Source organism: Streptomyces sp. NPDC029014 (genome assembly GCF_055564695.1).
In genome coordinates this window covers 1-47,311 of record NZ_JBVHVT010000072.1, presented here as the reverse complement: position 1 = coordinate 47,311, position 47,311 = coordinate 1, and the positions used below count along the sequence as shown (strand labels likewise).

Here is a 47,311-nt window from a genome sequence, read left to right as displayed (position 1 = left end):
ACCACGGCTGCCACCGCCACCGCGGCGGTGACCAGCCTGGGCACGGACCGCCACCACGGCCTGGGGGGTTCGCCGCGGTCCTGCGGAGGCGGGGGGGGGGGGGCACCCCCCCCCCCCCCCCCCCCCCCGCCCCCCCCCCCCCCCCCCAGTGCCGTCAGCGGCGGCGGGTGCGGGTGCGCTTGACCTTGAGCTCCTCGAAGCGCGGGACGTCGCCGTCGGTGACCCGCTGCCAGGCCCGGCGGTAGAGGTCCGCGGCCGGTTCGGCGGGCACCAGGACGCGGAGCGCCGGGCTGCCGCCGGGGGCGAGGCCCTCGTACAGGGGCAGCTTCCACTGCTCGACGGGCAGGTTCGGGGAGGCCATCTCGGCCCAGGGGCCGGGGAGGAACAGGGTGCGCCCCGCTCGGGTGCGGGTGGCCGTCACCACCAGGTCGGTGGCGGCCAGTTCGGCGCGGGCCGCCTTCAGCCGGGCCGGCTTCCAGCCCGTCCACCGGGCCGTGTTCCGGTCCGTGGGGTCGGCCATCGCCAGCAGCATCAGGTACAGCACCGCCGCATCCGCACCCAGCCCGTACGCGGCCCGCACCTCGGCCACCAGCTGCGGCACCGACCGGCCCGGATCCTGCGGCCACCACGTACCGTCCGGGCCCGCCTCCCCCGCGACCGGCGCGCCCGGGTCGGCGAGCAGCGCCGCGAACCGCGGGTCCTGGACGCGGCGCAGGGCGGTCTCGACCGCGGACGGCTTCTGGTCGGCGCCGCGCAGGGCCGGCAGGTAGGGGTCGGAGCCGGTGGAGTCGAGCAGGGCGGTGCGCAGGGCGGGCCTGGGCCGGTCGTCGTGGGTGGCCATGACGACCGCGCCGTAGCGCTCGTGGCCCTCCGCGGTCTCGGTGGGGGTGCCGGCGGCCTTGCGGAAGTCGGGGAGGTACGCGTAGTACCCCAGGTCGAGCAGGAGTCCGGGGGAGGCGAGCCGCTGCCGTACGGCGGTGAGCGCCGGCGGCAGGAGGGCCCGGACGGGGTCGCCGGCGGGGAGCCGGTGGGCGAGCCAGGCGGTCAGGGCGACGGTGTCGGTCAGGACCGATCCGTCGAACGGCTCCGCGCACGGTGTGCTGGGCTCCACCCGGTCGTTGTGGACCCTCCACTCCGTGTCGGCGCCCAGCGCCGGGGACGCCTCGGGGTCGAGGACCGTGACGAGGGCCCGGTGCGTGGACGAGGAGGTGCGTACGGCGCGGGTGGCCTCGGCGAGCAGCCACTCGGGGACGGGCGTACGGCGGCCCACGCGCCGGTTCCACAGCTCGGCGGCGGCCTCGACGTCGGGGCCGTCGGTCCACAGCCGGGCCGGGTCGGCGGGCAGCAGGGCCGCGACGAGGGACCGGCGCAGGTCGATGTCGAGCGCCTTGAGCTCGGTGCGGGCGTGCTTGGCGTCGGCGGCCTTCACGCCGAGGGCCGTGCGCAGTTCGGCCGACAGGAAGTTGTGCTCGTAGCTGTCGATGTGGGGCAGGCCGGCGAGCAGCAGCTTGGCCGTGGTGGCGGAGACGCCGGTCAGCTGCGCGAACGCGTCGGCGGCCGCGGGCCGCGGCGGTACGGGGCCGCGGGCGGCGGCCTCGGTGAGGAAGTCGGTCAGCCAGCCGGGGCCGCGCTCGCGGTCGCCGACGGGGGCCTCGCCGCGCAGGGTGTAGGGGCCGGGGACGGTGAACCGGCCGGACGGGTCGTGGAGCAGGGCCCCGAACTCGCGGCCGCCTGCGGGCACGCTCTCGGTGTGCTCGGTGAGGGCGAGGACGGCGCCGCCGCCGAGGGGGAGCAGGCTGCGGTGCGAGAAGTTGCGGCCCAGGCCGTCGGGGGTGCTCAGGTGGTGGTCGTCGAGGTGGACCAGGACACGACGCCAGCGGTCGGCGGATCCTGCGGCGGAGGCCAGGCCGAGGGCGTCGATCGTGCCGAGCAGTCCGCACAGGGCGGCCCGCTGCTCGTCGGTGGCGCCGGGCGCGACGGCCCGGTAGGCGATGGCTGCGGGGTGGTCGAGCATCGGCGTGAACGGGAGCCCGGAGTATTCGAGTCCGGGCGCATCGAAGTGGAGCCGGCCGGGTACCGCGGTGGCGCCGGTGTCGGCGGTCGCGGCGGCGAGGCGGTGCAGGTACTGGTGGGCGACGTCGCGCTCGGCGCCCCAGTGGTAGTAGCCGGTGCCGATGACGCCGCGCAGGGCGTTCTCGACGAGCTGGTCGGTGGGGCCCTCCGGTTCGCCGGGGCCGTCGGCGGCGGCGGAGTCGAGGCGGGCGGCGATGCCGTCCAGGGCCTTCTGCTGGGTGAGGGCGAAGCGCAGCACCTCGATGATGCCGCCGACCAGTTCGGGCGCGGTGGCCTGCGGGAAGGCGGCGGCGACCAGGCCGGGCAGGTCGGACGCCTTCTCCGCGGCGGCGGCCGCCGCCATCAGGGCGGCGACGGTGTCCCGGTCGGCGGTGCGCAGGGCGGTGGAGCCCTCGGGGTCGCGGGGGCGCAGGGCGTACCAGAAGGGCACCGGCGGGAGGGTGACGCTGCCGGTGGCGAGGCCCTCGTTGCGGTAGTCGCCGTTGGTCTTGACCGTGACGACGCCGTCGGGGTCGGTGATGCTCAGCTCGCGCCAGCGGTGCGTGAGGGCGCGCGGCCGGTCGTCGCCGGGGAGGGCGAGGGCGGCGGCGGGCACGTGGGCGTCCTCGGGGAGGCGGACGGTGCGGCCGGCGGTGTCGCGGCCGTACCAGCCGTCGCCCTTGACGCGGACGGCGCACCAGCCGAGGAGGCCGTCGGCGGGCGCGCCGAGGGCCGAGCCCTCGACGGTGGGTGCGGGCCGCAGCCAGGCGGCGTGGGCGCCGAAGGCGTCGTGGCCGCGGTGGGCGCTGAGCACGTCGGTGAGGAAGGCGGGCTGGGAGAAGCGGCCGTGGGTGCCGTCCGCGGGGTTGTACTCGCACCAGCCGGCGGGCTTGTCCTGTTCGCGGCGCCGCCACACCCAGTACGAGGTGCCGTCGGACAGCAGGGCCTGCTCGGGGGGCAGTTCGGTGTCCCCGGCGTGGAGGACGCCGCCGCCGACGGTGCGGCCGCCGCCGGGCAGGGGCAGGCTGATCTCGTCGGAGCGCAGCGACCAGTGGGAGCGGTCGGTGCTGAGGGTGAAGACGTTCTGCGGGTCGGTGTGCCAGTAGCCACGGACCTCGCTGCCCCAGGTGGACCAGAAGACGAGCAGTGCGCCGTCGACGTAGTGGAACCCGTACTGGTACGAGCCGCCGGCCGGCACGCGCAGGTCGTGGGTGAGCACGGTGGAGTCGGCGTCGATGACGCGGACCTGGACGGGGTTGGCGACGATGAGGTGGGGCCAGGCCTCGACGACGGTCAGGTTGCCGCGGTGCAGCGCCTTGCGGTCGGCGAGTTCGACCATGGCCTCCTCGAACGCGGGCCAGACGTACTCCTCGAAGAGGCCGCCGCGCAGGGTGCGGGCGAGGATCTCGCCGAGGTCGGCGGCGGCCGCGTCGGCCACCTCCTCGCGGGCGAGTTCGAGGGCCTCGGCGGGCAGCCACGTCAGCCGGTTGATGGCGTCGGGCAGTCCGGGCAGGCCGGCGGCCTTGGAGTTGCGGGCGACCTCCTGCATCCATTCGGTGAGCATCGGCCGGCCGCCGGGCGAGGCCGCGAGGCGGCGCATGACGTCGCCCCCGGAGTTGGCGTCTCCGTAGGAGTTGACGGCGCGGCGGAACGCCGGCCGGAACCGCTGGTCGGCGGCGAGGGCGAGCAGATCGCGGCGCTGGTCGGCGCGGGCCCAGTCGGACAGGTTCAGCTGGTTGTGGCGGTAGTGCGAGCGGGGGTTCTCCTCGGGGTCGGCGACCGGGATCCCGAGGGAGAGGAGCAGGTCGAGCACGTCGACGTCCTGGACGCCGATGCGCAGCCCGGCCTCGCGTCCGGGCTCGGCGAGGTCGGCGCGCAGCCGGTCCGCGGCGCGGGTGACGAGGTCGAGGAGGGCGGGCAGGGTGGGGCGCTGCCCCCAGCCGGTGTGGCGGGCGTGGTGGAAGCGCTCCAGCCAGCCGGCGGCGCCGTCGGCGCAGCGCTGCTCTGCGGGCAGGCCGGCGTCGAGGAGCCCGGCGGTGGCGCCGGACTCCTCGAGGATGTCCAGCCACAGCGCGGACAGTTCGCCGTCCCCGCCGCCGGGCGGCATCAGGTCGAGGAGGGTGCCGCGGACGGCGGGCTCGCGGCGGGCCAGGGCGATCAGCGCGGTGCGGTGCGCCTTCCACCAGCCGTACGCGGCGCGCAGGGTGGCGGGCAGCGGCAGCAGCTCGGCGAGGTACTCCTGCTCGGCCTGGCTGCCGGTCAGGCCGGCGGCCCGGGCGAGGCGGCGCAGCTCGGTCGCGGCCTGGGCGGAGGGCGGCAGGCCGCCGGCGGTGCGGCGGACGCACAGGCGGCGGAAGCGGGCGTGGGCCTCGGCGGGGCTGACGCGGGCCGAGAGCTCCTTAGCGTAGCCGGTGAGGACCTTCACGGGGAGGGCGCCGACGAGGGCGAACTCGAGGAAGACGGCGTCGAGGCGGTCCTCGTCGACGGTGAGGCCGTGCTGGGCCTCGCTGGTGCGGGCGCGCCCGAAGAGCTGGGAGGCGTACGCGGTGTTCTCGACGGCGAGGAAGAGGCGGGCGGCCTGCTCGTAGAAGACGGGCAGGAAGTGCGGTACCGCGGCGCCGAGCCGGCCGGCCAGCTCGTGGACGGCGTCGAGGGCGGCCTTGGGCTTGGTCTTGGCCTGGCGGGCGACCCGGTCGAGTTCGGGGACGACGGCGAGGGCGTGGTGGCCGTCCTCGGGGTGGTGGACGAGGACCCATTCGGGGAAGCCGAGGGCCTGGCGCTGGCCGAGGCCGACGACGGGCGGCTCGCCCTCGTCGGGGACGAGGCCGAGGAAGCCGACGGCCAGGTCTTCGGCGGGGCCGAGTTCGGCGGCGGCGAGCCGGACGACGACGCGGCCGTCGGGCAGGGCGGGGTGGTGGTAGCTGCGGGCGGTCAGGTCGACGGCGGAGGGTCCCGCGCCGTCGGTGCCGACGGGGAGCACGGCGCCGGCCTTCAGGAGCAGTGCGGCCTCGGTCGCGGTGCCGGTCGCGGTGGTGCCGGGGGCCGCATTCGTGGTCGTGGTCGTGGTGGTCATCGTGCGTCCTTGCCTTCTTCGATCTTGCGTCCGGCGTACAGTGCGGCGGCCATGCGCATGCCCTCGGACCAGGCGACCGGTCCGACCTCGGACAGGCGTACCGCCCGGCCGTCCTCGTCGTGCCAGGTCAGGGCCCCGGTGGTGGCCTCGTCCTCGTAGTAGGGCTCACCGATCCAGACGGCGGCCTCGGTGGCCCGGCCGGTGTCGCGGACCGCGCAGGTGGCGTAGCCGCCGGAGACGCGGTAGCCGAGGCCGGTGGCGCGGGCGGCCAGGCCGAACCGGTTGGGGAAGACGCCGCCCGCGTAGTCGCGGACCTCGGTGTCCTTGGCGGCGAGCCCCTCGGGCTTCAGCCAGGTCGCCCGGTGGATCTGTTCGACGCGCTGCACGATGCCGAGTTCGGCCGCGAAGTCCCGTACGTCGTCCAGGTCGGGCAGCAGCACGGGGTGGGGCAGGGTCACGGTGCGCGGGGAGAGCCGGACGGTCTCGCCGTCGAGGTTGACCACCTTCAGCTCGCCGGAGGCGGTGGCGTCGCGCAGGAAGCCCACCTCGTCGGGGTCGTCACCGACGACGGCGAGGTCGCGCAGCGCGTTCTGCCAGGCCTCGTCCGGCCAGACCCGGGCCAACAGTGCGGTGGGCACGGGCAGGGAGGACACCATCCAGGTGTCGACCTGGGCGATGCAGGCCGCCTCGTGCCGGTCGAGCCATTCGGCGAGCCGGCGCAGCCGGTCCACCTCGGGGTGGTCCCGCAGCGCCTTGGGCAGTGACTTCAGCTGCCGTCCCGCCGTGCGCCCGGTGGTGGACCGCGCCGCCACCTTTCCTTCCACCAGGGCGATCTCGTATCCCTCGCCCGCCGCCAGCCAAGCCATGTGCCTCGCGCCCTTCCGCCTGCCCGATCCGATTCCGCGCAGCGTCGGGTACGGCCGAAAAGCCCCCCTGAGCTGCGGTATGCGGGGAGATTAGCGAGGGCCACTGACAACGCCCCGCCAGGGGGCTCGGATCGGGGTCGAGGGGCTGCCGTCGGATGCGGGCACTGGGCCGAATGTCCGGTTCTGGGTACTGTTTTCGAGACAGTGCGCGAACCGGGGTCTCGGGGTGGGGTTCATGGGACGTCAGATACGGGTGCGGGGCGCGGTGCTGGCGGCTTCGCTGCTGCTGGCCGCGACGGGGTGCACGGCGAACGGTACGGACGGCCCGGCTGGTTCCGGCCCCTCCGCGCCGCCCCCGGCGCCCGCGCCGGCCGGGTCGTCCGCGGCGCCGCCGAAGGCCGGTGCCGGCACGGCGGGCGGCGGCGGGGAGCTCCTGCCGGGCCTGGTGGGCGTCGCCGTGGCCCGTACGCAGCTGGCCGGGCTGACGGTGGCGCCCGGTGGGACGATGGCGGGATACAGCAGGGCCAAGTTCACGCACTGGGCGGAGCAGGGCGGGGCGTGCAACACCCGCGAGGTGGTGCTCCGGCGCGACGGCGCGGACGTGGTGCAGGACGCGGAGTGCCGGGCGGTCTCCGGGAGGTGGCAGAGCCTCTACGACGGGGCGGTGGTGACCGACGGGGCGAAGATGGACATCGACCACATGGTGCCGCTCGCCGAGGGATGGCGTTCGGGCGCGGCCGCGTGGGACGCCGCCAAGCGGAAGGCGTTCGCCAACGACCTGGCCCGCCCCCAGCTGCTGGCGGTCACGGCGGCGTCGAACCGGTCGAAGGGTGACCAGGGCCCGGACCTGTGGCAACCGCCGGACCGGTCGGGCTGGTGCGTCTACGGGCGTGCGTGGACGACGGTGAAGTCCGCCTACGGTCTGACGGTCACGGAAGCGGAGAAGAAGATGCTCACGACGATGCTGGACACCTGCGCGGCATGACGGCACCGCGGCGCGGGTGCCGGACGGGAGCCCCACCCACGGCCGACCTGCCCACCCCGCCCGCCCCGCCCGGTCAGCGGGCGGGCGGGCGGGTGGGCGGGCGGGTGGGCGGGTGGGCGGAAGGGTGGCCGGTGCCCGGTCAGCCCTCGTATTCCGTGAGGTCGATGCCGTACACCTGGAGCAGGTGCCCGTGCTCCGGGTCCGTGGCCTCCCGCTCGGGCGCCATGCCCAGCTTGTCGGCCACGTTGTGCGAGGCCCGGTCACCGGCCCGGACCACGGCGATCACCCGGTCCAGGCCGCGGTCCTGGAGGGCGAACTCCAGGGCTGCCTGGGCGGCCTCGGAAGCGTAGCCCTGGCCCCAGTACGGGCGGCCGAGGCGCCAGCGGAGGTCGACGGCGGGCAGCAGTTCGGGCAGGTCCTCGGGCACCGACAGCCCGACCGCGCCGATCAGCTCACCGGAGGCGAGCAGTTCGACGGCGAAGAGGCCGAAGCCCTCCTCGTCCCATTCGTCCTCCCAGCGCTCGATCTCGTCGGCGGTCTGCTCCAGGTCGAGCGGGGAGCCGTCGCCGGTCCAGCGCATCACCGCCGGGTCGGCGTTGATCTCCGACAGGGGGACGAGGTCGTCGTCGTCCCAGCGGCGCAGGATGAGGCGGGGGGTGCGGATCTCGGTCATGGACCCATCCTGCCGAAACGCCCCCCGCCTGCGGAAATCGGCGCGGTCAGGGCCGTCTATCGGGGTCGGCGGTCAGGGCTGGTGGAAGCGGACCTCGGGCACGTCGGCGGCGGGTCCGTCGAGCAGCGGCTGCGGTATGCCCTTCAGGTGCAGGTCGAGGAAGGCTCCCACGAAGCGGCGGGTGAGCTCGACCGAGCGGTCGCCGGGCAGCGGGGTCATCCTCGGCAGTCCGAGATCGTCGCTGACGGCGGGCCAGTCGGTGAAGGTGAAGTGGTGGGAGTCGGCGAAGGTGATCCAGCGTTTCCAGCCGTCGAGCCGGGGCCAGTTGGCGTCCCAGCCGGCCGGGTTGTCGGGGGCGCTGCCGGGGACGGTGCCGGCCCCGCCGAGCAGCAGGAAGGGCCGGCCGTCCAGTCCCCGCTCGGGAACGGGCGAGAACAGTCCGCCGTCCATGTCGAAGCCGGCCCGGACCCGCGGGTCGGCGGCCATCACGGCGGCTGCCGCGGAGCCGCCCATCGAGTGGCCGCCGACGGCGATGCGGCTGCGGTCGATCAGCCCGGCGTGCCGCCTGTCGGGGTGTCGGCCGGTGAGCCGGTCCAGCAGGAAGGACACGTCGCGGGCACGGTTGTCCGCCACCGGCCGGTAGTCCCGGGTCTGCTGCACGATCTCGCAGGCCTTGCAGGTCAGGACGCGCCCGCCGGGGAAGCTGGTGCCGGCGGTCTCGTACGCGTGGTCCACGGCGGCGACCACGTAGCCGCGGGAGGCGAGTTCCTCGGCGAGGGCGGTGAGCGTGGCGCGCGGCACGGTGAAGCCGGGCGAGAGGACGACCAGGGGGTGGCGGCCGGCGACGGGGCGCGCTCCGGAGCGGGCGTACACCTTGGTCCCGGCGAGGCTCTCGGCCGGGACCTGCTGCTCCAGGCCCCGGTCGGCGAGGAGGAGGCGGGCCTCGTCGCCGGTGAGGTACGGGGCCACGGGCCCGCCCGTGCCGCGGTGGGCCGGATAGCGCAGGGTGACCATCAGCTCGCGCGGTCCGGACCCGGCCCAGGGGTCGGTGCGGTCGTGGTCCACGAGGTGGAGGGTCTCCTGCCCGACGGCGAACCGGCCGCTCGGGCGCGGCAGTTCGGGCAGTACCACACCGGTGGTGGCGGTCGCGGCCACAGCACCCGGGGGTCCCGGGGCAGGCCCGGCCGCGGAGGCGGTCCCGGCCGCGGAGGCGGTCCCGGCCGCGGAGGCGGTCCCGGCCGCGGTCAGGACGAGCGGCAGGAGCAGGGCGCCCAACGCGGCGGCCGCGGTGGTTCGGCGTCGGTTCATGCAGTCGACGCTACGCAACGGACGGCCCGTTGATCGTCGTCTCGCAGGCGGATCCGGGGCTCCGCCCGCAGGAGGGCCTTCCGTCCGTCCCGAGGGGGACGGGCGGGTGGCCGGCGCGGTGTCAGGAGACGCTGATCGCGTCCAGTTTCGCCCGCAGGTACGCGTGGGAGTCGACCGGCTCGTGGACCGTCCGGCCGATCGGCTCCGGCAGGGACTCGACGCGCGTGTGCGGGTCGCACTCGTAGAAGTAGACGAGCGACAGGAGTTCCTCGGCGGGCGCCTCGGCGGGCGGCGGCAGTACCCGGTGGCGGCCCGCCCGCCACCGGTCCCCCGTCCAGCGGGCCAACAGGTCGCCGATGTTCACGGTGAGGGCGGCCGGGTCGTACGGGGCGTCCTGCCAGCCGTCGGCGTCGGTGTGGATCTGGAGCCCGCCCGCGCCGGGTTCGCGGTCGAGGACGGTGACGGTGCCGAAGTCCGTGTGCGCGCCGATGCGGAACTGGCCGGGCAGCGGCGGTCCGACGACCTCGGTGCCCGGGTACCAGTTGAGGTTGAATCCCCACGTGGGGTGGCCGGTGTGCCGGGTGAAGTGATCCTCGTCGAGGCCGAGGGCGCCGGCGAGGAGCTCCAGCAGCTCGTCGGACAGGGCCCGCATCCGGGTGAGGTACTCCTCCACCGGCGGGCGGAGCCCGGGCACCTCGGCCGGCCAGGCGTTCGGGCGGAACCAGTCGGCGTCCACCGCGGGGTCGCCGGTGGGCTCGTCCGCCGCCCAGGACCAGGACTCCTTCAGGTCGGGCGGGGAGGCGGCGCCCTCCGCGTAGCTGTTGGCCTCGGCGCCCGGGCCGAGCCAGCCGCGGCCGCCGACGGTCACCGCGTACGGCTCCTTCACCGGCGCGGGCAGCCGGAAGAACGTCCGGGCGGCGGCCCGGATCCGGGCGGGCAGCGCCGGATCGATGCCGTGCCCGGTGACCAGGAGGAATCCGGCTGCCCGGAGGGCCCCGTCGACCTCGGCGGCGATCCGCCCCCGGGCCGCCGGGTCGCCGGACCGCCACGGCCCGAGGTCGATCACGGGGATCGGGGAGCCCGCTCCCCCGCCGCTCGCCGCACGCGGGGAACTCGCCATGGGGACCTGCCTTTCCGAGCCGGTGCCGGACGTCCGCCACCCAGGCTAGTGCTGTGCCGGGCTGCCCGGCCCGTGGACGCGGCCACCGGGCTCGACGGGGGGATCGCGCAGGCGCCCACCCGGTGGCGGGGGCCGGCCCCGCTCAGGGGCGTTCCAGTCCGGCGCAGGGCGGCGAGTAGGGGACGTACGGGAGGTGGGCGGTCCACTGGGCCCGGGTGATCCGGGGACCGGTGTGGGCGCAGGCCCCGGCGATCACGCGGGCGAGGTCGGTTCCCGCGAGCCGGACGGTGGTGTCGAAGCCGCCGGAGGCGAGGACGGCCCCGTCGGGGCTGAAGGCGACCGAGCCGACGGCGGTGGCGTGGCCGGTGAGGGTGGTCATCAGCCCGGGGCGGGCGGGGCGGGCCACGCTCCACAGGCGGACCGTGCGGTCGTCGCCGGCGCTGGCGAGGGTGCGTCCGTCGGGGCTGAACACCACGGCGCCGACCACGTCGGTGTGACCGGTGAGGGTGGCGAGCGGGGCGGGCCGCCGCGGGTCGGCGACGTTCCACAGCCGGATCGGGGAGCGGCCGCCGCCCGCGGAGGCGAGGACGGCTCCGTCGGGGCCGAAGGCGACGGAGAACACGGCGGTGTCGTGGCCCTCCAGGGCGGCCAGTGGGGTCGGGCGGCGCGGGTCGGTGACGTCGGTGAGCCGGACGCTGGCGTCCTCTCCCGCGCTGGCCAGGGTGCGGCCGTCGGGGGCGAAGGCGACCGCGCGGACCGCGTCGCGGTGGCCGGCGAGCCGGGCGAGGAGGACGGGGCGGGCGGCGTCGGCCATGTCCCACAGGCCCACGCTGCCGTCGCTGCCGGAGGTGGCGAGCGTGTGCCCGTCGGGGCTGTAGGCGAGGGCGCGGACCTCGCCGCCCTGCCCGGTCAGGGAGGCCAGTGCGGTGGGTCGGGCCGGGTCGGACACGTCCCACAGTCGGGCGGTGCCGTCGGCGGACCCCGTGGCCAGGGTGCGGCCGTCGGGGTGGTAGGCGAGGGCGCGGACGTCGCCGCCGTGCCCGGTGAGCGTGGCCACGGGTTCGGGCCGGTCGGTGCCCCGGGTCCGCCACAGCCGGGCGGTGTGGTCGCCGCTGGCGGTGGCCAGCTGCCGGCCGTCGGGGCGGTAGGCGAGCGCGACGACCTCCTTGGGGTGCGCCGGCAGCGTGGTCATCAGCGCACTGACGAGGCTGTCGCGGGTCTTCGGGGTGGGCGAGAGGCGGTACGCGGCCAGGCTGAGCTGGACGGCCAGCCCGGGCTCGGTGGTGGTGAGGTCGCCCGTGCTGTCGGCGAGGTTCCGGGCGACGGCGTCGTTGCGTTGCCGGGTCACTTCGGCGCCGGCCCGGACGGCGCTGGCGGTGGCGACGCCCGCGATCACGACGAGGGCGGCGAGCAGCGCGACGAGGTAGCCGAGGCGGCGGGCGCGGCGCCGGGCCGAGTTCCCGGCGGCCTCCTCGGCGGCGAGTCCGGCGTCGAGGAAGTCCCGCTCGGCGGCGGTGAGTGCGGTGGCGGGGCCGGCGGCGAGGTCGCGGGCGAGGGCGAGCCGGGTGCCGCGGTAGAGGGCTCCGGGGTCGCGCCCCAGGTTCTCCCAGGCCCGGGCGGCTTCGGTGAGGCGGCGGTGCAGCCGGATGCGTTCGCGGTCGTCGGTGAGCCAGCCGCGCAGCCGGGGCCAGGCGCGGATCAGGGCCTCGTGGGTGAGTTCGACCCGGCCGTCGTCGAGGGTGAGCAGCCGCAGCCGGGCGGCGCGGGCCAGCACGGTCGCGGTGTCGGCGTCCGAGGGCAGTTCGTCGCGGGCGACGGGCCGTTTGGTGTCCTCGGTGCCCTCGCCGAGGGCGATGAGGTGGACGAAGGTCTGCCGGGCCAGCTGCTGCTGGCGGCCGGTGAGGGAGGCGTGCAGGGTTTCCGCGGACTGGGCGAGGGCTCCTTCGAAGCCGCCCGCGGCGTGGAAGCCGTCCAGGGTCAGGGCCGCCCCGCGGCGGCGCCGCCAGGTCTCCAGCAGGGCGTGGGACAGCAGGGGCAGGGCGCCGACCTGTCCGTGCGCGTGGGCGACGAGGGTGGCCTGGAGGGCGCCTTCGACGGTGAGGCCGGCCCGGCGGGCCGGTTCGACGACGGCGCGGCGCAGTTCGGCCGCGGTCATGGGGCCGACGACGGTCTGGGCGTCGCGCAGGACGGTGACGAGCGGGGCGTGGCGGGTGCAGTGGGCGTAGAAGTCGGCGCGGACGCCGAGGACGACGCGGCAGCGGGAGCCGGGCCGCTGCGCGGCGTCGAAGAGGGCGGTGATGAACCGGGCCCGGGCGGCGGGGTCCGCGCAGACGGTGAAGACCTCCTCGAACTGGTCGACGACCAGGACGAGTTCTTCGGTGGTGGCGGGCTCGCGGGCGGCGGCGAGGGCCTCGTCCAGCCGGCCCAGGGGGTCCGGTCCCGGGGTCAGGACGCGGGCCGCGGTGTGCGGGGCGTCGCGGTGGAGCCGGGGCAGCAGTCCGGCGTGCAGGAGGGAGGACTTGCCGGCTCCGGAGGCGCCGACGAGGGCGACGACCCGGTGGCGGGCGAGGGTGGCGAGGAGCTCCTCGACGAGCCGCTCCCGGCCGAAGAACAGGTCGGCGTCCTCGGCCCGGAACGCCGACAGGCCGACGTACGGGACGCCTTCGGGGGCGTCCTGCGGCGGGTCGGCGCCCGGCCCGTCCGCGGGTTCGGCGGCCGGGTCGCGGCTCCCGGCGGACAGTTCGGCGGCGGCGGCGTGCCAGCGCCGCTCCCACTCCCCCGTGTCGCCGCCGCAGGCGCGGACGTAGGCGAGGGTCACGTCCAGGCTCGGCAGCCGCCGGCCGGCCGCCGCCTCGGACAGGGTCGCCACCGAGTAGTGGGCGCGGGCCGCGAGGCGGCGGTAGGGCGGGGAGCCCGCGTCGTGGCGCAGGTTGCGCAGGGCGGCGGCGAACCGCAGCAGCGGTCCGTCGCCGCCGTCCAGTGGGCGCTCCTTGCGGGCCATGCCCCTTCCCTTCCCCGGAGGACCGGTTTCCTGCCTCCCCGTGCGGATTGTTCGGCGGTTGTTTGTTCGGCCGCACCGCCCCGACGCCGGACAACGGATCGCCGCTACACCTGGGTCGACCGCACACCGCACCACGTCAGGAAGGAGCCCCGGGTGGACCGACACCGCATCGCCGCCGCGGCGCTCGCCGCCACCGCCACGACCGCGGCCCTGGCAGTCGTCCTGGTCCTGGACGGCTGCGGGTCCCCCGCCCGGGGGGCCGTCGCCCGCGAGCCCAGCGCCGCCGAGTCCCGGACGCTGGCGCGGGCCGAGCAGGTCCTGATCAGCCGGTGCATGGCGGCGCGGGGGTTCCCGTACGAGGTGGCCGAGGTGCCGCAGGACGGCGCGCGCTCCTTCCCGTACGCGGTGGACGACGTCGCGTGGGCCCGGGAGCACGGCTACGGCGGCGCCGAGGAGCGGGCCGCCGCGCGGGCCCGCGAGGACGACCCCAACCAGCGGTACTTCCGGCAGCTGCCGGCGGCCCGGCGCGCGGCCGCCCGTACCGCGCTGATGGGCGCCGCCCCCGTGGGGTTGTCGGCGAAGGCGCCGACCGGAATGACGATCACCGCCTCCGCGGACGGTTGCACCGCCGATGCGCAGCGCACCCTGTACGGCGATCCGGCGACCTGGTTCCGGGTCAAGGTCGTCACGATGAACCTGCGGCCGGTGCGGGAGGTGCGGGTCCACGAGGACGCGCGCTACACCGGGGCGGTCGCCGAATGGGCCGCGTGCATGAAGGCGGCGGGCCGGCCCCACGCCACCCCCGACGAGTCCCGGCGGGCCGCGGCCCGGTTCGGCGAGGAACTTCCTCCGGCCGAGGCGGACGCGGCCGCGGCCGAGCTGGCCGTCGTCGAAGCGACCTGTGCGACCGGCACCCCGCTGGCCCGGGTCTCCCAGTCCCTGGACCGCGCCTACGGCGAGGAGCTCCGGACCCGGTACCGGGCGGAGCTCACGCTGAGGTGGCGGCTCCAGAGCGAGGCGCTGCCGAAGGCGCGGCGCCTCGCGCAGTCCGAGCACGACACCACCACCGAGACCTCTGGAGGGTCCCGTGCGTAAGTACCGCAGCCTGTTCCTGGCCGGCGCGCTCACCGCTTCGCTGCTGGCCGTTCCCGCCGTGCTGACCACGGCGGGTGCCGTCCCGGCCGACGCCTCCGGCCTCGCCGCGGACGGCAACTACTGGGTCTGGGAGCACACCAACCGCGGCGGTGCCTCGTGCGGCTGGGCCGGCAACGACACCGACTGGCGCACGTGCGGCTCCACCGGCACCTTCGACATGAACGACAAGGCGTCGTCCTGGTGGAACAACGGCTACGCCGGCTCCTACGGGGACGTCCGCGTCTACGAGAACGTCAACTACGGCGGGGCTTCCACCTGTGCGCCCAACGGCTCGGCCGGCAACGTCCCGTGGGAGTGGAACGACCGGATCTCCTCCCACAAGTGGGTCAACAACTGCGGCTACTGACCGCCGCCTCCCGGGGCCCGCAGGGCGTACCGGACCTGCCCTCCGGCGGTTCCGGTGCGCGCGAAGCCGGCCCGTTCGAGCACCCCGTGGGAGGGGGCGTTGTCCTCGTCGACCGAGGCGTGCAGGACGGCCCGGCCGGGCTGCCCGAAGGCCCATGCGGCCAGGCCGTTCAGCGCGTCGGTGGCGAGGCCGTTGCCCCGGGCCGAGGGGACGAGGTCGTAGCCGACCTCGGTGTTCCCGTCGGCGTCGGGCGCGGCGTGGAAGCCGATGCCGCCGACGGCCCTGCGGTCGTCCGTGCGGATGACGGCGTACGCGCCCCAGCCCGGGCGGTACGTGCCGTCCCGGTAGGCGGTGGCGGTCATCCCGGCGGCGAACCGGGTGCCCTCGGCGGGGCCGTCCGCGGGCCAGGCGAAGCCGCCGCTGCCGCCGTCGCGGAGGTCGCCGGCGACGTCCGGGGTGACCTCGCAGAGCACGACGCGGTCGCCGGCCGGGACGGGGTCGGCGTACCAGCGCCAGGCGGCGAGGCGGGGCAGCCCGGGGAGGGCGGTCCGGCCGGTCGCCCAGAGCAGGGTCGGCCAGGGGGCGGCGGCGTCGCGGGGCGTGTGGGGGAAGAGCCGGTCCAGGGCGAAGGTGCACAGCTCCGGGTCGGGGGCGAAATCGCGTACCCCGAGGGCGTCGAGGACGTCGTGGGTGTGGACCAGGGCTTCGACGACGCCCATCGCGGCGAAGCCCTCGGCGTCGGCCGTTCCGTACGGGTGCCAGGCGCGGGCGCCGGGGCCGGCCGCGGCCACGGCGGCGGTCAGCCGGGCGCCGGTGGCGGCGACGGCCCCGAGCACCTCGGCGGGCGGGGCGCCGGGGGCGGTGTACCGCTCGACCTCCATGGGGCCCTGCGCGCGGGCGGTGAGGCGGGCGGCGTACACGGTGAAGTCGTTGACGATGTGGACGGCCGTGTCGTGGCAGCTCCATTCCAGTCCGGCCGCGGGCGCGGTCCAGTCGAGGTGGGCCGCGTCGCGCAGTGCCCGCGTGACGAGGGAAACGGCTCGGTCCATGGCGTGGGTGCCGGTGATCTTCATGGGCGGAACCCTAGGATGCGGCAGGTGCCCGGGCCAGCGGATATCGGGCGAACCGGGGCCGCGCGTCCGGATTCCGGCGGTGTCGCGGCGGAGAGGCGGAAGTGATGACCGGTCTGCGCGAGGTCCTGGCGCCCTTCGTGGACGGCGGGGCGGTGCCCGGGGCGGTGGCCCTGGTGGACCGCGCCGGCCAGGTGGAGGTCGCCGCGGTCGGGTCGGCGGACGCGGAGGGGACCTCCCCGATGGTCCGGGACTCGATCTTCCGGATCGCCTCGTTGACCAAGCCCGTCACGGCCGCCGCGGTGATGATGCTGGTCGAGGAGGGCCGGTGCGCACTGGACGACCCGGTCGCGCCGTGGCTGCCGGAACTGGCCTCGCCGGTCGTCGTGCGGACGCCCGCGAGCCCGGTGGCGGACGTGGTGCCGGCGGCCCGTCCGGTCACCGTCTTCGACCTGCTCACCTTCCGTGCCGGGATCGGCTTCCCCGACGACTTCTCGCTGCCCGCGGTCGCGCTGCTCTTCGACGAGCTGCGGCAGGGGCCGCCGCGGCCGCAGGAGGTGCCGGCGCCGGACGCCTGGATGCGGGCGCTGTCGCGGATCCCGCTGCTGCGCCAGCCGGGCGAGGCCTGGCTGTACCACACCTGCTCGGACGTGCTGGGCGTGCTGGTCGCCAGGGTGTCGGGCAGGCCCCTGCCCGAGTTCCTGGAGGAGCGGGTCTTCGATCCGCTCGGCATGGCCGACACCGGATTCGCCGTGCCGACCGCCGATCTGGGGCGGTTCACCGGCCAGTACCGGCCGGCCGACGGCGGGCTCCAGCTGCTCGATCCGCCCCACGGGCAGTGGAGCAGCACCCCGCCGTTCCCGTCGGGCGCCGGCGGCCTCGTCTCGACGGCCGACGACGTCGCCGCCTTCTGCCGGATGCTGCTCGCCGGGGGCGCCCTGGACGGCGGCCGGGGCCGGATCCTGACCGAGGGGTCGGTGCAGCGGATGACCACGGACTGGCTGACGCCCGATCAGCGGGCGGGCGCCGAGCTGTTCCTGGAGGGGCAGGGGTGGGGGTTCGGCGGCTCCGTGGACGTGGCGCCGCGGAATCCGTGGAACGTGGTCGGGCGGTACGGCTGGATCGGCGGCACGGGGACGGCGGCCCACGTCACGCCGTCGACGGACACCGTCGCCGTGCTCCTGACCCAGGTGTCGCTGAGCAGCCCGACCGCGCCCGAGGTGATGCGCGCGTTCTGGACGTACGCCGCCCGCCCGGACCCGGCGGCGTAGCCGGGCCGTCGAGCGGGCGGGGCGTCAGAGGCGGACGGTCCAGCCGACCGTGGCGCGCAGGGTGCCGGCCGTCTTGGGGTCGCGCACGGCGGGGGTGCGGTCCTCGACGGTGACGGACAGCCGGTGGCTGCGCAGGTCGAGCAGCCACAGCTCCGCGACGGCGACCTCGCTGCGGCCGGCGAGGCGTTTCAGCTCGCGTCCGTCGAGGTGCCAGCGGACGTCGAGCTGCCGCCCGTCGGCGCCGGTGAGCCGGGGCACGGTCACCTTGGCGGTGTGGTGGAGCCGCAGGGTGCGGGTGGTCGGGGTGACGGCGGTGACGGGCCGGGCGTGCTGGTAGAAGCCGCCGATCATCGCCTCGGTGCCGGGCAGGTTGAAGGGCTTGCCGAGGATCCGCATCAGCGAGTTGTCGGTGGGCCGGTGGAGGCCGGTGACGTAGTAGCCGCCGCCCTCGTACGCGCCGACGGTGCCGCCGTCGGGTGACGGCTCGCCGAGCCACCGGTACCACTTGGTCCGCTCGGCGGCCATCCGGTCGGCGGTCAGGGTGGAGGTGTTGGAGTCGCCGGGCTCGGGGCCCTCGTACTTCTCGTAGCCGGGGGTGTCGGGGTAGAAGTACTCGTCGGCGAGCTTGCCGAGGGAGTGGCCGGTCTCGTGGATGGCGACCTGGCCGGACTTGGCGTTGCCCGCGGAGGCGGTGGAGATGCCCTCGTAGCCGAGGGTGGCGCTGCGCTCGTTGTAGCCGGCGCCGCCGTACTTGGCGCTGTTGGCGAGGACGAGGACGAGGTCGGCGTCGGGTGCCTTCGCGACGTACCCGTCCACCTTCGGCTGGTCGATGCACAGCAGCCGTTCGATGTCCTCGCACCAGAAGTACGAGCCGAGGGCGGTGTCGCGAACGGTGGCGGGGGTGGGGTCGCCGGTGACGCCGGAGTCGTGGGAGACGGCGTCGACGGTCCAGACGTTGAAGAGGTTGCGGTAGGTGGCGTACGGCTCGACGGCGGTGATCTCGGCCCATTTGGCCTGGGCGTCGGCGTGGAAGCGGTCCAGCTCGGCGGCGGTGTAGCCGTCGCCCACGACGACGACGTCGAGACGGTCCGCGGTGGGCCCCCCGTCGACGATCTTGGTGACGGCGCCGTCGGCGGCCCGCTCGGCCTCGGAGAGGCGGGCCCCGTCCCCGGCGCGTCCGGCGGCACGCACCCGGACGTGGCCGGATCCGGCGGCGGTGCCGTCCTCCGGGCCCGGCACCTCCACGCGGGGGCCGGTTCCGGTCCAGGCCGGTGCGGCGGGCGCTGCCGGTGCGGCGGGTGAGGCGGGTGAGGACAGTGACGGCGGTGCGGGCGCGGCGGTCGCTCCGACCGGGCCCGCGGCCAGCAGCAGCGCGGTCGTGCCGGCCGCGGCGACGGCGGCGCGCAGGGCCGTTCGGACGGCTCGGTCCATGAAGTCCTCCCCCGGGATAGGCAGTTAAGTGGTCGCGTAAGTGCAGTGAACCGGCTGCTTAACCTAGGGGCGGCCCGGGGCGTGTGCAATGGCCTGTCGCCGCTGAATACTGGGGAGTTGGAACCAGCAGGGGGTCTTCATGGACGAACCGACCGAGATCGGCCGCAGGGTTGCCCGGATGCGCGCCGAACGCGGGCTGACGCAGCGGGCACTGGCGGAGCCCTCGTACACCGCCGCCTACATCTCGACCCTGGAGTCGGGCAGGGTCAGGCCGTCGGAGGCGGCGCTGCGCTACCTCGCCGAGCGGCTCGGCACCTCGTACGAGGAGCTCGCCACGGGCCGCCCCGCGCGGCTGGCCACCGAGTTGCGGCTCGCCCTCACCGACGCCCAGGTGACGCTGGCGACCGGCGACGCCGTCGAGGCCGCCGCCCACTACCGGCGCCTCCTGGCGGACGCCGAGCGGCTCGACCTCACCGCCGAGCAGGCGGAGGCGCTCCTCGGGCTCGGCGACTGCGCCCTGGAGTCGGGAGAACTGGCCGCGGCGATCGGCCGCTTCGAGGCCGTCGAGCGCCTGCTGTCCGCCGAGCCGCCGCCCCGCCGGGCCCGCGCGGTCCGCGGCCGGGCCGTCGCCCACCTGCTCGCCGGGGAGCTGCGCTACGCCTGCTACCTGCTGGAGTCGGCGATCGACGAACTGGACGCGAGCGGACTGGCCGACCCCGAGGCGCTCGTCCTGCTGTACGCGGCGGTGATCGGCCCGTACATCGACATGGGCGCCCACGCCCGCGCGGCCCGCGCCGCCGAGATCGCCCTCGCCCTCGCCCCGCGGGTCGACGACCCGGCGCTGGTCGCGGGGATGCACCGACAGGTGGCGCGGACGTTCCTGGCGGCGGGGCGGACGGCCGACGCCGACGCCTCCCTCGCCAAGGCCCAGTCGATCTACCGGCAGCTGCGGCTGCAGACGGACCTGGCGCACTGCCACTGGATGCGGGGCTACGTGCAGGCGCAGGACGGCGACCTGGTGTCGGCGGAGGCCGAGTTGCGCACGGCCCGGGACATGCTGGCGGCCCGGCGGGCGGCCCTGTACACGGCGCAGGTGGAGGTGGAACTCGCGGACGTGCTGCGCCGGCTGGGCCGCGGCGAGGAGGCCGCCGAGCTGCTCGCGGGCCTGCTGGAGCTGGGCGACAGCCACGGGGCGGTGCACGCGGGCGGGGCGCACCGGCTGCTCGGCCTGATGGCGGAGGAGCGCGGGGAGGCCGAGAGCGCCGAGCGGCACTACGTACAGGCACTGGCCCTGCTGGAGCGGAGCGGGGCCAGCGGGGACCTGGCGGACCTGTGCCGACTGCTGGGCGACCTGCTGCGGCGCACCGGCCGCACCGAGGCCGCGCTCGACGCGTACCGGACCGGCCTGGGGCACCGCGCGGCCCCGGGCACGACGACGCTGGGCCCGGCGCCGGCGGCCCCGCCGGCGGTGCTCGGGGGCGGTCCGGGGCGGCCGGTCCGGGGGGACTGAACGGCCCGACCGGTCCGGGAGGCCTCACCGGGCCGGGCCGTCCGGGCGGTCCGCCTCCGGTGCGGGCCCGGGGGCGGGGCGGGTGCACGTGCAGGGGTGTGGGTCAGGTGCCGTCGGGCGTCTCCTGCTCCCCGCTGGTGCGGGCGCGGGCGCCCGAGCGGGTGCGCGATGCCGTCTGGGCGCGCTGCGGATGGCGGCGCACGTACTCGTGCTCCAGCTCGTTCATCCGCTGCGTATGGGTGACCAGCGCGTCGTCCGACCCGTGCAGCAGGGTCTCGTGGCGGGTGCGGTGGATGGCCTCCAGCTCCTTGAGCAGCCTGCCTTCCTCCAGCTTCCGCGCCGACGGACCGCCGTCGTGCTCAGCCATGACCGCTACACCTCCCGCTCTGCGTCGCCGACGGACCTGGTGACTCCATCATCCCCTCCACGGGCCCTTTCGGCCCGGCCGCGGCCAGCGAGTAGACACTGTCTACCCCGATCGGCTAGACATGGGTCATGGATCAGGAGACAGCGGCCTGCGCGCCGGAGCACCGCGCCGTGTTCGAGCAGATGTGCCACCACGCCCGCCCCGGCCGGGTCGCGTCATGAGGCAGCGGCCCGCGCTCGTGGTCAGCGTGGCCGCCGCGGCCCTCGTCGCCCTCGACGGAACCGTGCTCAGCGTGGCCCAGCCGGCCCTGGGTGGCGACCTCGGGGCGAGCGTGGCGCAGGTGCAGTGGACCAGCACCGCCTACCTGCTCGCCGTGGCCGCGTTCCTCGTCGTCGCCGGCCGCCTCGGCGACCGGTACGGGCACGCCCGACTGCTGCTCGTCGGGGTGCTCGGCTTCGCCGCGGCCTCGGCGGGCATCGCCACCGCCCCCGGCATCGACTGGGTGATCGCCCTGCGGGCGGTGCAGGGCGTGTTCGGGGCCCTGCTCCAGCCGGCGACGCTCGCCCTGCTGCGGCTGGCGTACCCGGCGGAGCGGCTCGCCGGTCCGGTGGCCGTCCGGACCGGGGCGATCGGGGTGGCCGCGGCGGCCGGACCGCTGCTCGGCGGGCTGCTGGTCGCGCAGGCGGGCTGGCGGTCGGTGTTCTGGCTGAACGTCCCCGTGGCCGTGGCCATCGCCGTCCTGGTGCCGGCCGTACGGGCACCCGCGCCGGACCGGACCGCTCCCCGCGGACCGCAGCCGGTGGGGGCGGTGCTGCTCGCCGCCGCCCTCGCGATCCTCGTGCACGCGCTGGCCGGCGTACCCGGGCACGGGTGGCTGTCCGCGCCGACGCTGCTGGGGCTCGGCGGGGCCGCCGCGACCGCCGCGCTGTTTGTGCGCCGCGAACGGCGTTCCGCGCAGCCGCTGGTGCCGCCCGCCGTGGCGCGCTCGGTGCCGGTCGCCGCGTCGATGGCGCTGCTGCTGTGCGTCTCCGCGGGCATGTTCGGGGCACTGTTCACGGCCACCTTCCTGCTCCAGGAGCGGCGCGGCCTGGACCCGTTGGCCACCGGCCTGCTGGTGCTGCCGCTGACCGCGTGCATGGTCGCCGGGGCGCCGGTGGCCGGGATGCTGCTGCGGCGGTGGGGGCCGCGTCGGACGGCGCTCGGCGGCACGGCCCTGGTCGTCGCCGGTGTGGCCGGGCTCTGCCTGTGGGCCGGGCCCGCGGTCACGGCCGCGTTCGCGGTGCTCGGCGCCGGCTTCGCCGCCGTCATGGTGACCGCCACCGGGACCGTGGTCGGGGACGCCCCGCCCGGCTGCGCGGGGGTCGTCGGGGGGCTCAAGCAGACGGCGATGAACGTCGGTCCCGTCCTCGGGATCGCCGTCGCCGCGGGCGCGGGGGCCTCGCCGGGCGCGCTGCTCGCACTGGCCGCCCTACCCGCGGCGGGCCTGTTGCCGGCGTCACTCCTGCCGCGCGGCGCGCGCCCGGCAACTGCGGGCGACATCGTCGGCGAAGACCCGGGCCAGCGGGGACAGGGCGTCCCAGCTGCGGACGGCCCAGCCGACCGGGAGGGGCGGCAGCGCCGGGATCGGGACGAGGCGCAGCGGCCCGCCGGATCCGGGCACCTGCCAGCCGGGCAGGGCGGGCACCAGGGCGTGGCCCAGCCCTAGTTCGGCCAGGAGCAGGGCGGTGTCCCAGTCCGCCACGCTGGTGTCGGAGCGGACGGTGACACCGGCTTCGGCGAGGGCGGTGTCGAGGTGGGACCGGGAGGTGGAGTTCTGCGGGAGCCGGATGTGGCGGATGCCGGCGAGGTCGGGGGTGTCGATGCGGGGCCGGGACGCGAGGGGCTCGTCGGCGCCGACCGCGAGGACCCACGGCAGTTCCAGGACGGGGCGCTGCTCGATGCCGCGCACCGGCTTGCCGATGGTGATCCAGGCGAGGTCCAGGTCGTCGGCGGCGAGGGCGTCGAAGCAGCCGCGGCCGGAGTTCTTGGTCTCGAACTCCAGGCTGACCTCGGGGTGGCGGCGGCGGAAGCCGACGATCGCCTCGGACATGAAGTGCCGTACGGTCGTCGCCCCCGTGGTGATGCGGACCGACCCGGTGTCCCCGCGGACGAGGTCCGCCAGATGGCGCAGCGCCCCGTCGAGGCCGGCGATGCCGTCGGCGGCGGCCGCCTGCAGGATCCGGCCGGCCTCGGTGGGGACGGCGCCGCGGGCGTGGCGGGCGAGCAGGGCGGTGCCGATCTGCTTCTCCAGGCGGCGGACGTGCTGGCTGACGGCGGACTGGGTGCAGCCGAGGTCGCGGGCGACGGAGCTGAGGCTGCCGGCCCGGCATACGGCCACGAAGACGCGCAGGTCGTCGAGAGTCATACATCCAAGCTATCGCTTGGGTGTTGATAGGAAATCAGAGGATTGACTTGGAGGTGGGGGTGGACCACGATCGTTTGCGGGTCCCAGGGCGGCAACCCGTCCCCGCCCGCGCCGTCGGTCCGGACGCGAGGGGTGGGCGGTGACGGGTGCCGACCCGCTCACGAGAACGGGAATCGAGCCATGACCACCCGTGCTGCCCTCGCCCTGCTGCGCGGACTCGGCGCCGAGCGGATCCCACATCCCGGTGGGACGCTCCTGGCTCACCTCACGCGCGTCGAGGCGCTGCTCGCGTCCTGGGACGCGCGGCCCGAGCTGCGGCTCGCGGGCCTGTGCCACGCGTTCTACGGCACGGACGGCTTCGCCACCGCCCTGCTGCCGGTGGGCCGGCGGGCCGAACTGGCCGCGGTCATCGGCGACGCGGCCGAGGGGATCGCCTATCTGTACGCCGGCTGCGACCGTTCGGCCTCGTACCCCTCGCTCACCGCCGCGGAACCGGCCTTCCGGGACCGGTTCACCGGCCGGGTCCACTCCCCCGACCTGCAGGCGCGGCGGGACTTCGCCGAGCTGACGGCCGCGAACGAGCTGGACCTGGCCCGCACCGACCCCGCGTTCCGGACGGCGCACGGCGGGGGCCTGCGCGCCCTGTTCGACGGCTGGCAGGAACTGCTGAGCGGCCCGGCACTGCGGGAGTGCCGGGCCGTACTCGGGGACACCTGACGCCCGGGCCGGACGCACGCTCCGGGTAGGCCGGGTCCGGCTCGGGTCAGGGCGCGGTCGGCAGGGCGGTAGCGACCGGGACCGGTTCGGCGGCGGGGACGGTGGTGCCGGTGGCGGTGACGGTGAACGCGCCCGACGTGGTGCCGGACTTCACCCACAGGATGCCGCCGCGGTCGGCGGGGTCGAAGAACCAGCCGGTGGCGGCCGCGTCGTAGGCGGCCTTGGAGCCCAGGCGGGCGAGGGCGGAGCCTCCGACGGCGACCCGGCCGGGGGCGGATGCCACGTGGAGGGTGAACTCGTAGCCGCGGGCGGTGGGCTTGCCCGCGTAGTCGCCGACGGGAGCACCCACGGAGACGGTGACCGTGCCGGATCCGGCCGCCGGGGCGGTGACGTCGACCTGCTGGCGGGCGTACGCGCCGGACAGGTGGGCGCGGGTGAGGCCGTCGTCCTCGTAGAGGCTGAACGTGGAGGCTCCGCGCGGGTGGATGTCGTAGGTGAGGGTGGAGACGGGCTTCTCGCCGGTGTGGTTCATCTGCGGCCACATCGGGACGATCGCGCCGCCCTTGACGAAGAGGGGCAGGGTGTCGAGGGGTGCCCGGTAGCCGTTCAGCCAACCCGGCCCGGCGTACGTCTTCCCCGTCCAGTAGTCCGTCCAGGTGCCGGCGGGCAGGTAGATGCCGTCGCGGACGGAGGTGTCGGAGACGACCGGGGCGACGAGGAAGGAGTCGCCGGCCATGAACTGGCCGCTGGTGAGGTTCCCGCGGGCCACCGGGTCGTTCGGGTACTCCAGGACCATGGCGCGGGTGCTGGGCACACCGGTCTCGTGGGCGGTGCGGCTCATCGTGTACAGGTACGGCATCAGCCGCATCTTCAGCTGGAGGTACGTGCGGTTGACGGAGCGGTAGGGCTCGGCGAAGCGCCAGGGCTGCTTGTCCTGGTAGCCGGCGGAGGGGTTGGCGGCGCCCCAGCCGGACATGGTCATGAAGGCCGGGGTGAACGCCTTCCACTGCAGGTCCCGGGTGTACGTCTGCGGGCTGCCGCCGAAGATGCCGTCGACGTCGCCCGCGGCGTAGTTGAGGCCGGAGAGACCGGCTCCGGCGATGGCGGGGACGTGCCAGCGCATGTCGTCCCAGGTGCCGTGGGTGTCCCCGGTCCACACGACGGCGTTGCGCTGGGTGCCGGCCCAGCCGTCGACCGTCCAGACGAAGCGGCGGGCGTCGGAGTTCTTCTCGATGCCGTCGACGGCCTGCTGCACGCCCTCGAAGGCGTACTGGTAGCCGCTGCCGATCCAGGCCACGTCGGTCTTCACGGCGCGGGAACCGGCCCCGGCGACCTCGTCGGCGATGCCCGCGAGACCGGTGGAGGTCCACAGGCCGGTCCGGAAGCCCCTGGCCCGCAGCGCGTCGACGGTCTGCTTCAGGGGGGCGGTGTAACCGCAGCCGTAGCCGTCGTTGGGCAGGAACCAGCCCGACGGCATGTCGGCGGCCCGGGCGTCGTCGGCGTACCCGACCACGTCGGGGGTGGTCTGGTGGCGGGGCCGGCCGTGGTCGCCCTGGTAGTCGGGGTCCGAGGCGTTGAAGCAGTCGGCGTTGCCGAGTTCCAGGCCCCACAGCGGGGCGAGGAACGGCTTGCCGCTCACGTCGGTGTAGCCGTCGAGCACGGATTTGAGGGAGTCGCCGGTGAAGTACCAGGCGTCGAACCGCTTCTCGTCGTGGGTGAGGGTGGTGGGGGCCCCGAAGCCGTACGAGCCCGGGGCCCAGGTGTTGCGCATGACGCCGTAGCCGTTGGTGGACATGTAGAAGGGGGCGGGGCTGGCGTTGGCGTTCTCGCGCCAGGTGTTGTCGACGGCGACCGGGACGGTCTTGCCGCGCAGCGCCCACTCCCCGAGCCGCAGGCCGGTGCCGTAGAACTGCTCGTCCGGGCCGCGGGTCAGGTACTGGGTGGTGCGCTTGCCGGTCCATGCGGTGGGCCGGCTCTCCTCCCAGACGAGGGTGGAGTCGTCGGTGCGGTAGACGGAGAACTTCAGGGGGGACTTGTTGACGCGGATGGTCAGGGCTCCGGTGGTGATCCGGTAGTGGGAGCCCGCGTCGCTCCAGCCGGCGCCGACCGGGCCGAAGTCGGTGGTGGTGGCGAGGGCGGAGCCGGCGGGGTCCTGGGTGAAGCCGCCGTCGGGCGAGAGCCAGAGCCGGAAGATGTCGGCGCGGGCGATGACCACGCGGGCCCTGGCTCCGCTGGACGCGGTGACGGTGAAGGTGTTGCCCGACCGGGAGAACGCGGTGACGTCGCCCGCCGTGGCCGCGGCGGAATCGGGGGCGGGGGTGGAGGCGGGCGCAGCGGAGGCGGGGAGGCTCAGCGGGCCGGCGGCCGCCAGCCCCGCCATGGCCAGCCCGCCGGTGGCCAACCCGGCCAGAAGGGCGCGCCGCCGCCTGCGCGCGCTCGTGCGGATGCCGAACAGTGTCATGGGGCAGCTCCTCGTGCGGTCCGTGTCACGGACACACCGCTTTGGCATGCGCCTGGCAACATAGCGATCCGTGGAGATCACTTGGAGGAAGCTGCTCGAACTGGCCGATAAACGAGCAGCTTCGAGCACGCCCGCGGCCGAGATGCCGTCGCCGGCGGTGCCCGCGTCCACGCGCCCGCGGGGCTGCGCGTCCTCAGGCGGGGCGGCCGCCGGACGGCCCGGGCGGGGTGACCGTCAGGGTGGGAGGGGTAGCGGTGGCGTGGTGGTGGCCGCACGGGGCGAAGTGCAGGACCACGGGCCGGCCGGGGCGTTGGCGCCAGGAGATGCGTTCCGGCACCTGCACGCACACGGGGCAGCGCGGCAGGGGGTGCGGATCGCGCATGGTGGCTCCCGGGAGCGGCGGTCGTGGTCCTGGCACTGTGCCACGGACCGGCCGCGGGCGCACGGGCGGCCCCGCACCGGGATCCGGGAGGGTCGGGGGCGCGGGCTGCGGGCGGGCCCGCGCGGTCCGCGCCCCCGTCGTCAGCTGACGCGGAACCCGCCGGCGCGGTCCCGGTGGAAGGTCAGCCGGTCCCAGGTGGGGAAGGCGAGGTCGGTGACGGCGAGCAGCCGGCCGGCGCCGTCGTGCAGCGTGCGGCGTACGGTCAGGCCGCAGTCGGGTGCGGCCGACCCGGGGTGGCTGCTGCGGGTCATGGTGAGGGTCTCGGCGACGCGGCCGTGCTCGGCGGCCCGGTCCAGCCAGCGGTGCAGGGGGCCGAGGTCCTCGTCACGGACCGTCGGGGGGTCGCGGTAGGCGGCCAGTTCGGGGGTGCGCGCCAGGGCGTGCGGGCAGAGGTAGGTCACGGCGTGCTGGAGGGTCTGCCCCGCCGGGCCGCGCTCGCGGCGGTGGTGCACCAGCGTGCGCTCACCGTTCCGCACGCCGAGGAGGGCGGCGAGCGGGGGCGGCACGGCCACCCTGACGAGCCAGTCCTGGACGACCACCGCCGCCGGCGCCCCCACCGCAGCAGGACCGGCCGGGGGCGCGGGAGCGGGCCCGACCTCCGCCACACCCCCGGGCCCGAGCTCCGGCCCGACGGTGACCGAACCGCCCGCCCTCCCGGACCGGACCTCCGGCCCGGCCGCCGGATCCACGGCGCGTCCCGCGTACCCGTAGGCGCCGTGAGCCCCGTCGGGCCCGTCGACCCCGTACCGCACGGACGGGGCGGGGCTCGGGGGTCGCGCGGGGAGCGCCGACCTCGTGCCGCGGCGTTCCGTGACGACGAGGCCGTCCTCCCGCAGGTGCTGCAGCGCGGCCCGGACCGTCTGGCGGTTGACCCGGTAGCGCGCGGCCAGGGTGCGCTCCGAGGGGAGTCGGCCGTCGGGGCCGTGCACGGCGGCTCGGAGCTCCTGCCGCAGCGCTGCGGCGATCCGCTGGTACTTGGGGACGGCGGCCGGGCCGCCGTCCCGCGAAGGGGAGGGCATGGCTTCTCCTCTGACGGATGGTCAAGGAATGCGCGGACTGCCCACCCAACGTAGCATTGGTCTATACCTCTCGTGGGGGTGGAAGCGGGTCCGCGGACCACCTTGGCCGGAACCCGCCGCCACCGCCCCGACCCCCTACCGCAGCGGGTTCGGCAGCGGGATGTAGCGGGCGTCCGCGCCGTCCGCGCGGGTCCAGCGCAGCAGCAGGTTCGTCTTGGCCGGCAGGGCGGGGGCCGCGAGCAGCTCCGCCACCTCGGGCAGGCCCCGTTCGGCGTCGTAGCGCAGGAACTCCTCCCGCACCGCCGGCCACACCAGGCCCGCCACCCCCGGGTGGGCCTCGGCGAGGGCGCCGGCCACCTCCGCGAGGTGGTTGACGACCAGGCAGTAGACCAGCCGCTGCCAGGCGGCCGCCCGGTCGGGCTCCGGCAGCAGTTTCACCCCCTCCGCGTCGCGGAAGAGGGCCTGCACCGGCATCCCCCGGCCGTCGAACGCGACCAGGGTGTTCTGCAGGTGGGCCTCCAGCACGGCCCCGTGCCGGGCGAACAGTTCCAGCGCGGGCGGCACGACCTGGCGCAGGTACGCCCGCCACCACCCGCCCGGGTCGTCGGTGCGGGCGAGCGGGCTGTCCGCGTACCCCTCGGCGAGCGCGGCGGCGAGCACCGGCACCGCCCCGGGCACCACGTGGGCGCGCAGCCCGTCGCGGACCAGCACCGCGAGCTCCTCGAAGGCGAAGGCCGCCGTGCGGTAGCCGCGGTCGGCGAGCCAGGCCGCGGTCGATCCGCCGTCCTCCCGCAGCGCGGCGAAGCCGGCCTCGACGGCCGCGTCCGTGCGGCGCAGCTTCAGCAGGTCGTGCCGCCACAGCCGGCGCACGTCGTTGGTGATCCGGACGTCGAGGCTGAACTTCACGAAGAGGTCGCCCGCGGAACCGACCACGGACCCGCCCGAAGGGTCCCCCGCGCAGTCGCCGGCGTGCCCGCCGGCGGGCACGTACAGGGTCCGGACCGACGCGGTCGGCCAGGCCTGCCGCCGCCCGCGGCCCAGGTGCAGCAGCCGCCCGTCGGCGAAGGCGGCCCGCACCGCGGTGGAGCCTTCGAGCAGCTCCAGCTGCCACGGGTGGGCGGGCAGCAGCCGGTACCCGGCGGGCGGGCGGGGCCCCTCCTGCAGGTCGGCCAGGGCGTCGATCGCCTCGGCCGCGGCCGGCCCGCCCTCCTCCACCACCTGGTCCTCGCGCAGCCCGAGGAAGACCAGCGGGAAGCGGGCGTGGGCCTCCGGCGCGTACGGCAGCCAGCTGGCGGCGGGGGCCCCGCCCCGGGCCTTGGGGGCGGGGTGGTACGGGTGGCCCGTGACGAGGGACTGCTCGGACAGGACGTACGGGTCCTCGGGCGGTACGGCGACGGCCCGGGCGGCGAGCAGGGCGGCGAGGGCCGCGCGGCTGTCGGCCATCTCGACCGGGAGCTCGTCGTTCGGGGCGCCCGTGTACCGGTGCAGCTCGTCGGCGACCAGCTTCACCAGTTCGGTGTGGCTGAGCGGGCGCCAGCCGTCGGTCGTGCCCAGTTCGGGGTGTGCGGGCCGGCGGCCGGGGCGCACCCGCAGCAGGCGTCCGCTGCCGCGCAGCCGGTGGACGCCTCCGCCTTCGGGGTCGGCCGCTTCCCGCAGCAGGCAGTTGAGCAGGGGAGCGGCGGCGCGTGCGTCGGCGGCGGCGTTGAGGTCCACGGATTCCATTCGGTCCATCCCATGCGCCGGGGGTCCGCTGGGCGGACCACCGGCCGTGATCATCAGTATCCGCGATGATGACGCGATCACCACAACCATCCGCGTGAGCGAGAGGAACAGGGCCCTGCACCCCAGCATGAACCTCCCCGACTCCCCGGCCGAAGAGGCCGTATCCGCCGAACTGGCCGACGTACGCCCTGCCCTCGGCGCCCCGTACGAGTCCGCGCTCGGCGGCGCGCGGGCCGCGGTGCTGACCCGGCTGTGGCGGGCGCTGGCGTACGAGCCGCTGCCGTGGGTGGTGCGCCGCGAGCGGGGCTCCGGCGGACCGGCCGTCCTGCTGTCCGACGGCAGGCGGCTGGAGGGCCCGCCGCCGGACCCGTACGCCACCGGCGGGCACGTGACCGAGCTGCTCCTCGACGGCACCCCGTTCCGGCAGGCCGGACGACTGATGGCGGCCCTGCGGGTGCCGCACGGGGACGCGTTCGCCGCCGAGCTCGACGGCAGCACCGCCTCGCTGGCCCTGTCGCGGGCGGGGCAGCCCCCGGCCGGCGAGCCGGACCCGGAGACCGCCTGGGAGTGGGAGCAGCGGGTGGTCGACGGGCACCCGTACCACCCGAACTGCCGCTCCCGCCCCGGGTTCTCCGTGGCCGAGCAGCTGGCGTACGCACCCGAGCACCGGCCGGTGGTCCGGCTGGGGCTGGTGGCCGTACGGGCTGAGGAATGCCTGGTCACGGGCGCCTGGCCGGCGGAACTGCGGGAGGAGGGCCGGATCCTGCTGCCCGTACACCCCTGGCAGGCCGAGCATGTCCTGAAGCAGACGGGCCTGGGACCCGACGCCCTGCGTCCCGGCGGGGCGGCGCACCCGCTGATGGCGCTGCGCACGCTCAGCCCGGCGGCTGGCGGTGCGCACGTCAAGACGGCGCTGAGCACCCGCCTGACCTCCTCGGTACGGGACATCTCGGGCTATTCGGTCGAGACGGCGGCCGTGGTGTCCGCCTTCGCGCAGGCACTGGCCGAGCGGCTGGACGGGCGGCTGCACTTCACCCGCACCCTGGGTGCCGCATCGGCGCACAGCCCGGACCTGGCCGCGGTGCTGCGCGAGCCGCCGGAGGCGTACGCGGACCCGGCGGCGGGCGAGCGGGTGGTGCCGGTGGCGGCGCTGGCCGGGGCGCCGTTCGCCCGCTCGACGGCCTGGCAGGCCGCGTTCGCCCGGCTGGCGCTCTCCGTGTGCCTGCGGGTGCTGGACCTCGGGGTGGCGCTGGAGGCCCACGGGCAGAACCTCCTCGTGGTCCTGTCCGCCGACGGCACCCCGCTGCGGCTGGTCTACCGGGACCTGGCCGACGTCCGGATCAGCCCGGCCCGCCTCGCCCGGCACGGCCTGCGGGTACCGCCGGTGGCGGGCCGGCTGGTCACCGACGACGTGACCGCCCTGCGGCGCAAGCTGTTCGGCTCCCTGCTGGCCGGGGCCCTCGGGGCCACGGCGGGCTCGGCGGCGGCCTTCGCGGAGGTCCTCGGGCGGGCGGTGGACGGGCTGGCGCCCACCGCCGACACGGACGCGCTGCTGGGCGCTCCGCTGCCGACCAAGGCGCTGACGCTGATGCGGCTGAGCCCGGGGATCCCGGGCGACCAGTGGACCGGCCTCGTCAACCCGCTTTCCGGGGGTGCGCCGGGCGTCGCGGGGTGGTGAACCATTCCGGTCACCGCACTAGTCTCCGGGGGCATGAGCGAGACCTCGTACCTGAGCTCCGTACGGGCGTCCTACGACGCCGTCGCCGTCGACTACGCCCGGCTGCTCGGGTCGGAGCTGGACGGCAGACCGCTCGACCGGGCCATGCTGACGGCCTTCGCCGAGTGCGTGCGGGGCGAGGGCGGCGGCGGGGCGGGCGGCCGGGTGGTCGCCGACCTGGGCTGTGGTCCGGGCCGGATAACGGCCCGTCTGGACGCGCTCGGCCTGCGGGCCTTCGGGGTGGACCTGTCGCCGGCGATGGTGGCGGTGGCCCGGCGGACCTATCCGGGCCTGCGGTTCGAGGTGGGCTCGATGGGCGCGCTGGACGTCGCGGACGGAGTGCTCGGCGGGATCCTGTCCTGGTACTCGACCGTGCACACCCCGCCGGCCGGGCTGCCGCCGCTGTTCGGGGAGTTCGCCCGGGTGCTGGCGCCGGGCGGCCACCTGCTGATCGCGTTCAAGGCGGGCGATCGGCGGATCCGCCTGGAGCAGGCGTACGGGCACCGGGTCGACCTGGACGTGTACTGGACCCCGCCCGACCTGATCGCCGGACGGCTCGCCGACGCCGGGCTCGCCGAGGTGGGCCGCCTGGTCCGGCAGCCCGGCCCCGGCGAGTCGGGCCCGCAGGGCTTCCTGCTGGCCCGCCGGGCCGGCGGCGAGCAGCCGTCGGCCCTGGAGGCGGAACCGTCGGCCCGGGGGGCGGGACCCGGGATCACCCGGCAGGGGGCCGCTGCGGGGCACTGACGGCCCGCCGGACGGCCGTCGGCCGTTCGGGGGGCAGCGCGGCGGCGGCGGGCCCGCCTGCACGGCGATCGGCGCGGGCGATGGCAGGAAGGAGGAATGACCCTCCACCGACGCCAGCTCCTGGCCGGCGTACCCCTGGCCGTCCTCGCCGCCGTCGGGTCGGCCGCCGGGCCCGCCGCCGGCTCGGCTGCCCGGCGCGGCAGCGGATCCGCCGCCGCGCCGGGCGCCGGGGCGGGCGCCGCGTCGGGTGCCGGATCTGCCGCCGGGCCGGCCGCGGGGAGGCGGGCGCCCGCCCGGGGACCCGACTACGGGGCGCTCGCCCGCGGCCTCGACGGGCGGCTCGTCCTGCCGGCCGACCCCGACTACCCGCAGGCCCGGCAGCTGTTCCAGCCGCGCTACGACACCGTCGCCCCGGCGGCCGTGGCCTATCCGGCGCACGCCGGGGACGTCGCCGCCTGCCTGGACTTCGCCCGCCGCTCGGCGGTGCCGGTCGTGCCGCGCTCCGGCGGCCACAGCTACGCCGGCTGGTCGACCCGCGCCGACGGGCTCGTCGTCGACGTCAGCGCCATGGACGCGGTGGCCGTGTCCGGGGCGGGGGTGCGGATCGGCGCGGGCGCCCGCCTCGGCGAGGTCAACCGGACCCTGGCCGCACTCGGCCGCGGCATCCCGACCGGCCTGTGCCCCACCGTGGGGATCGCCGGCCTCACCCTCGGCGGCGGGCTGGGCCTGGCCTCCCGGGCGTACGGAGCCACCTGCGACCGCCTCACCGGCGCCACCGCGGTCACCCCGGACGGGGTCGTCCGGGAGGTCGACGCCACCCGGGACCCGGACCTCTTCTGGGCCCTGCGCGGCGGCGGGGGCGGCAACTTCGCCGTGGTCACCGAACTCCGCTTCGCCACCCACCCGGCCTCCGACTGCGCCTACGCCGAACTCCACTGGTCCGCCGCGGACGCCGACTGCGCGGCCGTGCTCCGCGGCTGGCAGCGCTGGCTGGCCGACCTGCCCGAACCGTTCTGGAGCCAGGTGGAGTTCCTCCTCCCGGCCGGTCCCCCGCCCCCGCCCGCCGTCCGCGTGCTCTGCCTCGACGGACGCGCCGAGCTGGACCGGCAGCTGACCCGGCTGGCCGACCTGGTCGGCAGCCCGCCCCGGGACTCCTGGACCGTCGTCCGCGGCTACGAGGAGACCCTGCGCGCCATGTCCGGCTGCCTGGAGCGGACCGCCGCCCAGTGCCGACTGCCCGGCACGCTGCCCGGCCGCGGCCCCGAGGGCGGGGTCGACCGCGACTCGTACGGCGCCCGCTCGGACTTCTGGCCCGCCGCCGGCCTCCCGGACGGCGCCGTGGCCGCGGTCCTGGCCCGGGTGCGCCGGTACGCGCAGGACGTGCCCGCCGGCGGACTGGGCGTCGTGCAGTTCACCGGGGACTGCGGCGGCGCCGTGAACCGGCCGGCGCCCGCCGACACCGCGTTCGTGCACCGCGACAGCGCCTTCCTCACCCAGTACCTGGCCTACTGGCCGGCCGCCGCCACGCCCGCCGAGACCGTCCGGCACCTGGCCTGGCTCGACGGGCTCTGGCAGGACCTGCGCCCGTGGGCGGGCGGGCGCGCGTACCAGAACTACACCGATCCGAAGCTGCCCGACTGGCGCACGGCCTACTACGGGCCGAACCTCGCCCGCCTCGAAGAGGTGCGGCGCGCCCACGACCCGGGGCGGCTGTTCCGTTTCCCCCAGGCCGTCTAGCGGAGCCCCGAGGAGCCCGACATGCGACGACTGTTGACGGTGGCGGCGATGGCGGCCGCCCTGCTGCTGCCGAGCGGGCCGCTGCCCGTGGCCGAGGCGGGCAGCGGCCCACCCCCGGTGACCGGCCGGTGGTCCGCCCGGGAGGCGGAGGCCTTCTGGACGGCCGACCGGATGGCGTCCGCCGCCCCGGTCAACGCGGGCGGGCCCGACGGGTCGGCCGCGGCCGCCGACCCGGGCACCGGCACGGACTTCGACGGGATCCCGGTCGTCGGCCGCATGTTCGTCATGAAGGACGGCGGCGCCTACTTCTGCACCGCCAGCGTGGTCTCCTCCCCCGGCCGCAACCTGGTGCTCAGCGCGGCGCACTGCCTGCTGGGCACGGACGCCCGGCAGGTGGCGTTCGTCCCGCTGTACACGGCGGAGAACCCGCAGCCGTACGGCATGTTCCCGGTGCTGCGGGACGCGCAGGGGCGGTCGAAGGTGTGGATCGACCCCCGCTACAAGAGCCTCGGGGCGGACCGGGCGGCCACCCTCGACGTGGCGTTCGCACAGGTCGGCCCGGATGCCGACGGGTACCCGGTCGAGGAGGTGGTCGGCGGGAACCGGCTGGCCACCGGCGCCGGTTACGCCCACCCGCAGGTGACGCTGATCGGCTACCCGGCGTCCGCGGCACGGCCGCGGCTGTGCGTGAACCGCACGACCAAGTTCACCAGCACCGATCCGGGCATCCCCGGGTCGTTCCTGCGCATCGACTGCACCGGCTACCCGGGCGGCACGAGCGGCGGCCCCTTCCTGACCCACTACGACAAGGTGTCCGAGACGGGGGACGTGGTCGGGGTCATCGGCGGCTGGAAGACCGGCGGCGACACCGCCGACACCTCGTACAGCTCCTACTTCGGAGCCGACGTCAGGAAGCTCTACCAGAAGGCTGTCGCCGAGGCAACGGTGGGCTGACCACCCGCACCCAGCGGGTCCGCCGCGGGTTTCCCACGCTGCGGGGCGTCGCCGGGACCGCCTCGGCGTTCGGCCGGTCGACGGGCGCGAGGGCGAACTGGTGGCGCAGGTCGGCGAGGGCGGCGTGGACCGGCGCCAGGATGACCTCGGCCCGCGGGTGGAGGTGCGCCAACGCGTGGGCGGTGGTCTCGATGGTGTCGGCGGCGTCCTCGGCCGCCGTACGGCTCCACCCGCCGGGCCGGACGGCGCTCCAGGGGGCGACGGCGTCGTAGAGGTGACAGGCGGCGTCGGCCGCGGCGTCGGCCCGCTCGCCGACGCCCGGGGCCGCGATGGTCGGCAACTGCTCCATGCCGGGTCAACGAGCGGGACGCGCGCGGGGAACGAGCCGGCCGCCCGGACGGGCCCGGGTCAGGCGTCCGACCGGGTACGGCTCCGGATCCGGCGGGCGGCGGCCTGCGCACCGCCCGCGATGGCGGCGGCCAGCGCCAGCCCGAGCGCCGCATCGCGGGGCCGGGTCGGCCGCAACACCCCGGCGCGCCGCAGCCGGCCGCGCGCCCAGACGGTGAACGGGACCACGAGCAGCGGCGAGGTGACCACGCCGGGGGTGTAGCCGCGGGTGCCGGCGGCCTGGGCGACGTGGACCAGGCCGTGCAGGCCGAAGGCGTTGAGGGAGGCCTGGTAGAAGGCGGAGCGCCCACCGGTGCGGTACCCGTCGGCGGCGGCCGCGCCGACCACGACGGCCGCGACGGCGACCGCGGTGGCGAACTCCCGCCCGTCCACCGACCCGAGGCGGTCCCACACCCGGTCCGGCACCCGGGGGTGGCGTGCCCGCAGGACGGGGACCCGGTCGCGGGACCAGCGCCCCATGGTCGCGATCTCCTCCGTGTCGTGCACGGCCCAGGCGGCCAGCAGGCCCAGCGTGGCGGCGGCGGTGACACCGGCCGGACCGGCGGCCGGACCGGCGGCCGGACCGGCGGCCGGACCGGCGGCCGGTGACATGGGTGTGACGGTGGTTCCGGGTGCGCTCATGGGCCACAGTCTGCAAGATCGGCCGCCGCGGCAGGAGCGGTATTCGGCCGAACTCCCCTTTACCGGAGGCCCGGTGCCGGGCCGGGTCGGCCGCGGTCCCGCCTCCCGGCCGGGCCGGTGCGCCGCCGCGGCGCATACGCTGGGCGGACCATGAGCGATCGCGACGAGCCCCGCAGCCGTTCCCGGTTCCGCCGGCGCCCCCGTTCCCCCGAGCCCGCGCCGGCCGCCCGCGCCGCCGCGGCCCCGCCCTGGGACGGCGTTTCGGGGCCCGGCGAGGATGCGGCCGGGCCCGCCCCGGCGACGGCCCCTGTACCCGCCCCGGCCGCCGCCGCGCGGGGCGCGCGGGCGGCGCGGCTCGGCCGGCTGCTGCGCTCCCCCGCCCGGCCCGGGGAACCCCTGTTCGCGCAGGCACCGAAGGCCTGGCAGAGGCTGCTGCCCTTCGCCGTGGCCGCGGTGTCCGTGGCGTCCCTCCTGCCGGTCACGGTCGTGGTGCTGACCGACGCCTACGGGGCCGGCGGCGGCTGGGCGGGGGCGCTGGGCGTGGCCCAGACGCTGCCGCTGCTGCTGGCCGTGACCCGGCCGGTGCGTGCCTGGGCGGTCGTCCTGGCCGCCGACACGGTGGGGGCGCTGATGGTGCTGGGGTCCGAGGGCCTGGCGGGACTCGCCTGGCCGTGGACGCCGATGGGCATCGTCGGCTACCTGCTGGTGATGGTGTGCCTGGGGCTGCGCGAGCCGGTCAGGACGCTGATCGGGGTGTGGCTGGCGACGGGTGCGGTCGGGGTGGTGCTGGGGTTCTTCCACCCGGCGGGGACGACGAACACCATCGCCCTCCTGTTCGTCCTGAGCGGGGCCCTGCTCGCGGTGACGGGATCCCTGCGCGGACTCGGCGACGCCCAGCAGCGGGTGGCCGAGCAGGAGAGCATCAGCGAGGCGGAGCGGGCCCGGCGCACGCTGCTGGAGGAACGGGCGCGGATCGCCCGGGAGTTGCACGACGTCGTGGCCCACCACATGTCGGTGATCACGGTCCAGGCGGATTCCGCGCCGTACCGGCTGCCGGGCATGGCGGAGCCGGTGCGCGAGGAGTTCGCGGCGATCGCGGCGAGCGCGCGGGAGTCGCTGGGCGAGATGCGGCGGCTGCTGACCGTGCTGCGCAGCGACCGGGCGAACGGGTCGGGCGCAGCGCCCGGGACCGACGGCGGCCCGGGCGGCGGGAGCGGAGCCGAGCGGGCCCCGCAGCCCGGCATCGGCCGTATCCAGCAACTGGTCGAGGCGACGGTACGGGCCGGGCAGCCGGTGGAGTTGTCGCTGGCCGCCGGGGCGGACGGGGCGGCGCCGCCGGCCGTGGACCTGTCGGCGTACCGGATCGTGCAGGAGGCCCTCGCCAACGTGGTGCGGCACGCGCCCGGGGCGCGGGCCCGCGTCTCGGTGACGTACGACGCGCAGGAGGTCCTCGTCCTCGTCGTCAACGGGCCGGGCCCGGACGGCGCGGCGGTACTGGAGACGGCGGGCACCGGGCACGGTCTGGTGGGGATGCGCGAGCGCGTACGGTTGACGGGCGGGACGCTGGACACCGGCCCGCTGCCCGACGGCGGCTTCCGGGTCGCCGCCCGTCTGTCCCTGAACGGACCGAGCGAGGAAGCCAGTTGACCATCCGAGTGATCGTCGTCGACGACCAGGCCATGGTGCGCGCCGGGTTCGCCGCGCTGCTGTCGGCGCAGGCCGACATCGATGTGGTGGGCGAAGCCCCCGACGGGCGGCAGGGGGTGGCCCTGGCCCGGTCGGTGCACCCCGACGTGGTCCTGATGGACGTGCGCATGCCGGAGCTGGACGGGCTGAGCGCGGCCCGGGAGATCCTCGACCCGCCGCCCGGGGTGGTGCACCGGCCGAAAGTGCTGATGCTGACCACCTTCGACATCGACGACTACGTGTACGAGGCGCTGCGCGCCGGCGCGTCCGGGTTCCTGCTGAAGGACGCACCGCCGGCCGACCTGATCTCGGCGGTCCGGGTCGTCGCGTCGGGCGAGGCGCTGCTGGCGCCCTCGGTGACGCGGCGGCTGATCGCGGACTTCGTGCAGCGGCGGCCGGCCCCGCGCCGGGATCCGGCGCTCCGGCTGAACGGGCTGACCCCGCGGGAGAGCGAGGTGCTGGAGCTGATCGCGCGGGGGTTGTCGAACCAGGAGATCGCCGGGCACCTGGTGGTGGCCGAGCAGACGGTGAAGACGCACATCGGGCGGGTGCTGGCCAAGCTGGACCTCCGCGACCGGGCGCAGGCCGTGATCTTCGCGTACGAGGCGGGAGTGGTGCGGCCCGGCGACGGCGGCTGACCCCCCTCCTCCCCTGCCTCACCAGCCCGGCCTGATCTCCTCCACCACCCCCTACCGGGGTATGACATCCGGCTTGGCTCCCCGGTCCGACGTGCCGGCGGACACCTCCTTCTTACCTTCCTCGGCGTCACGAGGAGAGGAGAAGGGGAATGCGCCGCTTCGGAAGGACCCTGGCCACCGCCGCGCTGGCGGTGGCCGTGGTCGCGGGGACCGCCGGCTGGACCGCCGGTTGGGCCGCCGGGGACAGTGTGCAGGCGGCGGTCACCGGCCCACCGCCGGGCGCGTCCGCGTGGCGGGCCGACAGTGCGTCCGGGCGGCCGCTGCCCGATCCGGCGACGGCGTCAGCGTACGAGGTGGCCCGCTTCTTCGCCGGGCTGGACGAGGCCGGGGGGCGCGCACTGGTCCGGCGCCACCCGCTGGTGGTCGGCAACCTGGACGGCGCCCCCGTCGCCCTGCGGTACGAGGCGAACCGTCTGGCGGTCGCGGCCTCGGGGCAGGCCCGCTTCGCCTCGCTCGCCGCGCCCGGGCGGCAGGTCCTCGCCTTCGACCCGCGCGGGCGGGGGCAGGTCACCGAGGTGTTCGGGGACCTGGAGCGGGCCGCGCACGTCGCGGTGGTGGTACCGGGGTCGGACAACGACGCCGCCTCGTACGACGCCGGCCGCGCCCCGCACACCGGCCCGGCCGGGATGGCCCGTTCGCTGCACGCCGCGGCCGGCGCGGAGACCGCCGTGGTGGCGTGGACCGGCTACACGACGCCCGTCGGGATCGGTCTGGACGCGGCCACCGGCCGGCTCGCGGAGGCGGGGGCGGTCCGGCTGGCGCGGTTCACCGCGGGGCTCGACGCGGTCGGGGCGCCCGATCCGGTGCTGTTCGGGCACAGTTACGGGTCGGTGGTGTGCGGGCTCGCGGCCCGGCACACGGACGCCTCCGACATCGTCGTGTTCGGCTCCCCCGGCCTGCGTGCCGAGACCGCCGCCGGCCTGGGGACCAGGGCCCGGGTGTGGGCGGCGCGGGGGCCGTCGGACTGGATCGCGGACGTGCCGAACGTGGCGTTCGCCGGGCTGGGCCACGGCGTCGACCCGACCTCGCGCGCCTTCGGTGCCCGTACCGTGCCGGCCTCCGACGTCCGGGGCCACACCGGGTACTTCGTGCCCGGCACCCGGTCGTTGGCGGCGTTCGCCGCGATCGCGAAGGGTGGGGCGCAGTGAGCGCCGCGACGGCGCTGCGGCGGGCGGCCGACCGCATCGAACGGCGGACGCCCGCCCACCGGGACCGGGCGGTCGACGGGCTGCGGGCCCTCGCGCTGCTGGCCGTGCCGACCGGGCACTGGCTGCTCGGCGGGTTCACCCTGGACGCCGACGGCGGCCTGCACAACGCGAGCCCGCTCTCCGCGCTCCCGGCGCTGGCGCCGGCCAGCTGGGTGCTGCAGATGCTCGGCATCTTCTTCCTGGTCGGCGGCTACGCCTCGGTGCTGTCGTACCGCCGGCGCGAGGGGTCCACCGGGGCCTGGCTGCGGGGCCGGTTCGCCCGGCTAGGGCGGCCGGTGCTCGGGGTCACCGCGGCGTGGGCGCTGGCCGCGCCGCTGCTGTACGCGGCCGGGGTGCCGGAGGTGACGCTGCGGACGGCGGCGACGCTGGTGATCCAGCCGCTGTGGTTCGTCGGGGTGTACCTGGTGGTGACCGCGCTGACCCCGTACTGCGTACGGGCCGCCCGACGGCTCGGCGGATGGGCGGCGGCCCCGCTGCTCGTCTCGGTCGCGGTGGTGGACTTCCTGCGGTACGGGCCGTTCGCCGGATCCGTGCCGGGCTGGGTGGCGGTGTTGAACGTCCTGCCGGGCTGGCTGTTCGCCTACCAGCTGGGGGTGTCGTGGGGCGAGGGGCGGATCGGTCGGCGCGGGGCCCGGCTGCTGCTGGTGGGCGGGGGCCTGCTGTTCGCCGTGCTGCTCGTGGTGTTCCACTACCCGGCGTCGATGGTCGGCGTACCGGGTGCGGCGCGGACCAACTCGCACCCGCCGTCGCTGCTGGTGCTGGCGTTGGCCGCGGCGCAGTCGGGGGCGGCGATGCTGCTGCGGGACCGGCTGGCGCGGCTGCTGGCGCGGCCGGCGCTGTGGGCGCCGGTGGTGGTGGTCAACCTGTGTGCGATGACGATCCTGTGCTGGCACCAGACGGCGATGCTGGCGGCGGCGGTGCCCGGTTCGTTCGTGGGCGGGGTGGCGGGTCTGACGACGGCTCCGGACGGCCCGGCCTGGATCGTGGCGCGGCTGGCGTGGCTGCCGGTGTTCGCGGTGCTGCTGGTGGGGATCGCCCGGTACGCGCGGCGGTTCGAGGAGCCGTGGGCGGGGGCGACCGCGGCCCGGCGGGCGGCCGCCGGGCTGCTGGCGGCGGGGTACGCGGTGTTCGCGCTGGGCCTGGCCTGAACCCGGACCCGCGGGTACGACGAGAGCGCCGCTCCCTTCCGGGTGCGGCGCTCTCGTGTCGGCTGCGGAGGGTCGGTCAGGCGATGGAGGCCGCGACGATGGCGGCCACGGCCAGGTTGCAGCAGGCCGTCACCCAGACCGCCGGGTGCGGCTCCGGGTCGACCACGATGGCGCCGAGCTTGCCCGGGGTCACCCAGTCCAGCACGAGGAAGGCCACGGCCATCAGGACCAGGCCGAGGATGCCGAAGGCCGCCGTGGACAGCAGGCCCTTGCCGAAGTCGTCGTAGGTGGTCCAGATCGAGGTGAACACGATCCCGCCGATGCCGAGGAGGGCCGAGCTGAGCGTGAGGGCCGCGTTGCGGTTGCGCTCCTCCCATATCTGCTTCGGGAGCTTCCCGGGCGTCAGCACGTCCACCAGGACGATCCCGAGGATCAGCAGGACCAGGCCCAGGGCGCCGTAGGCGCTGGTACGGCCAAGTCCGTTGATGATGTCGCTCATTGTGAAGCCTGTCTTCGCGGGGGTGGAAGGGAACCGGTGGGAGGGCCCGGGAGTGGCCGAATCTATCGCACCGACCGGCACCGGACCATGGGTAGGTCAGGAACGGGTAAAGACACGGCGCGGGCGGTGGAGTTCACGGCGGGACCCGACTATTGACCTCAACAATGGTCGAGGTTCTAGCGTGCTCCTCATGGACATGGAAGTCACCGCCTGGACCTCACTGCGCAGCGCCATCGACGCCCGCCAGGACCGCCGCCCCGTCTCCCGGGCGAGCCTGCGCCGGATCGCCGCCTTCGCCCGCCCGCACCGCCGCGGGCTGACCTTGTTCCTCCTCCTCAGCGTCGTGACGGCGCTGCTCGCGGTCGCCACGCCGGTCCTCGCCAGCCGGGTCGTCACCGCGATCGTCGACGGTCGGGAGTCCTCCACCGTCGCCCGGCTCGCCCTGCTCATCGCGGTGATCGCGGTCGCGGAGGCCGGTCTCGGGCTGCTGACCCGCAAGCTCTCGGCCACCCTCGGCGAGGGGCTGATCCTGGACCTGCGGACGGCGGTCTTCGACCACGTCCAGCGGATGCCGGTCGCCTTCTTCACCCGGACGCGGACCGGTGCCCTGGTCAGCCGGCTCAACAACGATGTCATCGGCGCCCAGCGGGCGTTCAGCAACACCCTGTCCGGGGTGGTCGCCAACACCGTGACCCTGCTGCTGACCCTGGCGGTCATGCTGGGCATCTCCTGGCAGATCACCCTGCTCGCTCTGGTGCTCCTGCCCGTCTTCGTGGTCCCGGCCCGCCGGATGGGGGTGCGGATGGCCGCGCTCCAGCGGGAGGCGTCCGCCCTCAACGCCGCCATGGGCACCCAGATGACCGAGCGGTTCTCCGCGCCCGGCGCCACCCTGGTCAAGCTGTTCGGACGGCCGGCCGACGAGTCCGCGGAGTTCGCGGCCCGGGCGGGCCGGGTGCGCGACATCGGCATCCGTACGGCGATGGCGCAGTCGGCGTTCATCACCGCGCTCACCCTGGTCTCGGCCCTCGCCCTCGCGCTGGTCTACGGGCTCGGCGGGTACTACGCGCTGCGCGGCACCCTCGACGCCGGGAGCGTCGTCGCCCTGGCCCTGCTGCTCACCCGGCTGTACGCCCCGCTGACGGCGCTGGCCGGCGCCCGCGTCGAGGTGATGAGCGCCCTCGTGAGCTTCGAGCGGGTCTTCGAGGTCCTCGACCTGGAGCCGCTCGTCGCGCAGAAGCCGGACGCCCGCCGGGTCCCGGACGGGCCGGTCTCCGTCGAGTTCGACCGGGTCTCCTTCGGCTACCCCTCCCCCGACAAGGTCTCGCTCGCCTCCCTGGAGGAGGTCGCGACCCTCGACGCCCGCGGCGGCACGCAGGTGCTGCACGAGGTGTCGTTCCGTGCCGAACCCGGCCGGATGATCGCCCTCGTGGGCTCCTCCGGCGCCGGGAAGTCCACCATCGCCCAGCTGCTGCCCCGCCTGTACGACGCGGACGCGGGCTCCGTGCGTCTCGGCGGGATCGACGTACGGGACCTCAGCGCCGAATCGATCCGCGAGACCCTCGGCATGGTCACCCAGGACGGGCACCTCTTCCACGAGTCGGTACGCGCCAACCTGCTGCTGGCCCGGCCCGGGGCGACCGAGGAGGAACTGTGGGGAGCGCTGCGCCGCGCGCGGCTGGACGGGCTCGTCGCCTCGCTCCCGGACGGGCTGGACACGGTGGTCGGCGAGCGCGGGTACCGGCTGTCGGGCGGGGAGCGGCAGCGGTTGACCATCGCCCGGCTGCTGCTGGCCCGGCAGCGGGTGGTGATCCTGGACGAGGCCACCGCGCACCTGGACTCCACCTCCGAGGCGGCCGTGCAGGAGGCGCTGGGCGAGGCCCTGGCGGGCCGGACCGCGGTGGTGATCGCGCACCGGCTGTCGACCGTGCAGGCGGCCGACGAGATCCTGGTGGTCGAGGACGGCCGGATCGTGGAACGCGGTACGCACACCGGGCTGCTGGTCGCGGGCGGCCGGTACGAGGAGCTGTACCGGACCCAGTTCGCGCCGGCCGGGGATGCGCCGGCCGGGGATGCGCCGGCCGGGACGGCGCCGGCCGGTGCCTGAAGCGGGGGCCCGCCCGGGCCGGCCGTCCGCGCGCGCCGGGCGGCGGGGGCCGGCCGGCGGCCGCATGATGCGGGAAGGCCCCGCGTCGAGAACCACCGAAGAGCACCGAGCAGGCACCGAGCAGGTATCGAGCAGGCACCGTGGAGCAGCAGATGGACATCAAGCTGGAGCTGGTCGCCGTCCCCGTCAGCGACGTCGACCGGGCCAAGGCCTTCTACGAGCAGGTCGGCTTCCACGCCGACCACGACGTCACCGTCAGCGAGGAGATCCGCTTCGTGCAGCTGACGCCGCCCGGGTCGGCCTGCTCGATCGCCCTGGGCAAGGGACTCACCGGGATGGCCCCGGGATCGCTGGACAACCTCCAGGTGGTCGTCACGGACATCGAGGAGGCGTACGCGGACCTCAGGGGGCGGGGCGTGGAGGTGAGCGAGATCGAGGACCTGCCCTGGGGCTCGTTCGTCCGCTTCCGCGACCCCGACGGCAACGGCTGGGCCGTGCAGCAGACCACCCCGCGCACGGCGGCGCCCGGCCGGTGAGCGGCCGGTGGCCCCTTATGGCTTAATCGGCGTCAGGAGCGGCGGCGTACGGGGCCGCTGGCGACGAGGGACGGCGAGGTGGCGGGCGGTGGCAGGCCAGGACGGCGACGGCCGGCGCGTGGTGCTGGTGGTCATGGGCGTGACCGGCACGGGCAAGACGACCGTGGGCCGGCTGCTCGCGGGCGCCCTCGGCGTCCCGTACACGGAGGGCGACGACCTCCACCCGCCGGCCAACGTCGCCAAGATGTCCGCGGGCGTCCCGCTCGACGACGAGGACCGCCGGCCCTGGCTGGACGCCATCGGCGACCTGCTCCGCCGGCTCCCCGCCGGCCGGGGCGCGGTGGTGTCCTGCTCGGCGCTCAAGCGGGCCTACCGCGACCGGCTGCGCGCCGCCGCGCCCGACGCGGTGTTCGTCCACCTCACCGGCGACCGCACGCTGATCGGGCGGCGGATGGCGGCGCGGACGGGGCACTTCATGCCCGCCGTCCTGCTGGATTCGCAGTTCGCCGTGCTGGAGCCGCTCCAGGCGGACGAGACGGGCGTCGCCGTCGACATCGCCGGCAGCCCGGAGGAGACCGCCGGGCGGGCCCTCGCAGCCCTGTCCGCGCTGCCCGCCCCGCACCACCCCTGAGCCGCGGTTCCTCACCGGCCCTGGAGCCGGGCCACGGCGAGGGCGAGACCGCTCGCGGCGGTCGCGCAGCGCTCGGCCAGCGCCTCGACCTCGGCCCGGAAGGCGTCGGCGTGCGGGCTGTCCTGCCGTTCGAGTTCCCCGGCGGCCGCGGCCAGCCGGTCGGCGTGGGCGCGCAGGGCCGCGCAGTGGGTCCGCAGTCCCTCGACCGGGTCCGGCCGGGCCGGCCGCAGCCGCGGTGCCGCCTTCACCGGGCCCGCCAGGGCTGGACGAGCAGGAGGCCGCCGGTACCGAGGAGTCCCATGGTGTGGACGCAGCCGCGGTGTCCGGCGGGTGGCGGTGGGGCGGGGGCGGACTCCGGGTCCCGGCCCGCCGCCCTGCGCCCGGATCCGCGGCCCGGGGCGCGTCCGCGGGCGCCGTCGCGGTGCAGGAAGGCCCGGACGGCGGCGCCGAGACCGAGGAGCGGTTCGGCGGTGGCGGCCCGGCCGGTGGCCACCTGCCAGCCGGCGTGGTCGTTGAACGGGTTCGCGTCGGTCAGGGCGCGCCAGGCGAACACGTCGGCGAAGGCCGGGGCCAGCACGGTGAAGGCGTGTTCGGGGCCCTGCTCGCGCACCGCGCGGCGGAACACGCGGGCGGCGACGGCCTGCCGGTCCTCGTCCACGGCCCGCAGCAGCGCCGCCCCGTCCGGATCGGCCAGCAGTTCGGGGCGGTCCAGGCCGGTCGCCCGGATGCGGGCCTTCAGCCCGCAGACGGCAAGGCTGACGGCGAGGCTCTCGCGGCCGGTGAGGATCCCGGCGAGCCAGCCGGCCCGCGCCATGCCCCGGCCGCGCGGGGCCCAGCCCAGGCCCGCCGGGTCGGTGAGGGTGCGCAGCAGGGCGCGTCGGGCGAGCCGGCTCCGGCGGCTGCGGTGGCCGGGATGGTCGGGGGTGCTGCCGGGGGCTGCGGCCGGGAAGCGGGGACCGAGGGCCAGTTCGGAGGCGTAGCGGGCGGCCTCCGCGACGGCGTCGGCCGCCTCGGCGAGTTCGCGGGACACGGCGCCCAGCAGATCGGCGTCCGGGTCGGTGGACACGGAGGAGGTCGCGGCGTCGGACATGGGGATCCTCGCGGGATGAGGTGTCGGGGGAGGGTGGAGCGGCGGTGCGCCGTCGGCGACGGTGCGTCAGCGGCGGGTGAGGGTCAGCCGGATGGTGCGCGGGTCGAGGACGGCGGGCAGCGGGCCCGGCGGGTCCAGTACCGGCCGTACGCCCGCGATCCGGCAGTGGCGCAGCACCTCGGCGCACAGTGCGGTGGCCACGAGCAGTCCCAGCCGGCTGCCCGGGCAGCGACCGGGGCCGTGGCCGAACGGGGACATCCGGACGTCGTCGTCCGCGCCGGGCGTTTTCCAGCGTCCCGGGACGAAGACGTGCGCGGCGGGCACGTGTGCGGGATCGCGCTGGAGGAAGTGGACGGGCAGCAGCACGCGGGTGCCGGCCGGATGCCGCACCCCGCGCCACTCGGTCTCGGTCCGGGTGACCCGGACCAGGTCGGGCACCGCCGGGTACAGCCGTAGGGACTCCCGGACGCAGGCGTCGAGCCGGGTGAGGCCCTCGGGCAAGGGGGACGCGGCGGCCTCCGCGGCCGCCGCCTCCTGTTCGGCGGGATGCGCGCCGAGCAGGAGCAGGGTGCGCAGGACGGTCGCGGGGACGGTGTCCACGGCCCGCAGCCAGGAGTGGAGGGAGCCCGTCGGGTCGGCGTGCGGGGCGGTGCGCCCGGCCGGGGCGTGTCCGTCGGCGGGGACGCCGCGCTCCGCCCGGCCCCGGCGGCGCAGCAGGCCGAGCAGGCCCGCGGAGCCGCGTTCCCCCGTCCCCGGCCCGGGCCCGGCGACGGGGACGGGTACGGCGCCGTGGTCGGCGAGCGCGATCCGCCGGGCGGCGCGGGCCACGACCTGTCGGACGCGGACCAGTTCGAGGGTGGTGGCCGCGGTCAGCTGCCGGGCCTCCTCGGCGATCACGGCGTGCAGCGCCTCGCCCGTGAGCAGCGCGGGTTCCGTGCGGGTGCGGCCCGCGCCGGCCGGGGCGCCCGCGCCGCCGACCGGTTCGGCGTAGAACTGGCGCAGTTCGCGGGGGTCCAGCAGGACGAGCACGGTGCCGGACACGCCGCGTACGGGGACGGGCGCCCCGCCGTGGCGGGCCCGTAGCTGCCGCAGGGTCTGCGCGGAGAACGCCGGGCGGGCGCCGGGAACGCCGCGGACGAAGAAGGGGATCGCCCGGGTGGCGGCGAACCGTACGGAGTCGGCGCGCCCGGCCCGTTCCGCCGGGCCGCGCCTGCCCCGCGTGACGGCCGCCCGGGTCGGCCCGCCGGGGGCGGCGTAGTGGAGCATGCGCATCCGGTACCTCCGCACAGCCGGGAACCAGCGGTCGGTGACATCGAGCTCACCGTACGTCGATCTTGGAGGGGCCGCGCTCCGAGCACCGCCGGGCCGCGGCCGGGCGGGCGCGTCCGTACGGGCGGGCCGGGGCCGGGGCGGCGGGCGGCCGCGCCCGGCGGGCACAGCCGTCCGGGCGACGCGGGCGCGACGGCGGTCCGGGTGCGGCGCTACGGCAGCTTGGAGGCTGCTGCGGCGGTACGGCGGCCGGGACGACGGCGGCGGGCGCTCAGGGGCCGGGCGGGGGCGCGAACACCGCCTCGCGGAACGCGCGGCGCAGGGGCCCGCGGGGGTCGGCCGGCAGCAGGACGGCCCAGCGGTGGTCGCGGGGCCGGACCCAGACGGCGGCGGTGCCGCCGTGGGTCCAGGTGTCGTGGGCGGCGGGGTGCCACAGGAGGCCGCGGGGAGGCGTGAGTTCGCCGGTCCGGATGCGCAGGGACTCGGCCGTCCAGGCGCGCGGGACGGGGTGGTCCGCCGGTGACAGGAGGTGGCCGAGGAAGCGGGCGAGGTCCGGCAGGGGGGCGTACAGGGTGTCGTCGGCGAAGCGGGTGCCGGCCATGCCGAGGGGGTGCCAGATGCGGGCCGCGGCGAGTTCGGGGAGCGGGCTGCCGCCGAGGTGCTCGGCGAGTCGGGTGAGCGCGGCGGCCGCGGCGGGGCCGGCTCGGCCACCCGCGCGGGTGAGGAGGTGGTGGGTGGTGGTGCCGGCGGGGGTGCCGGCGGCGGCCGCGGCCCCGTAGGCGGTCAGCGGGGTGTGCAGGTGCAGGGCCTCTTCGGCGACGAGGCTGCCGATCACCGGCCACAGGGCGAGGACGGCGGTGAGTGCGCCGACGTCGTGCCCGGGGGCGTCGTACCCGGTTCCGCCGTGCCCGGGGCCCGTCCCGGGGGCGTCCGAGCGGGCCAGGATCCCGTCCGGTCCGCCGACCGCCCAGACGGCTTCCGGGTCGGCGGCCTCCAGCACCCGCCGGATCCGGTCCGCCGCGTCGCCGCACCCGGTTCGGTCGTCGCTGAGGAGCGTCATGGTGCCCCACGCTAGCGACCGGCGGGGCGCCCGCCCGGCCGCGCCGCAGCGGGGCCGCCGCCGGCCACCCGAATGCACCGCGACGGCGGGAGGGGGGGGGGGGGCGGGGGGGCCCGCCCCCAGGTTGGCGGGGGGGGGGGGGGGCCCCCCCGTGGCATAGGGGTTTCCCGGCGTCTGGCCTGCTTGGTTTCGGTGTGGTGGTGCTTCC

The 47,311-nt window shown here is 76.4% G+C and carries 38 protein-coding genes and 1 pseudogene; 18 read left to right on the top strand and 21 right to left on the bottom strand.

What is annotated here, in order from left to right; all coding sequences use genetic code 11:
* Positions 1-154: 154 nt before the first annotated feature.
* Together ACZ4VL_RS30885 and ACZ4VL_RS30880 are read right to left on the bottom strand one after the other, a co-directional pair.
* Complete coding sequence (locus ACZ4VL_RS30885) at positions 155-5,125, bottom strand: DNA-binding protein (RefSeq protein WP_468206462.1); 4,971 nt, start codon at positions 5,123-5,125, stop codon at positions 155-157.
* Positions 5,122-5,991 (bottom strand): DUF4132 domain-containing protein, encoded by an 870-nt coding sequence (locus tag ACZ4VL_RS30880; protein WP_468206459.1) that lies wholly within the window; start codon positions 5,989-5,991, stop codon positions 5,122-5,124. The genes ACZ4VL_RS30885 and ACZ4VL_RS30880 overlap by 4 nt, the downstream gene beginning before the upstream one ends.
* A gap of 235 nt (positions 5,992-6,226) precedes the next feature.
* On the opposite strand from ACZ4VL_RS30880, the gene ACZ4VL_RS30875 reads away from it, so the two are divergent.
* Positions 6,227-6,976: an HNH endonuclease family protein gene (locus ACZ4VL_RS30875; RefSeq protein WP_468206457.1), complete on the top strand. Its 750-nt coding sequence runs from the start codon at positions 6,227-6,229 to the stop codon at positions 6,974-6,976.
* A gap of 139 nt (positions 6,977-7,115) precedes the next feature.
* Here ACZ4VL_RS30875 and ACZ4VL_RS30870 read toward each other — a convergent pair whose 3' ends face one another.
* The 4 genes from ACZ4VL_RS30870 to ACZ4VL_RS30855 all read right to left on the bottom strand — a co-directional run bounded on the left by ACZ4VL_RS30870 (position 7,116) and on the right by ACZ4VL_RS30855 (position 13,078).
* Positions 7,116-7,649: a GNAT family N-acetyltransferase gene (locus ACZ4VL_RS30870; RefSeq protein WP_468206455.1), complete on the bottom strand. Its 534-nt coding sequence runs from the start codon at positions 7,647-7,649 to the stop codon at positions 7,116-7,118.
* A 72-nt stretch (positions 7,650-7,721) separates the two neighbouring features.
* Entirely contained in the window at positions 7,722-8,957 is a 1,236-nt protein-coding gene (locus ACZ4VL_RS30865; RefSeq protein WP_468206452.1) for an alpha/beta hydrolase family protein, read from the bottom strand.
* Between the two features lie 121 nt (positions 8,958-9,078).
* Positions 9,079-10,077, bottom strand: coding sequence for an isopenicillin N synthase family dioxygenase (locus ACZ4VL_RS30860; RefSeq protein WP_468206449.1), 999 nt, complete (start codon positions 10,075-10,077; stop codon positions 9,079-9,081).
* A 142-nt stretch (positions 10,078-10,219) separates the two neighbouring features.
* A complete protein-coding gene (locus tag ACZ4VL_RS30855; RefSeq protein WP_468206446.1) occupies positions 10,220-13,078 on the bottom strand; it encodes an nSTAND1 domain-containing NTPase in 2,859 nt (952 codons plus the stop codon).
* 153 nt (positions 13,079-13,231) lie between these two features.
* Here ACZ4VL_RS30855 and ACZ4VL_RS30850 point away from each other — a divergent pair, with 153 nt between their 5' ends.
* Positions 13,232-14,173 carry a hypothetical protein gene (locus tag ACZ4VL_RS30850; protein ID WP_468206443.1) on the top strand — a complete coding sequence of 314 codons (942 nt, stop codon included), beginning with the start codon at positions 13,232-13,234 and terminating at the stop codon, positions 14,171-14,173.
* Positions 14,166-14,579 (top strand): peptidase inhibitor family I36 protein, encoded by a 414-nt coding sequence (locus ACZ4VL_RS30845; RefSeq protein ID WP_468206440.1) that lies wholly within the window; start codon positions 14,166-14,168, stop codon positions 14,577-14,579. Before ACZ4VL_RS30850 ends, ACZ4VL_RS30845 begins: the two co-directional genes overlap by 8 nt.
* Here ACZ4VL_RS30845 and ACZ4VL_RS30840 read toward each other — a convergent pair.
* Positions 14,573-15,652, bottom strand: coding sequence for a GNAT family N-acetyltransferase (locus ACZ4VL_RS30840; RefSeq protein ID WP_468206437.1), 1,080 nt, complete (start codon positions 15,650-15,652; stop codon positions 14,573-14,575). The two genes, ACZ4VL_RS30845 and ACZ4VL_RS30840, sit on opposite strands and share 7 nt — an antisense overlap.
* A 104-nt stretch (positions 15,653-15,756) precedes the next feature.
* On the opposite strand from ACZ4VL_RS30840, the gene ACZ4VL_RS30835 reads away from it, so the two are divergent.
* A complete protein-coding gene (locus ACZ4VL_RS30835) occupies positions 15,757-16,920 on the top strand; it encodes a serine hydrolase domain-containing protein (RefSeq protein WP_468206434.1) in 1,164 nt (387 codons plus the stop codon).
* 24 nt (positions 16,921-16,944) lie between these two features.
* Here the strand turns inward: ACZ4VL_RS30835 and ACZ4VL_RS30830 are convergent, their stop codons facing one another.
* Entirely contained in the window at positions 16,945-18,351 is a 1,407-nt protein-coding gene (locus tag ACZ4VL_RS30830; RefSeq protein ID WP_468206431.1) for a M64 family metallopeptidase, read from the bottom strand.
* A 139-nt stretch (positions 18,352-18,490) separates the two neighbouring features.
* On the opposite strand from ACZ4VL_RS30830, the gene ACZ4VL_RS30825 reads away from it, so the two are divergent.
* Positions 18,491-19,861: a helix-turn-helix domain-containing protein gene (locus ACZ4VL_RS30825; RefSeq protein WP_468206429.1), complete on the top strand. Its 1,371-nt coding sequence runs from the start codon at positions 18,491-18,493 to the stop codon at positions 19,859-19,861.
* 103 nt (positions 19,862-19,964) lie between these two features.
* Here the strand turns inward: ACZ4VL_RS30825 and ACZ4VL_RS30820 are convergent, their stop codons facing one another.
* On the bottom strand, positions 19,965-20,228 hold the full coding sequence (locus ACZ4VL_RS30820; RefSeq protein WP_361085452.1) for a DUF6158 family protein: 264 nt from the start codon (positions 20,226-20,228) through the stop codon (positions 19,965-19,967).
* Between the two features lie 217 nt (positions 20,229-20,445).
* Between ACZ4VL_RS30820 and ACZ4VL_RS30815 the strand changes: the two are divergent.
* A pseudogene (locus tag ACZ4VL_RS30815) lies at positions 20,446-21,753 on the top strand (MFS transporter); the annotation flags it as partial.
* Here ACZ4VL_RS30815 and ACZ4VL_RS30810 read toward each other — a convergent pair.
* Complete coding sequence (locus ACZ4VL_RS30810; RefSeq protein ID WP_468206427.1) at positions 21,724-22,632, bottom strand: LysR family transcriptional regulator; 909 nt, start codon at positions 22,630-22,632, stop codon at positions 21,724-21,726. The pseudogene ACZ4VL_RS30815 and the gene ACZ4VL_RS30810 overlap by 30 nt on opposite strands.
* A 180-nt stretch (positions 22,633-22,812) precedes the next feature.
* Between ACZ4VL_RS30810 and ACZ4VL_RS30805 the strand changes: the two genes are divergently transcribed.
* Positions 22,813-23,349 (top strand): DUF6817 domain-containing protein, encoded by a 537-nt coding sequence (locus tag ACZ4VL_RS30805; protein WP_468206424.1) that lies wholly within the window; start codon positions 22,813-22,815, stop codon positions 23,347-23,349.
* 46 nt (positions 23,350-23,395) lie between these two features.
* On the opposite strand, the gene ACZ4VL_RS30800 is transcribed toward ACZ4VL_RS30805, so the two are convergent.
* The 4 genes from ACZ4VL_RS30800 to ACZ4VL_RS30785 all read right to left on the bottom strand — a co-directional run bounded on the left by ACZ4VL_RS30800 (position 23,396) and on the right by ACZ4VL_RS30785 (position 29,002).
* Positions 23,396-25,810, bottom strand: coding sequence for a glycoside hydrolase family 31 protein (locus tag ACZ4VL_RS30800; RefSeq protein ID WP_468206422.1), 2,415 nt, complete (start codon positions 25,808-25,810; stop codon positions 23,396-23,398).
* A gap of 193 nt (positions 25,811-26,003) precedes the next feature.
* Positions 26,004-26,192, bottom strand: a complete 189-nt coding sequence (locus ACZ4VL_RS30795) for a hypothetical protein (RefSeq protein ID WP_468206419.1) — start codon at positions 26,190-26,192, stop codon at positions 26,004-26,006.
* 140 nt (positions 26,193-26,332) lie between these two features.
* Positions 26,333-27,271, bottom strand: a complete 939-nt coding sequence (locus ACZ4VL_RS30790) for a winged helix-turn-helix domain-containing protein (RefSeq protein ID WP_468206417.1) — start codon at positions 27,269-27,271, stop codon at positions 26,333-26,335.
* Positions 27,272-27,406: 135 nt separating this feature from the next.
* Positions 27,407-29,002, bottom strand: a complete 1,596-nt coding sequence (locus ACZ4VL_RS30785) for an IucA/IucC family protein (protein ID WP_468206414.1) — start codon at positions 29,000-29,002, stop codon at positions 27,407-27,409.
* 118 nt (positions 29,003-29,120) lie between these two features.
* Between ACZ4VL_RS30785 and ACZ4VL_RS30780 the strand changes: the two genes are divergently transcribed.
* The 4 genes from ACZ4VL_RS30780 to ACZ4VL_RS30765 all read left to right on the top strand — a co-directional run bounded on the left by ACZ4VL_RS30780 (position 29,121) and on the right by ACZ4VL_RS30765 (position 34,145).
* Positions 29,121-30,671: an IucA/IucC family protein gene (locus tag ACZ4VL_RS30780; RefSeq protein ID WP_468206472.1), complete on the top strand. Its 1,551-nt coding sequence runs from the start codon at positions 29,121-29,123 to the stop codon at positions 30,669-30,671.
* Positions 30,672-30,704: 33 nt separating this feature from the next.
* The gene (locus ACZ4VL_RS30775; protein ID WP_468206411.1) at positions 30,705-31,454 is read left to right on the top strand and encodes a class I SAM-dependent methyltransferase; all 750 of its coding nucleotides are present in this window, start codon (positions 30,705-30,707) and stop codon (positions 31,452-31,454) included.
* A 96-nt stretch (positions 31,455-31,550) separates the two neighbouring features.
* Positions 31,551-33,191: an FAD-binding oxidoreductase gene (locus ACZ4VL_RS30770; protein WP_468206408.1), complete on the top strand. Its 1,641-nt coding sequence runs from the start codon at positions 31,551-31,553 to the stop codon at positions 33,189-33,191.
* Positions 33,192-33,212: 21 nt separating this feature from the next.
* Positions 33,213-34,145 (top strand): S1 family peptidase, encoded by a 933-nt coding sequence (locus ACZ4VL_RS30765; RefSeq protein ID WP_468206405.1) that lies wholly within the window; start codon positions 33,213-33,215, stop codon positions 34,143-34,145.
* Here the strand turns inward: ACZ4VL_RS30765 and ACZ4VL_RS30760 are convergent.
* Together ACZ4VL_RS30760 and ACZ4VL_RS30755 are read right to left on the bottom strand one after the other, a co-directional pair.
* Positions 34,099-34,494 carry a hypothetical protein gene (locus ACZ4VL_RS30760; RefSeq protein WP_468206402.1) on the bottom strand — a complete coding sequence of 132 codons (396 nt, stop codon included), beginning with the start codon at positions 34,492-34,494 and terminating at the stop codon, positions 34,099-34,101. The two genes, ACZ4VL_RS30765 and ACZ4VL_RS30760, sit on opposite strands and share 47 nt — an antisense overlap.
* A gap of 59 nt (positions 34,495-34,553) precedes the next feature.
* Positions 34,554-35,144 (bottom strand): HXXEE domain-containing protein, encoded by a 591-nt coding sequence (locus ACZ4VL_RS30755; protein WP_468206470.1) that lies wholly within the window; start codon positions 35,142-35,144, stop codon positions 34,554-34,556.
* Positions 35,145-35,324: 180 nt separating this feature from the next.
* Here ACZ4VL_RS30755 and ACZ4VL_RS30750 point away from each other — a divergent pair, with 180 nt between their 5' ends.
* The 4 genes from ACZ4VL_RS30750 (at position 35,325) to ACZ4VL_RS30735 (ending at position 39,914) form a co-directional block, all read left to right on the top strand.
* Entirely contained in the window at positions 35,325-36,821 is a 1,497-nt protein-coding gene (locus ACZ4VL_RS30750; RefSeq protein WP_468206399.1) for a histidine kinase, read from the top strand.
* Complete coding sequence (locus tag ACZ4VL_RS30745) at positions 36,818-37,498, top strand: response regulator (RefSeq protein ID WP_468206396.1); 681 nt, start codon at positions 36,818-36,820, stop codon at positions 37,496-37,498. The genes ACZ4VL_RS30750 and ACZ4VL_RS30745 overlap by 4 nt, the downstream gene beginning before the upstream one ends.
* A 149-nt stretch (positions 37,499-37,647) precedes the next feature.
* Positions 37,648-38,706, top strand: a complete 1,059-nt coding sequence (locus ACZ4VL_RS30740) for an alpha/beta hydrolase (RefSeq protein WP_468206394.1) — start codon at positions 37,648-37,650, stop codon at positions 38,704-38,706.
* Positions 38,703-39,914: an acyltransferase family protein gene (locus tag ACZ4VL_RS30735; RefSeq protein ID WP_468206392.1), complete on the top strand. Its 1,212-nt coding sequence runs from the start codon at positions 38,703-38,705 to the stop codon at positions 39,912-39,914. The genes ACZ4VL_RS30740 and ACZ4VL_RS30735 overlap by 4 nt, the downstream gene beginning before the upstream one ends.
* Positions 39,915-39,990: 76 nt before the next feature.
* Here ACZ4VL_RS30735 and ACZ4VL_RS30730 read toward each other — a convergent pair whose 3' ends face one another.
* Positions 39,991-40,413: a DUF350 domain-containing protein gene (locus ACZ4VL_RS30730; protein WP_468206390.1), complete on the bottom strand. Its 423-nt coding sequence runs from the start codon at positions 40,411-40,413 to the stop codon at positions 39,991-39,993.
* 190 nt (positions 40,414-40,603) lie between these two features.
* Here ACZ4VL_RS30730 and ACZ4VL_RS30725 point away from each other — a divergent pair, with 190 nt between their 5' ends.
* The 3 genes from ACZ4VL_RS30725 (at position 40,604) to ACZ4VL_RS30715 (ending at position 43,684) form a co-directional block, all read left to right on the top strand.
* Positions 40,604-42,517 carry an ABC transporter ATP-binding protein gene (locus ACZ4VL_RS30725; RefSeq protein WP_468206387.1) on the top strand — a complete coding sequence of 638 codons (1,914 nt, stop codon included), beginning with the start codon at positions 40,604-40,606 and terminating at the stop codon, positions 42,515-42,517.
* A 152-nt stretch (positions 42,518-42,669) separates the two neighbouring features.
* Positions 42,670-43,053, top strand: coding sequence for a VOC family protein (locus ACZ4VL_RS30720; protein ID WP_468206468.1), 384 nt, complete (start codon positions 42,670-42,672; stop codon positions 43,051-43,053).
* Between the two features lie 133 nt (positions 43,054-43,186).
* Positions 43,187-43,684 carry a gluconokinase gene (locus ACZ4VL_RS30715; RefSeq protein ID WP_468206465.1) on the top strand — a complete coding sequence of 166 codons (498 nt, stop codon included), beginning with the start codon at positions 43,187-43,189 and terminating at the stop codon, positions 43,682-43,684.
* A gap of 11 nt (positions 43,685-43,695) precedes the next feature.
* Here the strand turns inward: ACZ4VL_RS30715 and ACZ4VL_RS30710 are convergent, their stop codons facing one another.
* From ACZ4VL_RS30710 to ACZ4VL_RS30695, 4 genes are all read right to left on the bottom strand, one after another.
* The gene (locus ACZ4VL_RS30710) at positions 43,696-43,932 is read right to left on the bottom strand and encodes a hypothetical protein (protein ID WP_468206384.1); all 237 of its coding nucleotides are present in this window, start codon (positions 43,930-43,932) and stop codon (positions 43,696-43,698) included.
* Positions 43,929-44,774, bottom strand: a complete 846-nt coding sequence (locus ACZ4VL_RS30705; RefSeq protein ID WP_468206381.1) for a hypothetical protein — start codon at positions 44,772-44,774, stop codon at positions 43,929-43,931. Before ACZ4VL_RS30705 ends, ACZ4VL_RS30710 begins: the two co-directional genes overlap by 4 nt.
* Before the next feature lie 66 nt (positions 44,775-44,840).
* Positions 44,841-46,046, bottom strand: coding sequence for a cytochrome P450 (locus ACZ4VL_RS30700; protein ID WP_468206379.1), 1,206 nt, complete (start codon positions 46,044-46,046; stop codon positions 44,841-44,843).
* Positions 46,047-46,314: 268 nt separating this feature from the next.
* Positions 46,315-47,103 carry a serine hydrolase domain-containing protein gene (locus ACZ4VL_RS30695; protein WP_468206376.1) on the bottom strand — a complete coding sequence of 263 codons (789 nt, stop codon included), beginning with the start codon at positions 47,101-47,103 and terminating at the stop codon, positions 46,315-46,317.
* Positions 47,104-47,311: the final 208 nt, after the last annotated feature.

Excerpts from the sequence above, each read along its gene's own strand:
- ACZ4VL_RS30805 (WP_468206424.1), top strand. The coding sequence starts at position 22,813 with ATGACCACCCGTGCTGCCCTCGCCCTGCTGCGCGGACTCGGCGCCGAG.
- ACZ4VL_RS30720 (WP_468206468.1), top strand. The coding sequence starts at position 42,670 with ATGGACATCAAGCTGGAGCTGGTCGCCGTCCCCGTCAGCGACGTCGAC.
- ACZ4VL_RS30775 (WP_468206411.1), top strand. The coding sequence starts at position 30,705 with ATGAGCGAGACCTCGTACCTGAGCTCCGTACGGGCGTCCTACGACGCC.
- ACZ4VL_RS30870 (WP_468206455.1), bottom strand. The coding sequence starts at position 7,649 with ATGACCGAGATCCGCACCCCCCGCCTCATCCTGCGCCGCTGGGACGAC.
- ACZ4VL_RS30860 (WP_468206449.1), bottom strand. The coding sequence starts at position 10,077 with ATGGCGAGTTCCCCGCGTGCGGCGAGCGGCGGGGGAGCGGGCTCCCCG.
- ACZ4VL_RS30820 (WP_361085452.1), bottom strand. The coding sequence starts at position 20,228 with ATGGCTGAGCACGACGGCGGTCCGTCGGCGCGGAAGCTGGAGGAAGGC.
- ACZ4VL_RS30780 (WP_468206472.1), top strand. The coding sequence starts at position 29,121 with ATGAACCTCCCCGACTCCCCGGCCGAAGAGGCCGTATCCGCCGAACTG.
- ACZ4VL_RS30785 (WP_468206414.1), bottom strand. The coding sequence starts at position 29,002 with ATGGACCGAATGGAATCCGTGGACCTCAACGCCGCCGCCGACGCACGC.
- ACZ4VL_RS30790 (WP_468206417.1), bottom strand. The coding sequence starts at position 27,271 with ATGCCCTCCCCTTCGCGGGACGGCGGCCCGGCCGCCGTCCCCAAGTAC.
- ACZ4VL_RS30740 (WP_468206394.1), top strand. The coding sequence starts at position 37,648 with ATGCGCCGCTTCGGAAGGACCCTGGCCACCGCCGCGCTGGCGGTGGCC.
- ACZ4VL_RS30810 (WP_468206427.1), bottom strand. The coding sequence starts at position 22,632 with ATGACTCTCGACGACCTGCGCGTCTTCGTGGCCGTATGCCGGGCCGGC.
- ACZ4VL_RS30830 (WP_468206431.1), bottom strand. The coding sequence starts at position 18,351 with ATGGACCGAGCCGTCCGAACGGCCCTGCGCGCCGCCGTCGCCGCGGCC.
- ACZ4VL_RS30695 (WP_468206376.1), bottom strand. The coding sequence starts at position 47,103 with ATGACGCTCCTCAGCGACGACCGAACCGGGTGCGGCGACGCGGCGGAC.
- ACZ4VL_RS30835 (WP_468206434.1), top strand. The coding sequence starts at position 15,757 with ATGACCGGTCTGCGCGAGGTCCTGGCGCCCTTCGTGGACGGCGGGGCG.
- ACZ4VL_RS30770 (WP_468206408.1), top strand. The coding sequence starts at position 31,551 with ATGACCCTCCACCGACGCCAGCTCCTGGCCGGCGTACCCCTGGCCGTC.
- ACZ4VL_RS30865 (WP_468206452.1), bottom strand. The coding sequence starts at position 8,957 with ATGAACCGACGCCGAACCACCGCGGCCGCCGCGTTGGGCGCCCTGCTC.
- ACZ4VL_RS30840 (WP_468206437.1), bottom strand. The coding sequence starts at position 15,652 with ATGAAGATCACCGGCACCCACGCCATGGACCGAGCCGTTTCCCTCGTC.
- ACZ4VL_RS30765 (WP_468206405.1), top strand. The coding sequence starts at position 33,213 with ATGCGACGACTGTTGACGGTGGCGGCGATGGCGGCCGCCCTGCTGCTG.
- ACZ4VL_RS30885 (WP_468206462.1), bottom strand. The coding sequence starts at position 5,125 with ATGACCACCACGACCACGACCACGAATGCGGCCCCCGGCACCACCGCG.
- ACZ4VL_RS30875 (WP_468206457.1), top strand. The coding sequence starts at position 6,227 with ATGGGACGTCAGATACGGGTGCGGGGCGCGGTGCTGGCGGCTTCGCTG.
- ACZ4VL_RS30730 (WP_468206390.1), bottom strand. The coding sequence starts at position 40,413 with ATGAGCGACATCATCAACGGACTTGGCCGTACCAGCGCCTACGGCGCC.
- ACZ4VL_RS30855 (WP_468206446.1), bottom strand. The coding sequence starts at position 13,078 with ATGGCCCGCAAGGAGCGCCCACTGGACGGCGGCGACGGACCGCTGCTG.
- ACZ4VL_RS30715 (WP_468206465.1), top strand. The coding sequence starts at position 43,187 with ATGGGCGTGACCGGCACGGGCAAGACGACCGTGGGCCGGCTGCTCGCG.
- ACZ4VL_RS30825 (WP_468206429.1), top strand. The coding sequence starts at position 18,491 with ATGGACGAACCGACCGAGATCGGCCGCAGGGTTGCCCGGATGCGCGCC.
- ACZ4VL_RS30700 (WP_468206379.1), bottom strand. The coding sequence starts at position 46,046 with ATGCGCATGCTCCACTACGCCGCCCCCGGCGGGCCGACCCGGGCGGCC.
- ACZ4VL_RS30755 (WP_468206470.1), bottom strand. The coding sequence starts at position 35,144 with ATGTCACCGGCCGCCGGTCCGGCCGCCGGTCCGGCCGCCGGTCCGGCC.
- ACZ4VL_RS30880 (WP_468206459.1), bottom strand. The coding sequence starts at position 5,991 with ATGGCTTGGCTGGCGGCGGGCGAGGGATACGAGATCGCCCTGGTGGAA.
- ACZ4VL_RS30760 (WP_468206402.1), bottom strand. The coding sequence starts at position 34,494 with ATGGAGCAGTTGCCGACCATCGCGGCCCCGGGCGTCGGCGAGCGGGCC.
- ACZ4VL_RS30725 (WP_468206387.1), top strand. The coding sequence starts at position 40,604 with ATGGACATGGAAGTCACCGCCTGGACCTCACTGCGCAGCGCCATCGAC.
- ACZ4VL_RS30705 (WP_468206381.1), bottom strand. The coding sequence starts at position 44,774 with ATGTCCGACGCCGCGACCTCCTCCGTGTCCACCGACCCGGACGCCGAT.
- ACZ4VL_RS30750 (WP_468206399.1), top strand. The coding sequence starts at position 35,325 with ATGAGCGATCGCGACGAGCCCCGCAGCCGTTCCCGGTTCCGCCGGCGC.
- ACZ4VL_RS30800 (WP_468206422.1), bottom strand. The coding sequence starts at position 25,810 with ATGACACTGTTCGGCATCCGCACGAGCGCGCGCAGGCGGCGGCGCGCC.
- ACZ4VL_RS30795 (WP_468206419.1), bottom strand. The coding sequence starts at position 26,192 with ATGCGCGATCCGCACCCCCTGCCGCGCTGCCCCGTGTGCGTGCAGGTG.